The 57671-nt window shown below is 59.4% G+C and carries 49 protein-coding genes and 1 tRNA gene (2 of these 50 running past the window's edge); 9 read left to right on the top strand and 41 right to left on the bottom strand.

Features of this window, described 5'->3' with window-relative positions:
* The 3 genes from AC0KVQ_RS02515 to AC0KVQ_RS02505 all read right to left on the bottom strand — a co-directional run.
* Nucleotides 1–570, bottom strand: partial view of a hypothetical protein gene (locus tag AC0KVQ_RS02515; RefSeq protein ID WP_473419531.1) — the beginning only. It extends 1188 nt beyond the left edge of the window; 570 of the gene's 1758 nt are visible here — the first part of the coding sequence; its start codon is at nucleotides 568–570; its stop codon lies off the left edge, out of view.
* A 53-nt stretch (nucleotides 571–623) separates the two neighbouring features.
* Complete coding sequence (locus tag AC0KVQ_RS02510) at nucleotides 624–1739, bottom strand: DUF4297 domain-containing protein (protein ID WP_473419530.1); 1116 nt, start codon at nucleotides 1737–1739, stop codon at nucleotides 624–626.
* A 239-nt stretch (nucleotides 1740–1978) separates the two neighbouring features.
* Nucleotides 1979–3007 carry a hypothetical protein gene (locus tag AC0KVQ_RS02505; protein ID WP_473419529.1) on the bottom strand — a complete coding sequence of 343 codons (1029 nt, stop codon included), beginning with the start codon at nucleotides 3005–3007 and terminating at the stop codon, nucleotides 1979–1981.
* A gap of 95 nt (nucleotides 3008–3102) precedes the next feature.
* On the opposite strand from AC0KVQ_RS02505, the gene AC0KVQ_RS02500 reads away from it, so the two are divergent.
* The 3 genes from AC0KVQ_RS02500 (at nucleotide 3103) to AC0KVQ_RS02490 (ending at nucleotide 7234) form a co-directional block, all read left to right on the top strand.
* Nucleotides 3103–3966 (top strand): hypothetical protein, encoded by an 864-nt coding sequence (locus tag AC0KVQ_RS02500; RefSeq protein WP_473419528.1) that lies wholly within the window; start codon nucleotides 3103–3105, stop codon nucleotides 3964–3966.
* Between the two features lie 279 nt (nucleotides 3967–4245).
* Entirely contained in the window at nucleotides 4246–5643 is a 1398-nt protein-coding gene (locus tag AC0KVQ_RS02495; RefSeq protein WP_473419527.1) for an amino acid permease, read from the top strand.
* Between the two features lie 268 nt (nucleotides 5644–5911).
* On the top strand, nucleotides 5912–7234 hold the full coding sequence (locus tag AC0KVQ_RS02490) for an MFS transporter (protein ID WP_473419526.1): 1323 nt from the start codon (nucleotides 5912–5914) through the stop codon (nucleotides 7232–7234).
* Nucleotides 7235–7289: 55 nt separating this feature from the next.
* On the opposite strand, the gene AC0KVQ_RS02485 is transcribed toward AC0KVQ_RS02490, so the two are convergent.
* Nucleotides 7290–7673, bottom strand: coding sequence for a VOC family protein (locus AC0KVQ_RS02485; RefSeq protein ID WP_473419525.1), 384 nt, complete (start codon nucleotides 7671–7673; stop codon nucleotides 7290–7292).
* Nucleotides 7674–7787: 114 nt separating this feature from the next.
* Entirely contained in the window at nucleotides 7788–9899 is a 2112-nt protein-coding gene (ovoA, locus tag AC0KVQ_RS02480; protein ID WP_473419524.1) for a 5-histidylcysteine sulfoxide synthase, read from the bottom strand.
* Between the two features lie 439 nt (nucleotides 9900–10338).
* On the opposite strand from ovoA, the gene AC0KVQ_RS02475 reads away from it, so the two are divergent.
* Both AC0KVQ_RS02475 and AC0KVQ_RS02470 read left to right on the top strand, forming a co-directional pair.
* Nucleotides 10339–10698 carry an Hpt domain-containing protein gene (locus tag AC0KVQ_RS02475; RefSeq protein WP_473419522.1) on the top strand — a complete coding sequence of 120 codons (360 nt, stop codon included), beginning with the start codon at nucleotides 10339–10341 and terminating at the stop codon, nucleotides 10696–10698.
* Nucleotides 10699–10777: 79 nt separating this feature from the next.
* The gene (locus tag AC0KVQ_RS02470; protein WP_473419521.1) at nucleotides 10778–12028 is read left to right on the top strand and encodes a GGDEF domain-containing protein; all 1251 of its coding nucleotides are present in this window, start codon (nucleotides 10778–10780) and stop codon (nucleotides 12026–12028) included.
* 336 nt (nucleotides 12029–12364) lie between these two features.
* Here the strand turns inward: AC0KVQ_RS02470 and chrA are convergent, their stop codons facing one another.
* From chrA to glnK, 5 genes are all read right to left on the bottom strand, one after another.
* Nucleotides 12365–13561, bottom strand: coding sequence for a chromate efflux transporter (gene chrA / locus AC0KVQ_RS02465; protein WP_473419520.1), 1197 nt, complete (start codon nucleotides 13559–13561; stop codon nucleotides 12365–12367).
* Between the two features lie 226 nt (nucleotides 13562–13787).
* Nucleotides 13788–13864, bottom strand: a tRNA-Pro gene (locus AC0KVQ_RS02460).
* 65 nt (nucleotides 13865–13929) lie between these two features.
* Nucleotides 13930–14787: a dienelactone hydrolase family protein gene (locus AC0KVQ_RS02455; RefSeq protein ID WP_473419519.1), complete on the bottom strand. Its 858-nt coding sequence runs from the start codon at nucleotides 14785–14787 to the stop codon at nucleotides 13930–13932.
* A 361-nt stretch (nucleotides 14788–15148) separates the two neighbouring features.
* Nucleotides 15149–16585 carry an ammonium transporter gene (locus tag AC0KVQ_RS02450; protein WP_473419518.1) on the bottom strand — a complete coding sequence of 479 codons (1437 nt, stop codon included), beginning with the start codon at nucleotides 16583–16585 and terminating at the stop codon, nucleotides 15149–15151.
* 28 nt (nucleotides 16586–16613) lie between these two features.
* Nucleotides 16614–16952, bottom strand: a complete 339-nt coding sequence (glnK, locus tag AC0KVQ_RS02445) for a P-II family nitrogen regulator (protein WP_473419517.1) — start codon at nucleotides 16950–16952, stop codon at nucleotides 16614–16616.
* Nucleotides 16953–17252: 300 nt separating this feature from the next.
* On the opposite strand from glnK, the gene argH reads away from it, so the two are divergent.
* Nucleotides 17253–18638, top strand: coding sequence for an argininosuccinate lyase (gene argH, locus AC0KVQ_RS02440; RefSeq protein ID WP_473419516.1), 1386 nt, complete (start codon nucleotides 17253–17255; stop codon nucleotides 18636–18638).
* 63 nt (nucleotides 18639–18701) lie between these two features.
* On the opposite strand, the gene AC0KVQ_RS02435 is transcribed toward argH, so the two are convergent.
* From AC0KVQ_RS02435 to AC0KVQ_RS02415, 5 genes are all read right to left on the bottom strand, one after another.
* Complete coding sequence (locus AC0KVQ_RS02435; RefSeq protein ID WP_473419515.1) at nucleotides 18702–19118, bottom strand: glycine zipper 2TM domain-containing protein; 417 nt, start codon at nucleotides 19116–19118, stop codon at nucleotides 18702–18704.
* Between the two features lie 107 nt (nucleotides 19119–19225).
* Complete coding sequence (locus tag AC0KVQ_RS02430; protein WP_473419514.1) at nucleotides 19226–20755, bottom strand: DHA2 family efflux MFS transporter permease subunit; 1530 nt, start codon at nucleotides 20753–20755, stop codon at nucleotides 19226–19228.
* A 1-nt stretch (nucleotide 20756) separates the two neighbouring features.
* On the bottom strand, nucleotides 20757–21968 hold the full coding sequence (locus AC0KVQ_RS02425; RefSeq protein ID WP_473419513.1) for an EmrA/EmrK family multidrug efflux transporter periplasmic adaptor subunit: 1212 nt from the start codon (nucleotides 21966–21968) through the stop codon (nucleotides 20757–20759).
* Between the two features lie 2 nt (nucleotides 21969–21970).
* A complete protein-coding gene (locus tag AC0KVQ_RS02420) occupies nucleotides 21971–23422 on the bottom strand; it encodes an efflux transporter outer membrane subunit (protein WP_473419512.1) in 1452 nt (483 codons plus the stop codon).
* Nucleotides 23423–23513: 91 nt separating this feature from the next.
* Nucleotides 23514–23978 (bottom strand): MarR family winged helix-turn-helix transcriptional regulator, encoded by a 465-nt coding sequence (locus AC0KVQ_RS02415; RefSeq protein WP_473419511.1) that lies wholly within the window; start codon nucleotides 23976–23978, stop codon nucleotides 23514–23516.
* Between the two features lie 131 nt (nucleotides 23979–24109).
* Between AC0KVQ_RS02415 and cadR the strand changes: the two genes are divergently transcribed.
* Nucleotides 24110–24556 (top strand): Cd(II)/Pb(II)-responsive transcriptional regulator, encoded by a 447-nt coding sequence (gene cadR / locus AC0KVQ_RS02410; RefSeq protein ID WP_473419510.1) that lies wholly within the window; start codon nucleotides 24110–24112, stop codon nucleotides 24554–24556.
* A gap of 349 nt (nucleotides 24557–24905) precedes the next feature.
* Here the strand turns inward: cadR and ychF are convergent, their stop codons facing one another.
* From ychF to AC0KVQ_RS02350, 12 genes are all read right to left on the bottom strand, one after another.
* Nucleotides 24906–25997, bottom strand: coding sequence for a redox-regulated ATPase YchF (gene ychF, locus AC0KVQ_RS02405; protein ID WP_473419509.1), 1092 nt, complete (start codon nucleotides 25995–25997; stop codon nucleotides 24906–24908).
* Nucleotides 25998–26075: 78 nt separating this feature from the next.
* Entirely contained in the window at nucleotides 26076–27167 is a 1092-nt protein-coding gene (moaC, locus tag AC0KVQ_RS02400) for a cyclic pyranopterin monophosphate synthase MoaC (RefSeq protein ID WP_473419508.1), read from the bottom strand.
* Nucleotides 27164–27613 carry a molybdopterin synthase catalytic subunit MoaE gene (moaE, locus tag AC0KVQ_RS02395; RefSeq protein ID WP_473419507.1) on the bottom strand — a complete coding sequence of 150 codons (450 nt, stop codon included), beginning with the start codon at nucleotides 27611–27613 and terminating at the stop codon, nucleotides 27164–27166. The genes moaC and moaE overlap by 4 nt, the downstream gene beginning before the upstream one ends.
* Before the next feature lie 2 nt (nucleotides 27614–27615).
* The gene (gene moaD / locus AC0KVQ_RS02390; protein ID WP_473419506.1) at nucleotides 27616–27876 is read right to left on the bottom strand and encodes a molybdopterin converting factor subunit 1; all 261 of its coding nucleotides are present in this window, start codon (nucleotides 27874–27876) and stop codon (nucleotides 27616–27618) included.
* 1 nt (nucleotide 27877) lies between these two features.
* The gene (locus tag AC0KVQ_RS02385) at nucleotides 27878–29074 is read right to left on the bottom strand and encodes a molybdopterin molybdotransferase MoeA (protein ID WP_473419505.1); all 1197 of its coding nucleotides are present in this window, start codon (nucleotides 29072–29074) and stop codon (nucleotides 27878–27880) included.
* Nucleotides 29067–29567 carry a molybdopterin-guanine dinucleotide biosynthesis protein B gene (gene mobB / locus AC0KVQ_RS02380; RefSeq protein ID WP_473419504.1) on the bottom strand — a complete coding sequence of 167 codons (501 nt, stop codon included), beginning with the start codon at nucleotides 29565–29567 and terminating at the stop codon, nucleotides 29067–29069. The genes AC0KVQ_RS02385 and mobB overlap by 8 nt, the downstream gene beginning before the upstream one ends.
* A gap of 106 nt (nucleotides 29568–29673) precedes the next feature.
* On the bottom strand, nucleotides 29674–30927 hold the full coding sequence (locus AC0KVQ_RS02375; protein WP_473419503.1) for a 4Fe-4S binding protein: 1254 nt from the start codon (nucleotides 30925–30927) through the stop codon (nucleotides 29674–29676).
* A gap of 104 nt (nucleotides 30928–31031) precedes the next feature.
* Complete coding sequence (locus AC0KVQ_RS02370) at nucleotides 31032–32162, bottom strand: ABC transporter permease (protein ID WP_473419502.1); 1131 nt, start codon at nucleotides 32160–32162, stop codon at nucleotides 31032–31034.
* Between the two features lie 2 nt (nucleotides 32163–32164).
* A complete protein-coding gene (gene rbbA, locus AC0KVQ_RS02365) occupies nucleotides 32165–34894 on the bottom strand; it encodes a ribosome-associated ATPase/putative transporter RbbA (RefSeq protein ID WP_473419501.1) in 2730 nt (909 codons plus the stop codon).
* A gap of 3 nt (nucleotides 34895–34897) precedes the next feature.
* The gene (locus AC0KVQ_RS02360; protein ID WP_473419500.1) at nucleotides 34898–35872 is read right to left on the bottom strand and encodes an HlyD family secretion protein; all 975 of its coding nucleotides are present in this window, start codon (nucleotides 35870–35872) and stop codon (nucleotides 34898–34900) included.
* 127 nt (nucleotides 35873–35999) lie between these two features.
* The gene (locus AC0KVQ_RS02355; RefSeq protein WP_473419499.1) at nucleotides 36000–36383 is read right to left on the bottom strand and encodes a SirB2 family protein; all 384 of its coding nucleotides are present in this window, start codon (nucleotides 36381–36383) and stop codon (nucleotides 36000–36002) included.
* A gap of 17 nt (nucleotides 36384–36400) precedes the next feature.
* The gene (locus tag AC0KVQ_RS02350) at nucleotides 36401–37684 is read right to left on the bottom strand and encodes an MFS transporter (RefSeq protein WP_473419498.1); all 1284 of its coding nucleotides are present in this window, start codon (nucleotides 37682–37684) and stop codon (nucleotides 36401–36403) included.
* A gap of 169 nt (nucleotides 37685–37853) precedes the next feature.
* Between AC0KVQ_RS02350 and AC0KVQ_RS02345 the strand changes: the two genes are divergently transcribed.
* Complete coding sequence (locus AC0KVQ_RS02345; RefSeq protein WP_473419497.1) at nucleotides 37854–38285, top strand: DUF4395 family protein; 432 nt, start codon at nucleotides 37854–37856, stop codon at nucleotides 38283–38285.
* A 66-nt stretch (nucleotides 38286–38351) separates the two neighbouring features.
* On the opposite strand, the gene AC0KVQ_RS02340 is transcribed toward AC0KVQ_RS02345, so the two are convergent.
* The 14 genes from AC0KVQ_RS02340 to AC0KVQ_RS02275 form a co-directional block, all read right to left on the bottom strand.
* Nucleotides 38352–39248 (bottom strand): universal stress protein, encoded by an 897-nt coding sequence (locus tag AC0KVQ_RS02340; RefSeq protein ID WP_473419496.1) that lies wholly within the window; start codon nucleotides 39246–39248, stop codon nucleotides 38352–38354.
* The gene (locus AC0KVQ_RS02335; RefSeq protein WP_473419495.1) at nucleotides 39245–40894 is read right to left on the bottom strand and encodes a cation:proton antiporter; all 1650 of its coding nucleotides are present in this window, start codon (nucleotides 40892–40894) and stop codon (nucleotides 39245–39247) included. Before AC0KVQ_RS02335 ends, AC0KVQ_RS02340 begins: the two co-directional genes overlap by 4 nt.
* A 123-nt stretch (nucleotides 40895–41017) precedes the next feature.
* A complete protein-coding gene (gene moaA, locus AC0KVQ_RS02330) occupies nucleotides 41018–42001 on the bottom strand; it encodes a GTP 3',8-cyclase MoaA (RefSeq protein ID WP_473419494.1) in 984 nt (327 codons plus the stop codon).
* 373 nt (nucleotides 42002–42374) lie between these two features.
* Complete coding sequence (locus AC0KVQ_RS02325) at nucleotides 42375–43610, bottom strand: MFS transporter (RefSeq protein ID WP_473419493.1); 1236 nt, start codon at nucleotides 43608–43610, stop codon at nucleotides 42375–42377.
* A gap of 45 nt (nucleotides 43611–43655) precedes the next feature.
* Nucleotides 43656–46415: a nitrate reductase gene (locus AC0KVQ_RS02320; protein ID WP_473419492.1), complete on the bottom strand. Its 2760-nt coding sequence runs from the start codon at nucleotides 46413–46415 to the stop codon at nucleotides 43656–43658.
* 568 nt (nucleotides 46416–46983) lie between these two features.
* The gene (nirD, locus tag AC0KVQ_RS02315; protein ID WP_473419491.1) at nucleotides 46984–47295 is read right to left on the bottom strand and encodes a nitrite reductase small subunit NirD; all 312 of its coding nucleotides are present in this window, start codon (nucleotides 47293–47295) and stop codon (nucleotides 46984–46986) included.
* Nucleotides 47292–49724: a nitrite reductase large subunit NirB gene (gene nirB, locus AC0KVQ_RS02310; RefSeq protein WP_473419490.1), complete on the bottom strand. Its 2433-nt coding sequence runs from the start codon at nucleotides 49722–49724 to the stop codon at nucleotides 47292–47294. Before nirB ends, nirD begins: the two co-directional genes overlap by 4 nt.
* Nucleotides 49725–50018: 294 nt before the next feature.
* The gene (locus tag AC0KVQ_RS02305) at nucleotides 50019–51692 is read right to left on the bottom strand and encodes a bifunctional protein-serine/threonine kinase/phosphatase (RefSeq protein WP_473419489.1); all 1674 of its coding nucleotides are present in this window, start codon (nucleotides 51690–51692) and stop codon (nucleotides 50019–50021) included.
* A gap of 9 nt (nucleotides 51693–51701) precedes the next feature.
* Nucleotides 51702–52910 (bottom strand): nitrate/nitrite transporter, encoded by a 1209-nt coding sequence (locus tag AC0KVQ_RS02300; RefSeq protein ID WP_473419488.1) that lies wholly within the window; start codon nucleotides 52908–52910, stop codon nucleotides 51702–51704.
* Nucleotides 52911–53528: 618 nt separating this feature from the next.
* The gene (locus AC0KVQ_RS02295; RefSeq protein WP_473419487.1) at nucleotides 53529–54485 is read right to left on the bottom strand and encodes a helix-turn-helix transcriptional regulator; all 957 of its coding nucleotides are present in this window, start codon (nucleotides 54483–54485) and stop codon (nucleotides 53529–53531) included.
* Between the two features lie 49 nt (nucleotides 54486–54534).
* A complete protein-coding gene (locus AC0KVQ_RS02290) occupies nucleotides 54535–54843 on the bottom strand; it encodes a hypothetical protein (RefSeq protein ID WP_473419486.1) in 309 nt (102 codons plus the stop codon).
* Complete coding sequence (locus AC0KVQ_RS02285; protein WP_473419485.1) at nucleotides 54840–55655, bottom strand: DUF4198 domain-containing protein; 816 nt, start codon at nucleotides 55653–55655, stop codon at nucleotides 54840–54842. Before AC0KVQ_RS02285 ends, AC0KVQ_RS02290 begins: the two co-directional genes overlap by 4 nt.
* Nucleotides 55652–56143 (bottom strand): DUF2271 domain-containing protein, encoded by a 492-nt coding sequence (locus AC0KVQ_RS02280; RefSeq protein WP_473419484.1) that lies wholly within the window; start codon nucleotides 56141–56143, stop codon nucleotides 55652–55654. Before AC0KVQ_RS02280 ends, AC0KVQ_RS02285 begins: the two co-directional genes overlap by 4 nt.
* A gap of 19 nt (nucleotides 56144–56162) precedes the next feature.
* A complete protein-coding gene (locus AC0KVQ_RS02275; protein WP_473419483.1) occupies nucleotides 56163–56774 on the bottom strand; it encodes a PepSY-associated TM helix domain-containing protein in 612 nt (203 codons plus the stop codon).
* A 324-nt stretch (nucleotides 56775–57098) separates the two neighbouring features.
* Here AC0KVQ_RS02275 and AC0KVQ_RS02270 point away from each other — a divergent pair, with 324 nt between their 5' ends.
* A protein-coding gene (locus AC0KVQ_RS02270) for a TonB-dependent receptor domain-containing protein (RefSeq protein WP_473419482.1) crosses the window boundary here: on the top strand, nucleotides 57099–57671 show its 5' end (the start). 1476 nt of this gene lie beyond the right edge of the window; only the first 573 of its 2049 coding nucleotides appear in the window; it begins with the start codon at nucleotides 57099–57101; the stop codon falls past the right edge of the window.

Genomic DNA, 57671 nt, shown 5'->3' with positions numbered 1-57671 from the left:
TGCAATTTGCTCTTCGAATGTGAAAAATTCAGGCAGTAAATAACCTGTGTGATATTCGATGATTGTCTTTTGCCACTTGGAATATTGTTCGAGTTTGGTGAAGCCATTCCAAGCTTGAGACCAACTGCGCTGCTGATCAACGTAGAAAGGCAGGAAGTAGAAAGCAGGAGGAGGGGTCTCTAGTTTGGTTGAATCGTCCCTATTTGGTAACAGGGCCTCGAAGCCAACGATTTCAGCAAAGGCCTCAGAGTACGCGCCAGTGATCTTGGGGAATTTTTCCCATTGGCCATTAGGACGACGGAGAAACATTATGTTCCCGTATCGTCCAGCCTGATAGGTCTCGTTGCCGACACTGAAATCAACCAAGCAGCGAGCATCAAATGATGTCCATGTAACATCCAGCTCCGGATCTCCACCCAAAGTCCAGAACAACAGCTTGGCTAGAGTCGATTTTCCAATGCTATTGTCGTTCGCTGTGATCAGGTTGAAGCGGGGTTTGAACTCGAACTGATTTCCGGACTTTAGGGTATCGGAGGCTACTACCAGTCGTTTGAATGCTAAGTTTTTCATGCTGCTTTGTCCTGAGATTTCTGATCAGCAATTTAAAGTTGTCAATGGTAGGCTCATTTTTCATGGCATTTACTCAACAGCTCGTAGATGATCGCGGCTTGGGTTGACTCCAAATCGATAAGGTTTTTTTTGGTAGTTTCCGGCAAAGCCCAAAGTGCCTGCTCCATAAATTCCTTTGCACCTTGTTCTTCGAATATCTCAAAGTTACTTTCAACCGTATCCTTGACTACCTGTTGATTGTCGATAGCAATCAAGGTGCGCTCTAGGCGCACTGCATTGTGATAGCGCTCAAAAGCTCTGCGAACCTGAATCCGCTTATTTGACTTCAGTTCCAAATCGTTAAGGATGTCATCGAAGTCCTGCAAAAAAGTCTCAATACCCTTGCTTTCTGTGTATGACGAGATAACTCTCTCAACGTCACTGTGAGTTGTTCCTTTGTTCTTTATAAGGTTGTTCCATTCAGTAAAGTCAAACGCCACAGTTCCCTTGCGATGTAAGTCATCAATTAGTGTGCGATAGATTGATGATGCATTGCACTTGGCTCCAGGAGCTTTCACCTCGACAAGCTTGGAAATTCGGCCAATAGCTACATCCTGAAAGCCGGAAGCAGGTAAATCGGGGGTGATGAACCTCAAGCTTTTAGGGATGGGGTATTTGCCAAGTTCCTTATCGATCGCAGCTTGGATGTCTTTCAAGCAATCATCGTGCAGATCACCAATCGAAATGATCGAGAGTTTTAGTCCATCTGTTTTAGGAGGCAGGTTGAAGCCACAGGTTGCAACCAAATCGAGCGAATTCAGCTTGTCAGCAAAAGGCTTTTCTCGAACACCTTGAAGCATCTTTCCGAGAATTGAGTTTGTAACTTTCTTGGCGGTCGCCTTAGGGACCGAAGTCAGTTTTTTCTTGTTCCACGGAGAAGAACTGACATTTTTTATTTGATTGAATTCAAACTGCGCGAGGGATTCATCGGTCGAAGTCGCCAACACCACGTCTTCATGCAGCTCGATAAAGACAACGTAATCGTCAAAATTTTCATGAGCGCCAAGGATTCGACACAGTGCCCAGTGGTACTGGTATTCGTATTTCTCGAACGTTTGCGCACCAGCCGTTTCTCGTTGTGCTGTGGCAAGAGGGTTATTACTATCTGGCGATCCCTTTGTTGTATCCAACTACGCCCCCTAGTTTTGTTTGGAATTGCTCACCGATGAGATTTTCCACCAACCTTTCGTCATTATATCGCCCTGCGTTGCCTTTTTGGCTTACGTTTATGGCAGAAACTTTCCAGGCCTTCGTGCAGGTTGGCTGTTTCACAGCGCATAGCCAGACTGAAAATTTTGGTCAGGAGTCATTCTTTGGCGCCAATCAGCCGCAATTGCCATTTTCTGAGTCACCTGAGTAATTAAATAAACTACCGCAATAACTTTCCCACACACGTCAGTCGATCAAAACTGTACACATGCTCGGCAGGATTCTCCCGGCAGCGTCCAACCAAACGATTCGGAAATTCTTTCTTGCCATCAGCTACCGCGATTTTCCCACCACAAATTGGGCAGGTACTGGCATACCTCACCAATCGAATTGTTGTGGGCTGATCAGATCCTAATTTTGGATCTCGCATCATTTCAAGTTGAACATCCAGCTCCCGAAACGAAACCATGCCGCTCGGAGCCATGATGATTCGCCAATCAAGCAGTTTGCTATAGGGTCTTAATGTCACCCATGTTAGCCAAGCCCATGCCATGGAAGAAAACACTGCTGTGGCAATATCTTTGGTACTCAGCGACGACGAAAAAAACATCACCAGAGACATAAATCCAACAACCGCAGCACAAAGAAGAAGCGTCCCAATCAAGTAACTAAGAAACAAAAAGCGCCGCCATCCCGCCAGTCGATAACCACCCCGCAGGATAAATTTCGCCCACCATGAGGGCTCAGGCTCCAGATCACGGATATAGGTGATTTGCCCTGGCAACGCAGGTTTTACTCGATGGAGAATTTCATCAGAAATCGGCAGGAGTTTCAGGTAATACCGCGATGGATTCCCTCCATCGCTTTTTTCTTTCTTGGGCCAAGCAAAGTGCTTAAGCCCCGATGCTGCGGCAAACTCCTGAATGCCACCGCGCCGCTCATGCAAGCGTTCCTCGATAAGCGCTTTCCAGGGTCTAGATAGCGCCTTCCCAGGTTGAGTAGATTCTGAGATTTGAAATCCAGCAGCTTCCACAATGTTTTGCGCAGTGCACCGCAGATCTTCACCACTGCGACCAGAGTTAATTCGCTCTACCGTCAACTGCGCTACCGCACGTAAGGCATCAAACGATTGGTTTTTCTCTGCGTGCTGACCAATGTACTGGTCCAACGACTTCGCTGCTCGACTAAGCAGCTGCAAATCGACGTCTGATAGATCATCTTCTAATTCATTGATTCCAAAGGATCCCAAAACTATCCCTTTCTGTCGCAAGACGGTTAACGACTATTCTAACGCCACCCTGCCAGCCACAGTAACTCCGTGTTCAACCTAAGTAGGAGTTACCCATGCAAACCACCAGTCGCGTTGCCATGTCATTTGCTGTTGCGTCCAATGGCCGCATTGCACACATCAATCAAGTAGAAAACGGCGCAGCCTGTCAGTGCACATGCCCACACTGCCACGCGCCTTTGATTGCAAAAAACGGGGGGCAAGAAAGAGCCCATCATTTCGCACACGACAACTCCAGCGAGTTTGCTGGTTGTGCGGAAACGGCGCTGCATTTGGCCGCTAAACAAGTTATCTCTGACCATAAACGGATAAACAAACCGGCAATCCCACATTCATCAGGGCTTACGGAGATGATCTTGTTGGATACGGTCGAGCTGGAGTACCGGATGGAAAACCCGGCCAACGGGGATTTGATTGTGGCCGACTGCTACACCACCACCAGTGAAAATCCGCTCATTATCGAAATCGCAGTCAACCATCATGTCGACCCGGCCAAGGCTGACAAGTTAAAAGCCTTTGATATTCCGGCAATCGAGATTGATCTGAGTGATTGGGCCCACCAGCCATGGGATTGGAACGACCTTGAAGAAGCAGTCTTGAAAGATCCGCTTCGTCGAAGTTGGATTCACTTCCCCGTTGAGCCGGCTCCTGAAATCGCTCAACAGGTCGGCACGACAAGGACATCGTGGGTGTTTTTGTTTAACGGAAAACGAATCTGGGTACGGCAACTCCCCTTTGGAAACCTGACCGTATTTCACTGGCACGATGACCAGCTAAGATCAATCGTAGAGCCACTTTGCCAAGGCAGAGGAAGGTGGCAAAGCGGGCACAGAAACTGGCTGGTGTTTGAGCGTTTTAAAGATGATCTGCTGGCTCAACTTTCTGCCCGATGCACCTTGCTACCATTCGAACCCACTTGAAGTTGTACTTGAAAAAATACAACACGGCGGGGCATCAGATGGTGCTGACGCCCCTCCGCACTAAGTTTTACAGGCCAAGCATGAGGCATTCGTTTGGCAATGCTGACCCCTTCCTGATCGCAGTGGGCATGCCCGGCAAAACGTCGGCAAAACCTAGTATCCCGCCCGATGTCGGGGTTATCCCAACTTAATTCGAATTGGGGGCAGTGGAATAATGCGCGCCTTCTGCCGTTTCAAAGCCATCGACCTTTGAGGGCAACCACCATACAGAGGGACAACGTGAGCATTTTTCGAACCAAAGATATCGATGCAATGATCGGCGCACATGCCTCCGGAGAGGGGCTCAAAAAAGTGCTGGGCGCTATGGATCTGGTGCTTCTGGGCATCGGCGCCATCATTGGCACCGGGATTTTTGTCCTGACCGGAACCGGCGCGCTAACAGCCGGCCCTTCGCTGGTACTGTCTTTCCTGCTGGCGGGGCTTGCCTGCGGATTTGCCGCGCTTTGCTATGCCGAATTCGCCTCGACCATTCCCGTATCCGGCTCGATCTACACCTACGCCTACAGCACGCTGGGCGAGCTCGTAGCCTGGATCATCGGCTGGGATCTGATTCTGGAATACGGGCTGGCTACATCAGCGGTTTCCGTCGGCTGGTCCGGCTACTGCCAATCGCTGCTGGCCGGTTTTGGCATCAACCTGCCTCAGATACTGACTGCCGCACCCGGCGCCATTCCCGGCGTAACTACCTTCATCAACCTGCCCGCTGCCCTGATCATGCTGGCGGTTACCTTCATCCTCTCGCGTGGCATGCGTGAATCAGCAAAGCTCAACAACGTGATGGTGGCAATCAAACTTTCGGTCGTGATTCTTTTTATTGCGGTCGGAATCTGGCATGTAAAACCGGAAAACTGGCAACCGTTCATGCCGTTTGGCGCATCCGGCATGATGAATGCCGCTGCCATCGTGTTCTTTGCCTTTATCGGTTTTGACGCCGTAACCTCCGCAGCAGAAGAGGTCAAAAACCCGAAGCGCGACCTGCCGATCGGCATCATCGGCTCGCTCGCAGCCTGCACCACGCTCTACGTCATTGTGTCTCTCATCATGACAGGCATCGTTCCGTTCCAGAAATTTGCCGGCGTGGATCACCCGGTTTCACTGGCACTGCAGTATGCAGGTCAGAACTGGGTAGCCGGCTTCATCGACTTGGGCGCCATCATCGGCATGACCACCGTGATTCTGGTCATGGCCTACGGCCAAAGCCGTATTCTGTTCGCGATGTCGCGCGACGGCTTGCTCCCCAAGAAACTGTCGAGTATCCACCCCCGCTATGCCACCCCGTACTTCACGACCTGGACCGTAGGCGTGGTATTTTCCACCATCGCCGCATTGGTGCCACTGAATGTGCTGGCTGAACTCATCAACATCGGCACACTGGCAGCCTTCACGCTGATCTCGATTGCCGTGCTGATTCTGCGCAAGACCCGACCCGACCTGCCGCGCGGCTTCCGCTGCCCCGGTGCGCCTGTTGTACCGGCATTGTCGGCCGCAATGTGCCTGTTTCTGATGATGTTCCTGCAAGCCTTCACCTGGTACGCCTTCCTGATCTGGATGGTGGCAGGACTGCTGGTGTATTTCTGCTACGCCCGGCGCAATTCGAACCTGCACCCCGGAAATTAAACCTGATCACCACATAATGACGCCCTGCAACGCAGGGCGTTTTCCATTTTCAGCAATACCAAAACGTAGCGGGGGTGTTTACAAAATCATGTGGACACCCTGCGTAGCAGGAGCCAATGCAGAAAGCTGCCGTTCGAGCTGCGCAGCAGGCTAACGAGCGCAATCTGCGTAAAAGTAGACCCCGCGCCCCAGGAATCGGCTAGGCTGATCTTTCAGGAATCGCACTCTATTGGATGCATGTGTCTCGTCAACAGAAAGGCCAAGCACCATGAATGTTCTGCCCTTTCCAAGCCTCGCCGATTCCAATCGAAAACGCTTCATTGGCTTTCGCGTGCTGTTCAATTCCCGGTTCTATTACCCGGTATTGGCGGTACTTTTCCTCGACCTGGGGCTTTCGGCCACGCAATACACGCTGCTCAATTTTGCATGGGCCATTGTCATCGTCGTGGCCGAAGTGCCTTCGGGCGCGCTTGCGGACCGCATCGGGCGGCGTCCCCTGATCATCGCCTCAGCGCTCTGCATGGTGCTTGAAATGTCCTTGCTCCTCGTGGCACCGCGTAACGGTGGGCTGGCCCTGTTGCTGTTCTGCCTGGCGAACCGGGTACTCAGCGGACTGGCGGAGGCGCTGGCGAGCGGTGCGGACGAATCGCTGGCCTACGATTCACTTGCGGCGGAATCCCGCAGCCACGAGTGGCCGGACGTAATGGCCGACGTCATGCACTGGCAATCATTGGGCCTGTGCCTGGCCATGCTGATCGGCGCCGCCGTGTACGACCCGCATCTGGTGAACAGCCTCATCGCGTTGTTTGGCAGCGACTTGCGTATCGATCAAGGCCTTGCGCTGCGTTTCCCGATCGCCTTGAATCTGGTCAGCGCGGCAATCGTGTTGTGGCTGGCGATCGGAATGCGCGAGCCCGCCGCAATGGACACACCTGCCCGCGCGCATCAGCATGCGACAAACAACTGGCAGAGCATCGTGGATGCGGGGACCTGGATCCTGCGAACGCCCATCGCGCTCTTTGTCATCATCGGGGGCGTGCTGATCGATAGCGTGGTTCGCTTGTTCCTGACTTTCGGCAGCGCGTTCTACCGCCTGATCGATCTGCCTGAGGCCAGCTTCGGTTTTATCGGCGCCGCGATGGCCGGGCTGGGAATGCTGGTCGCACCGCTGGCCAGACGCCTGGTGCGATCCTGTTCATTGCTGCGCAATTTCATGATTCTCACGGTGCTGACGCTGGCGGGGCTGGCGGGCGTTGCGCTCAAGATTCCGCACTGGGGCGTCGTGTTCAGCATCCCGCTTGCCGCAGCCATGACCGCGCTGGGTTATATCGTTTCCAATACCTTGAACACCCATGCCCATTCGGCGCAACGCGCCACCGTTCTCTCGTTCAAGGGGCTGGTCTTTAATCTGGGCTATGGTTTTGTCAGCTTGATGTTTGCGCTGGCCTTGCGCGCGCTGAACGGCGAAAGCTCTTCCGAACAAGCCTTCGCCAGCGCCATTGAAGTGCTGCCGATTTGGCTGCTGTTGACCTTGCTGCTGCTTGCCCCGGCGTTCCGCCGCCACCGCGCCGAACTGGATGCGAAACCATGAAAAGACCGGCGCCCTGGCGCCGGCTTTTGTGTTGATCTCGAACTACCGTCGAAATTTATTGCGCGGTTGGCGAGCAGAACCAGATCTTGTTGCCCTCGCTATCGAGGAAGGCGCCAATGTAGAAGTTTTCCGGCGGATATTGTCGCACCGGATCGCTGATCGTCACGCCACGTGCTACCAGCTCTTTTTCCGTTTGCAGCGCATGTTCGACCGCAACAGTCAGGCGCGGATTGAGCTCTGCACTTGGACGGGCATACCAGCCATCAGAGACGGGCTTGAGCAGAATTGCGATATCGCCCAAGGCGAAGCCTATTTGTTGCCCGCCCTCCATTGCCGGCACGAACCCGAGCGTATCGCGGTAGAAGCGTTCTGCCCGCGCCAAGTCATTCACGGCCAGGGCAACCACTTTGAGATGTTGAAAACCAAGCGGATTTTTCATTTTGACCTCCTGCGTTCAAGATTGCGTTCGATACCGGCAGGGGAAAATTCCGACTGTCAGCCTGGGGGGCCGGGCATTCATTGCGAATGCGGGAATTCATTAGAACTCCCGTACTTACAAACGTTCCCATACACTGACTTCCGACAATGTGTGCTGGAACTTGCGTCGCGTCTCGCGGATGACGAACGGCACTGACACCGGCTCGCCGAGCAGACGGAAGTGCTCACCCAGGATCGATTTCAGTCCGTCGAACGTCGTGAAGTTCTCGCCGTCCTTCTTGAAGCCGCCGATCCATTCCTCGCGTTTGGTGTGTTCCGCCAGCCAGGTATAGGGCGAGGCGATCAGCAGCAGGCCACCCGGATTCAGGCGTTCATGCACCGTTTCGAGGAATCTGGCCGGGCTGTACAGGCGGTCGATCAGGTTGGCGGCGAGAATCAGGTCGTAGCCACTGAACACCGGCTTGAGATTGCAGGCATCTCCCTGGAAAAATTCGACCTTTCCGGCAAGCCCACCCAAGCCAAGCTCGGCGAGGCTGCGTTCCTTATAGGAGACGAGCTCACCTTCCTCGACCAGCGTGTAACGCAGTCGGCCGGTTTCCGCCAATTGCACGCCCAAGCGGATGAAATGGGTCGAGAAATCAATGCCGGTGACCTGCGAGAAATGGCGCGCCAGCTCGAACGAGGCACGGCCGGCGGCACAACCGAGATCGAGTGCTTTCCCGGCTGGCCGCTCGCCCATCGCGGCGATCGCCAGCTCGGCCAGCGCGCGCGGGAAGTTGGGCACGCCGAAATACTCGTCGCCGTAGTGGAATTCGGCATATTCGGAAACCAGCTGGTCGGTTTCGTAGCGCGAGGGCGGTGCGGTGACCGGCGCGGCGCTGACCACGTAGCGAAAACCGGCATGCTGGAAGAAATGGCGGCGAAACGCATAGCGCGATTCGATCAGCGCTTCGTTGCCACAGGAAATCCACGATCCGCCCTTGATCAGGTTGTGCCGCTCGTCGAAAGTCGGCGCGGTGAAATCGTCGTAGATCGGGTGGGTCTGGAAACCCTCGAACGGATAGGTCGGCGTCTCGGTCCACTGCCAGACGTTGCCGATCACGTCGAAGAACGGGCCGTGCGCGAACGTGGTCACCGGGCAGGACGACGCGTAGTGGTCAAGCTGCAGATTGGCTGGTGCGATCTCCTTGCCTAACCGACTGGAAACGCCAGCGAAGCGGGACAGCGCGTGCCACTCATCCTCGCTCGGCAGGCGCACCGGCTGTCCGCTGACGCGCGCTTTCCACTGGCAGAACGCCTTGGCCTCGTGATAGTTGGTCTCCACCGGCCAATCCCACGGCATCGGTACTTCTTCCAGCATCAGACGCAGACGCCAGTCTGTGCCGTCCTTGATCCAGAAGGTCGGATATTCCGCCTGCGCAAATGTTTTCCAGGCGGCGCCCTCTTCCTGCCACAGCGTGTCGTCGGTGTAGCCGCCCGCCTCGACGAAAGCCAGATATTCCCGGTTGGTGACGAGATAGCGGCTGGCCTGGAATGGCGCGGTGGCGGCGGCATGGCGGCCGAATTCGTTGTCCCAGCCGTATACCCACGGATCATCAAGCTCCCGCCCCAGGCGTACCTCGCTCGAAGGAACAGCAACCAGCGCGTTCGCCGGCGCCTCGCCTGCTGTGCGGCACGGCATCCAGGCCGGATGCGGCGTCACGTAACGCAACTGGTGCTGGCGGATCAGCACGGACGAGGTTTCCAGGTGAATGCGCTCGTGCTCGACCCCCATCAGGATGATCCACCACGGGTGGTTCCAGCCAATCGGCAACTGCAGCGGCAATGTCCGGATCAGCCGGTCGACTGTCGCTCGCACCTGCTGGCGATAGGTTTTGACCGCCGTGACACTGGGCCAGTCGTAGCGGGCGTCGTTGAGATCGTCCCAGCTCATTTCATCGACACCGATGGCGAACATCGACTCGAACGCCGGGTTGATACGCTGTTCGATCAGGCCGGCCAGCACCAATTTATTGATGAAAAAGGTGGCGGTGTGACCGAGATAGAAAATCAGCGGATGGCGCAGCGAAATGGGCTTCTTGACGTAGGCTTCGTCGCAGGTCAGCACCTCGAACAACTGCTCGTAACGATCGAAAGTCGCGTGGAAATAATGCAGGATTTCCGCCCGTTTTTGCTCGCTGTCGCTGCCTGCCAGCAAGGGCGTTCTTGGGAAAACAGGGCTTTGCATGCGGCCTCCGGCTTCCAGTCAGCATTTTGAATACTTGGCATGCCCCACTTGCCGGGCCATTGACGACCATCGGACAGTGCAAGCAGTCTTGAGTTTAGATTCTATTGATACTTGATTAATTTTTATGCAGGCGGGAATTTTGTTTCAGGGCAAGCGCGCCAATTTTGCCGGATGCTTTGCCGCCCACGTTTGCAATACGCCCGTATTGCTTGCGCTTGACCTCTTGCCCCGACGGTAGACTTGCGTAAAAAAAACAATCAAGCGTCAACAGAACCTGGTAAATCTTTATAAGCCATTGCAGACCACTATTCGAGCATGCGCTGCCAAGCGGACACCAAGAGGCTCATGGCCTCAGCATTTCCTGGCTTTTGCATGGCGTCCGCCATTGGTTCCGAGACACACCAATATCGATCTGGGGAGGTGATCCCAATCCAAAGACATGCAGAAATATGTGCATTTCCTGCGCAAGTTTGCCGCCACGCATGCTGAAGACACGGATCAGCTGAAGGGGTATCTTGTTTCCGGTGACGTTGCTGCGGCAGAAAATATTATCCACACTATTAAAGGTGTTGCCGGTTCGCTGGGTCTGATAGATATTGCCAGAAACACCAAGGAAATTGACCGGCTATTGCGCCAAGATAACAAGGCGGATCAGGCCCACCGCTGCCTCGATCGCCACATGGCAATACTGGCCGAGTACCGCGATTTTCAACTTCGACGATGCCATGCAGATGATCGAAATACTGCGCAGACAAGCGCAGTCATGAAGCAGTCCTTGCATAGAATCACGGATTCGTAACACCCGAACTGGATATCGCCGGGTATTGCAATCCAGAAATTGGACAATTAACCATAAGGTGGAACCGTTGCAAGCGTCCGTGCAGGCCTTATCACAGTTCGATGCACTCAATATCCTGAGCACACCGGTCTGGATCGTTTTGCCACGAACTCAGGAAATATGCTTTGCCAATTCAGCTGCTTGCGATTTATCGCCCAGGCTAGATCTGACCCATCTGCGGCACGGGCCCTTTTCCGTACATGCCCAGCTTCAGCTCGAAGCCTATCTGCCTGACCTCGCCAAGAAAGAGGTCATCGTCGAAATCTGGACCACGTGGAAGGATGGAAAAAGCCAGCCACTGAGTTGCCGTTTTTCCCTGACCAGTTCGGCAAATGAGCCACTTATCGTCGTCGAGGGAATAACCGGCTCCGTCACGGCGGCTCCCGGGTTTCCAGCTTGCCCAGGCTTATCCTGTTACAAGCAAGGCGATTGCGTTGACTGCAACTTCTATGAGCAACTTTTCCGCACCAGCAGTGTGCCGATGCTCCTGATCGATCCGGCACGCGATGGACGAATCGTTGATGCCAATCTGGCCGCAACCCGGTTTTACGGGTACTCACCAGATGAGATGTGTCTGAAACATACCTGGGAAATCAACGCGATGGGCCGGGATGTCCTGCCCGTGATGCATGAAGTTGCAAAACTGCCAGGTGGGCATAAACCGCTGAGTTTCATGCACAGGTTGGCAGATGGCACCACGCGGCATGTTCAAACCTACGCCGGCCCCGTAGTGCTGGATGGCAAGCGGTTGATGCTCGGCATCATTCATGACATCACCGAACAAAAACGCCTGGAGCAAGAACTGCAGCAGGCGGCATTGAAAGACCCCCTGACCGGCCTGTGGAATCGGCGGCAGTTTCTTCACTTGATCCACACCGCCCATGCACAATCCCTGCGCTACGGCCAGGTTTACAGCCTGCTGCTGATTGATGTGGATTTCTTCAAGGATATCAATGACCGGTACGGCCACCACAAAGGCGACGAAGGATTGATCTTGCTGGCAAGAACCCTGGAATCACGGGTTCGCGACAGTGATGCGGTCTGTCGCTGGGGCGGTGAGGAATTTGTCATCCTGCTTCCCCTGACCAGCCTTGAAGGGGCTGTGCTCATGGCCGAATCGCTTCGGAAAACCATCGAGCAAATCAGCCTGCCGGATTTCCCGCGCCTGACCGTAAGTATCGGGGTTACCCAATGCCTGCCCGATGAAGATACGGATGCGATTTTCAAGCGTGCGGATGAAGCGTTGTATCGCGCAAAGGCCTCTGGACGCAACAGGATCGAATCGCAATAAACTGATGCTATCGCTGGCGTGATGTGGTGCGCATGATTGATTGCCGAATAACGGTTTTATGTCCAAGGCAAAAAACAGCCCACAGATCAAACACGGCAAAGCCAATCTTTAGGGGCACTTTTACCCCCGGTTTTTACGCTTAGAACTTGTTCACGCTCTTGCTGCGAAGCCGTGATCGGGGCTCATGTGCTGCTCAAAACACCGAAAAGGTGCTTTCTGCGAGGCGTCCTCATTTACTCCCTGTACACCCCGGTTTTTGCGCTGTGCCACACCCCGCTGACGGCCTCTCGCGACAGATCATGGTGAGGTTATGCAAGAAACCGAACAATCGCGCCCTCAAACAATCACAACACCAGCCAGCCCGCAGCTCACTACTACCAGCCACGGCGGCCATTTCCAGAACATCAGAGCGATCAGGGCAAGCAGCGCCAGTACAAAATCCTCGGTCTGAAGAATGGCACTATTCCAGACCGGCTGATACAGCGCGGCCAGCAACAGGCCAACCACCGCCGCATTGATGCCAGCCAGAGCCGCCTGGATACGGGTATTGCGGCGCAGTTTTTCCCAGAACGGCAACACCCCGAACACCAGCAGAAAAGAGGGTGCAAAAATCGCCAGCAGGCACAGCGCGGCACCTATCCAGCCAGAGGGCGCCATGCTGCTGGATGCGCCGAGAAAAGCAGAGAAGGTGAACAGCGGGCCAGGAACAGCCTGCGCAGCACCATAGCCAGCCAGAAAGACCTCATTACTGACCCAGCCGGATGGCACTGTTTCGGCCTGCAGTAGCGGCAACACGACATGCCCGCCACCAAACACCAGCGAACCGGTACGGTAGAAAACATCAACCATCGCCACCGTTTGCCCTGGCAAGATAGCCGCCAGCAACGGCAAACCCAGCAGCAACGCAAAAAACAGAATCAGCCAGAACAAGGCCGCCCGATGCCCGATCCGGGGAGGCAAAGGATCGTGGGAAATGGCTTGCTGCGGCTTGAACAGCCAGATTCCGGACAAACCAGCCAATCCGATCACGCCGATCTGCATCCAGGCAGAAGGCAACAGCAGCACCAAACTGGCAGCCCCTGCCATGATGCTCACGCGCAAGACATCCGTGCACAGATTGCGCGCCATTCCCCATACCGCCTGGGCGACCACGGCAACGGCGACCACTTTCAGACCATGCACCACGCCTGGCGACACGACAGCCTGATGATTGGAAATTCCGAGTGCGAACAGAACCAGAAGCAATGCCGATGGCAAGGTGAAGCCTGCCCAGGCCGCCAGCGCCCCGCCATAGCCACAGCGGGACAAACCCAGGGCGATGCCTACCTGGCTGCTGGCCGGGCCCGGCAAAAACTGGCAAAGCGCAACCAGATCAGCATAACTGCGCTCACTGAGCCAGGCACGGCGCTCGACAAATTCATGGCGGAAATAACCCAGATGCGCGATCGGCCCGCCAAATGAAGTCAGGCCAAGCCGCAGGAATATCAGAAAAACCGCCCACGGGTTACGGTCGGATGCAGTTGAATCAGTCATGTGCGCGTATCCCGGATTCCGTGCAGGGGTTGATCAGCGAGGACTACGATAACAAAAAAAGAGGATACCGGCCGGATAAGGTGCGGCATGTAGCGGCCTGCATTTTTTGCGCACGACCGTGTTGCGAAAGATGGCAATTTGCCACTAATTTGCCACCGAGAAAGCCAAAAACAAAAAATGCCGTACAGTGGCTGTACGGCATCTTGTTGATTTTACTCAGGAAACCTGGTCGGGGTGAGAGGATTCGAACCTCCGGCCTCTACGTCCCGAACGTAGCGCTCTACCAGGCTAAGCTACACCCCGTTTGGAGAGAACGCGATTATCCTGTTCGAGGACTTAGCTGTCAAGCGCAGCCACATTGAACCCGATCAAGCCAGTTTTGCTTTCAGGAAGGCAATGGTCCGAGCCCAGGCAAATTCAGCGGTCTGCCGGTCATAGCGGGCTTCGTTGGTATCATTATTGAAGGCGTGATTGACGCCATCGTACATGGACAGTTGATAATCCGTCCCCGCCGCCTTCAGCGCGGCCTCATAGGCAGGAATACCGGCATTGATGCGCTCATCCATGCCCGCGTAATGCAGCAGCACACTGGCCCGAATCTTGGGAACATCAGCAGCAGCGGGTTGACCCCCGTAATAGGCAACAGCCGCGCGCATGTCAGGCGCATTCACAGCCAGCTGGTTGGCCATACTGCCACCCCAGCAAAAACCGACACAGCCCACCTTGCCGGTCGAATCCGTACGCTGTTTCAGGTAATCGACCGACGCCAGATAGTGGGCGAGTGTTTCCTTCATATCCAGTGCAGCAATCATCTCACGCGATTTTTCCATGTCGTCCGGGGTACCACCCACGGGCGCCAGCGCATCCGGCGCCAGGGCAACAAATCCTTCCACTGCCAACCGGCGTGTCACATCTTCGATATGCGGATTGAGGCCACGGTTTTCGTGGATGACGACTACCGTCGGCAACCGGGCCGCGCCCTTGGGCTTGGCCAGATAACCACGCATGGTTTTGCCGGCAGCACCCGGATAGCTGATGGCGCCAGTTTCAAGACGCGCATCTGTCGCCGGAATGGTTTCGGCATGCGCATAATTGTTCTGCAACACAGGCAAGAGTGCGGCAGCACCGGCACTGCCTGCCATGGCTGTCAGCCGATCCATGAAATCCCGACGACTCATGGTGGAGTGGGTGTATTCGTCGTAAAGCTTGATGTATTTCTGTTCCATGGCAAGCTCCTGGCAATCAGGTGAGAGTGATATGAATTATCAATCTAGAACACAAAGCTTGCGACAGCCATCAAGTGCAAATGTTCCTGATCAGTGGCGCAAACTCCAAATGAAACAAAAATGCCCGACCTGAGGGCCGGGCACTTCTAGGCTGCAGACTGCGTGGCAAGCATGCTTTTTCGAGTCCCGGCAAAGCCGGGCCTGATCATGCCATGACTTGATTTTGCAGCCTTTTCGTTTATCCCCCCCTTCCGTCCCCTCCTTGAGGGGATACCTTGCTTTGCAAGTGGAGTTTGTCTCAAACCAAAATGCCCGACCTGACGGCCGGGCATTTCGTTTACAACTTTTACTACTTTGACAATTACTCGACACGTTCGCCGTGTTGGGTAACATCCAGACCTTCGCGTTCTTCTTCTTCCGGAACACGCAGGCCAAGTACGGCATCAACCACTTTCAGGATGATGAAGGTCAGTACACCAGAGTAAACAACGGTGAACAAGGCACCCTTGAGCTGCAGCAGCACGTCGCCTTCAGCACCGCCGATACCCTTCACGGCAAAGACACCTGTCAGGATGGCACCGAGGAAACCGCCCACGCCGTGTACGCCGAAGGCATCCAGCGAATCGTCGTAACCCAGCATGTGCTTGAGGTAAACGGCAGACCAGTAGCAAACCACGCCGGAGATGATACCGATCATCAGCGAGCCGGAAACACCCACGAAACCGGCAGCCGGGGTAATGGCAACCAGACCAGCAACAGCACCGGAAGCGATACCCAGCACGGAAGGCTTGCCCTTGGTGATCCACTCGGCAAACATCCAGGCCAGAGCAGCGGCAGCGGTGGCAACGTGCGTCACCAGCATGGCCATACCGGCACGGCCATCAGCAGCCACGGCGGAACCGGCGTTGAAACCAAACCAGCCCACCCACAGCATCGAGGCACCCACCAGTGTCAGCACCAGGTTGTGCGGCATCATGGCTTCACGGCCATAACCGATACGCTTGCCCATCACCAGACAGCACACCAGACCAGCCACACCGGCGTTGATGTGAACAACCGTACCACCGGCAAAATCCAGCACGCCATCGGCAAACATCCAGCCGGTAGGCTCCCATACCATGTGGGCAATCGGTACATACACCACCAAGAGCCAGATGGTCATGAAAGCCAGCATTGAGGAGAACTTCATGCGCTCGGCGAAGGCACCGGTGATCAGGGCCGGGGTGATGATGGCAAACGTCATCTGGAACAGGGCAAACACCGATTCAGGAATCGTGCCGGCCACGTGCGATACGGTCAGCATGCCATCCTCTTTCATGAAAGCGATGCCGTCCATCATGATGCGCGAGAAGCCACCCAGGAAACCGTTACCCGGGGTAAAGGCCAGGGAGTAGCCGATCACCACCCAGATAATGCTGGCCAAACCGGTGATGGCAAAAGACTGCATCAGGGTAGAAAGCACGTTTTTCTTGCGTGTCATACCGCCGTAGAACAGTGCCAGACCTGGGATGGTCATGAACAGCACCAATGCAGTTGCCACGATCATCCAGGCGGTATCACCGGAATTGATGGTATCGGCCTTGACAAGGGCCGGTGCAGCCGGACCTTCCGCAGCAGCTGGTGCGGAAGCATCGGCTGCCGGTGCAGCTTCCGCTGCGGAGGCGGCATCAGCAACCGGCGCGGCAGCAGATGCCTCGGCTACAGGTGCGCTGGCGACATCAGAAGCATCATCTGCAAAACTGGGCGAACCCAGTGTCATCGCGCCGAACAGCGCGAGCATCGCAAATAATTTTTTCATCTTGAAATTCCCCTTTGTTTTTTTATTGTCAGATGGCCGCGTCGCCGGTTTCACCGGTACGGATGCGGATCACATGCTCAAGACTGGTCACGAAGATCTTGCCATCCCCGATCTTGCCGGTATTGGCGGCCTTTTCGATGGCTTCAATCGTCGATTCGAGCTGATCGTCGGTGATCGCGACTTCCACCTTTACCTTGGGCAGAAAATCAACGACATACTCGGCGCCACGATACAGTTCGGTATGACCTTTCTGACGACCAAAACCCTTTACTTCAGTTACGGTCAAGCCATGCACACCCACTGCCGATAGCGCTTCGCGGACTTCATCCAGCTTGAATGGCTTGATGATCGCGGTTACGAATTTCATGGAAGACTCCTTCGCTGAGATGGATAACAAACACGCACTTCACGACAGCACAAAGTGTGCCAATCAGAAAAACAGCCAAATATCGTCGGTATCGACAGAATCGGCACAGCCCATGCACCAAATTAGCACATGCAATTCTGGTGCACCGAGACAGAATTCCAGATTGGTGCACAAAAATGTCTGGTGCATGCAAACGGCCCCAACCCTGCCTGCGGCGACCACCTGACAGCGCCTTGATGCAGAGCGCGTTTCAGCTGCGTATAATCCGCAGATTTCTCTCAGCACATGCAGGATCTGCCCATGGAAACCAGCAACAAGACTTGGTCCGGTCGCTTCAACGAGCCGGTGAGCGAGCTCGTCAAGCGCTACACGGCATCGGTCACCTTCGACAAGCGCATGGCCGAAGTCGATATCCAGGGCTCACTGGCCCATGCCGCCATGCTCAACAAGGTCGGTGTTCTGTCCAATGAAGATCTGGCCGCGATCCAATCCGGCATGGCAGACATCCTGCAGGATATCCGGGCCGGCAACTTCGACTGGAGCATCGACCTCGAAGACGTACACATGAATATTGAACGCCGGCTTACTGAGAAGATCGGCGATGCCGGCAAGCGCCTGCACACCGGCCGCAGCCGCAACGATCAGGTCGCAACCGATATCCGCCTCTATCTGCGCGGCGCCATCGATGATATCGGCGGCCTGATCAGCGAAGTACAGAAGAGCCTTCTGGAACTGGCGCAAAAACATGTCGCCACAGTGATGCCTGGTTTTACCCATCTGCAGGTCGCACAGCCGGTCACGTTTGGCCACCACATGCTGGCCTACGTGGAAATGCTCGGGCGCGATGCCGAGCGTTTTGTCGATGCACGCAAGCGCGTCAACCGCCTGCCGCTGGGTGCCGCAGCACTGGCCGGCACCACCTACCCGATCGACCGCGAGCTGACTGCCCAGTTGCTGGGTTTTGAAGGCGTATGTGAAAACTCGCTGGATGCGGTATCTGATCGCGATTTCGCCATCGAATTCACAGCCGCCAGCGCGCTGACCATGACACACCTGTCGCGACTGTCGGAAGAACTGATCCTGTGGATGAGCCCGCGCTTTGGCTTCATCGATATTGCCGACCGTTTCTGCACCGGCAGCTCGATCATGCCGCAGAAGAAAAACCCGGACGTGCCCGAACTGGTGCGCGGCAAGACCGGCCGCGTCAATGGCCATCTGGTCGGCCTGCTGACCCTGATGAAAGGCCAGCCGCTGGCTTATAACAAGGATAATCAGGAAGACAAGGAACCGCTGTTCGACACCGTCGACACGCTGACCGATACGCTGCGCATCTACGCCGACATGATGCGCGGTGTGACCGTGAAGCCCGACGCCATGGCCAAAGCCGTGCGCCAGGGCTTCGCCACCGCCACCGACCTGGCTGATTACCTGGTCAAGAAGGGCTTGCCCTTCCGTGATGCGCACGAAGTGGTTGCCCGCGCGGTGCGCTACGCCGAGGAAAACAAGAAGGATCTGGCAGAGTTGCAGGTTGTCGAACTGGCCACGTTCTCGCCGCTGATCACCGCTGATGTGATGGAGGTGCTGACACCGGAAGGCTCACTGGCCAGCCGCAACCATATTGGCGGCACCGCACCCGAGCAGGTCAAGGCCGCGATTGCCCGCTGGAAGAATCGTCTGGGCCTGTAATACTCGGCCGTACCCATAAAACAACGCCCGGGATAACCGGGCGTTGTTGTTTCGTGGAAACAATCAGCGTGCAGTCATATTTCCGCCGATGACACTACCAATCACCGCACCAGCGGCTGTAGCAACAACACGGCCACTGCCCTTGCCGACCTGATTGCCCAGCACGCCACCGGCCACCGCGCCGACCAACTGTCCGACCAGGCGATCTCCGCCCGGTGCAACATAAACCTGGGCAGGCGGTGGAGGCGGCGCATAGTGCACGCTCGGCTCCACATACACCGGGCGATCCTGGTAAACGACGCGATCGCGATAAACCACTCGTGGCTCTTCATAGACATGATGCACAACCACGTGCTTGGCACGCGGCGCATGCCGGTAACGGTGATAGTCATCGTCATCATCATGATGACGCCCACCTGCAAATACCTGGCTGCTCAACAACAAGCCCGCCAGCACAATCGAAATTCCTGTCTTGCTCATGGCATTCCCTCTCAGGGTTCGTAACACGATGGCCCCACTATAGGGATTTGCTGCCGGGCAGGCTGTGAATCGCATCACTGCAGGTTGAACAGGCTCTCACCCCACCATCAATGCGCACCAGCGGTCTGTGCCTTGGCGGCCTTGTGAAATGGCGGCCGTGCCAGCCACAGCACCAGAATCAGGGAAAGGAACAGCAGGCCGAGACCATGACAGATTTCATTGAAGGAAATCTGGTAAGCCTGCTGGGTGATCATACGTTCCAGCAATGCACCTGCACGCTGTATATCTCCGCCACCCAACCGGGCAACTGCTTCCTGGGTAGCCGGATCGAACAGCGAAACTGGCTCGGTCAGGTGGGCATGATGGGTAACGGCACGATTACCCCACAGATAGGTGGTGTACGAAGCTGCAAAGCTACCTGCCAGCGTACGCAGGAATGTCGCCAGACCCGAGCCTGCAGCGATCTCGTTGCCATCCAGATCCGACAGTAGAATGGTCAATACCGGCATGAAGAAGAACGCTACGCCCAACCCCTGGATCAGCTGGATTTCCGCCACCCGTGCAAAATCAACTTCGGTGGTGAAGCCTGAGCGCATGAAGCTGGTCAGCGCCATGAAACCGAACGCGGCAGAGGCCAGCAGGCGCAGATCGATACGGGCCGCGTATTTGCCGACGATCGGAGTCAGCAGTACGGGCAGTATGCCGATGGGTGCGGCTGCCAGTCCGGACCAGACTGCGGTGTAGTGCAACTGTGTCTGCAGCCATTGCGGCACCAGCAGGCCCACCGAAAAGAAGCCACCGTAGGCCAGCATCAACACCAGCGTGCCTGCCGTGAAATTGCGATGACGAAACAGGCGCAAATTCACGATCGGATCTTTTTCCGTCAACTCCCAGATCACGAATACCGTCAGCGCAATCGCCGATATCACCGACGCGGTAACGATATAACTGGAATTGAACCAGTCCTTTTCATTGCCGGTATCCAGCACCAGCTGCAGGGCACCCACGCCGACCACCAGCGTGATCAAGCCGACATAATCCATCTTGGGTGTTTCCAGCCGTTCCGGCTTATGGCGCATCTGGCGCCAGACCGTGATGCAGGAAAAGATGCCAATGGGCACGTTGATAAAGAAAATCCACGGCCAGCTGTAATTGTCGGTAATCCATCCGCCCAGGATCGGCCCGGCAATCGGCGCCACCACCGTCACCGTTGCCAGCAGCGCGAGTGCCTGTGAACGCTTGTTCGGCGGATAGATCGAAATCAGCAATGCCTGCGTGATCGGATACATCGGCCCGGCAACAAATCCCTGCAGGGCACGGAACCCGACCAGACTTCCCATACTGAAAGCTATCCCGCACAACAGGGAAGCAAAGGTAAACAACAAGGTGGCCAGCACGAACAGGCGCACCTCGCCAAAACGCCTTGTCAGCCAGCCCGTGAGCGGCAGGGCAATCGCATTGCTCACGGCAAACGCGGTAATCACCCAGGTACTCTGGTCAGTGCTCACCCCGAGGTTGCCGGCAATCGTCGGCAGGGAAACATTGGCAATCGTGGTATCGAGCACCTGCATGAACGTGGCCAACGCCAGCGCGGTGGTGCACAAACCCAGATTGGCAGGCTTGAATTGCGCTGTCATGTCAACCGCGCTTGCCGGCCGTTGCAGCGGCAAGTTTCGGCTTGGCCGGCTGAGCGGCACCACCGGCATGCTTCTGAATCACACTGGATACCAGATGTTCTGCCTCTTCCAACTGGTTGGCATAGACATCGGTGGCATACACCGCCTGCTTACTGGCCACGTGTGCCAGCGTCGGTCCGCTCTGGTCATGCATATCGACTTCCGCATGCATCGAAAGCCCTATCTTGAGCGGATGTGCGGCCAGTTCCTTGGCATCCAGGGCAATGCGTACCGGCACACGCTGAACGATCTTGATCCAGTTGCCGGTGGCGTTCTGCGCAGGCAGGAGCGAAAAGGCACTGCCGGTTCCCACGCCCAACCCTTCGATCTTGCCGTGGTAGGTGACATCGTCACCGTAAAGATCGGATTTCAGCGTCACCGGCTGGCCGATGCGCATCTGGCGCAGTTGAGTCTCCTTGAAGTTGGCATCGACCCACAACTGATCCAGCGGCACGACTGCCATCAACGGGGCGCCCGGTTGCACACGCTGGCCAAGTTGAACACTGCGTTTGGCCACATGGCCGGCAACCGGTGCCACAAGACTGCTGCGCGCATAATCCAGATAGGCGCGGCGAAGAGCCGCTGCGGCCGCCTTCACTTCAGGGTGGGTCAGCAAAGCCGTGTTGTCGACCATGGCATGGCTGCTGGCCAGTTGCTGGTTGCCGGCAGTCAGCGCACTCTCAGCAGCCGCCAGCGCTTGCTGGGCATGCGCCAATTCTTCGGCTGGAATCGCACCGGTAGCCACCAGACCGCGACGACGCTCGAAATCGGCCTGTGCGCGCACCAATGCAGCACGCTTGGCTTCGACATCGGCTTGCAGACTGCCGACATTGGCATACAGGCCGCGCACCTGACGAACCGTACGTGCCAGGTTGGCCTCGGCCTGCTCCAGGTTCACGCGAGCATCGCTGGTGTCGAGTTCGGCCAGGATCTGCCCTGCCTTGACGAAGCCATTGTCGTCAGTCTGGATACGTACTACGGTGCCGGCCGTCTGGGCGGTAATCTGCACGATATTGCCGTTGGCGTAGGCATCTTCGGTGCTTTCCAGCCAGCGCGCATGCAGATAGTAATAAGCTCCGTACCCCAAACCGGCGAGTGCAATACCTGCGGCCAGTGCGGTCAGCATTTGCTTGCGGCGGCTGCCTGAAGCCTTGTTTTCAGCAATTTGATTCATGGTCAATTTCCTTTTGCCCGGTCAGCACTGACATCAGCCAGCGCCACGGATTCGTTTTCCCGGTAACCACCGCCCAGAGCTTGTACCAGCCCGATCGAAGCATCGATGCGGCGACCTTCAATGGCCGCCAGTTTTTCTTCTGCCTGATGCAGCGATTGCTGCACCATGAGTACCTCAAGATACCCCCCCACGCCGTTGCGATAGCGCTGGGTGGACAACTCCCAGGCCTGCTCGGCACTGGCCAGCGCCCGCTTTTGCGCATCGCGCTGTATCTGCAGCGAACGCAGCTGGCTCAGGTCGGTGGCAACTTCATTGAAAGCGGCAATCAGTACCTTGTTGTATTGCGCCACGGCCAGGTCATACTCGGCATCGCGCCCAGCCAGATTGGCGCGCAAGCGTCCGGCATCGAATAAAGGCAGGGAAATAGCCGGCGTAACAAGACCGAAGCGGCTGGAAGCCTGCAAAAGATCTGCACTGTGCAACGACAACAGGCCAAACGTGGCAGACAGGTTCACGTTCGGAAAGAACTGGGCTTTAGCCGCATCGATACCCCGCAGGGCCGACTGCACGCGCCAGCGTGCAGCAACAATATCCGGGCGACGGCCCAGCAGTTCGGCCGGCAGGTTGTCCGGCAAGGCCAGCGCTGCCACCTTGAGCGACTGCGGGCGCGTGATGGTTGCACCACGATCCGGCCCCTGCCCGAGCAGGGTGGCAAGCCGGATACGGATGGCTTCGATTTGCTGCGCGGTCTGGGCGCCTTTTTGCTCGGCACTGGCCAGCGCGGATTCGGCCTGACGCTGCTGCGCCAGGCTATCGATGCCTGCATCAACCCGCTGCCGGGTGAGGCTCAGCAATTTCTGCGCGCGCTCCAGATCAGCCAGTGCAATGTCGTGCGAGGAAAATGCATAGGCGAGTTCGCTGTAGGCACTGGCGACATGCGTAGACAAGGTCAGCGCCGTGGCCTGGCTATCCACTTCAACTGCCCGTTGCTGTCCCAAAGCAGCTTCCCACGCAGCACGCTGCCCGCCCCACAGATCAAAGGTATAGGCGGCAGTCAGGTTGAGTTGCTTGGCGGAGGTATAGCCGCTCACTGGCTTGGGAAAATCCTCAATCGGTGCAGATGGGAAACTGCCACGCGCATCAAGGCTGGGCCAGCGCGCGGCATCAGCGCCTTGGGTTTGGGCTGCAGCCAGACGCACACGCGCCTCGGCTGCGGCAAGATCGGGATTATCCTTGAGCGCAGCGCGAATCAGCTGATCCAGCTGGGCATCACCAAACTGTTGCCACCAATCCGTGCGTGGCCAGTCGGCCTTGGCCACACCGGCCAAAGCCTGTGAGGAAGCGACACTTTCATCCCCTCGCAGTTTGCCTTGAGGGACCAGGCCACCCATGTCGGCGCAGCCGGTCAGGATCGCCATCAGCGCGATCACACCAGAGAGAGTTCGTAAATACATTGATTGCCTCGGCATTTAATCCGGCCAATCCATCAGGCAACACAGGCCCATGGCTGCACACTGGCAGCCCGATGAATCATCCGGATTGAAATCAGTTTTCCAGTGTCACCCGCACCCGCTTGAGCAGATTCATCAGGGTGATGCGCTCGTCAGTGGATAAATCCCGGAATGCCAGATCGGTCAGCCGTTCGGAGATATTGCGCAACGGTTTGATCAGGGCACGTCCAGCATCGGTCAGGGAAATCTCGACCGCGCGGCGGTCTTCGGCGCAGGCATGACGTTGCACAAAGCCACTGGCCTGCAGCTTGTCCAAAAGTCGGGTCAGCGCGCCGGCATCGTGATCGATGCAACGAGCCAGTTCGGTTGCACTGATTTGTTCGCAAAATGAAAGCACCTTCAGCACGCGGTATTGCGTGAAGCTGATGCCAAGATCATTGCTGGCGAGTTCGCGCTTGAGGTGACGAATCAGATCCATGCGTACCACATGCAGCAACAGGCCAAAACTCTGGTCGATTTCATCCTGTGCTGCCGGGCTGAGTGTGTTTTTAGGTTCCATGCGTCGAATTTTTATTTGCCTAAGCAATTATTGTCAAGGCAACAAAATTACCAACATCGGGAATCATCCTCTACCCTGTAGTTGTTATAGGGATAAAATAATTTTCGCCAATGATTACTGAAGGGAAAAACATGCGTATCGGGGAACTGGCCAAAGCCACAGGCGTGGATATCGAAACCATCCGTTACTACGAAAAATGCGGACTACTGGCCGAGCCCGCCAGGCATGCCAATGGCTACCGCGATTACGCCCATCCTCACCTGGAACGACTGGCCTTCATTCGTCACTGCCGGGCATTGGATATGCCGCTGGCGGACATTCAACGCCTGTTGGATTTTGTTGCTCACCCGGAAGCAGATTGTGATGACATCAATCACCTGATCGACGCGCAATTGGCGCGGGTACACGCCCGACTGGAAAGCATGCGTGCACTGGAACAGCAGCTGAGCGCCTTGCGCAGCCGCTGCAATACACACCATGCGGCCAGCGAATGCGGCATCCTGCATGAGCTGGTAGCAGCCGCTCATGGCGAAGCCTGCGCCTGCCACGCTTCATCAGTACCGCCAGGCAACAGCTGAACTCTTGTTGAGAAGACTGTGGGCCTGCTGCGGGAAAATTACCAACAGCACCCGAATAAACAGAAATATTCACGAAAGCGAAGCATCACAAAAACTTCATGCCAGACTGACATCATGGCCTAGCCATTCTGCACAAGGAGAACACCATGGACTTATTGTCGGTTGGAATCACACTCTATTCGCTTCAGGTCGTCACCAGCGGCATCAGCATCTGGGCACTGGCTCAATCCGGATCACATCCGGAATCGGAAGAATAAGCCAACCTGGAAACACCCCCGAACAAAAGCCCTGCCGTGAAGACCACGACAGGGCTTTTTATTTGGTGTAGCGCAGGGATGGAAGCAGAAAATCAGACGTTGAACAGGAAATTCATCACATCGCCATCCTTGACGATGTATTCCTTGCCTTCGGCGCGCATCTTGCCGGCTTCCTTGGCACCCTGTTCGCCCTTGTAGGCGATGAAATCGTCAAAGCTGATGGTCTGTGCCCGGATGAAGCCCTTTTCGAAATCGGTGTGAATCACGCCGGCGGCCTTCGGTGCGGTATCGCCCTTATGGATGGTCCAGGCGCGTACTTCCTTCACGCCAGCGGTGAAGTAAGTCTGCAGGCCGAGCAGATCGTAAGCTGCGCGGATCAGGCGATTCAGGCCCGGCTCTTCCAGACCCAGCTCAGTCAGGAATTCGGTCTTGTCGGCATCTTCCAGATCGGCGATTTCGGATTCGATTGCGGCACACACCGCCACGACCGGCGCGCCTTCCTTGGCAGCTAGTTCCTTCAGGCGATCCAGGAACGGGTTGTTCTGGAAGCCGTCTTCGGCCACGTTGGCCACATACATCGCCGGCTTGATCGTGAGCAGGCACAGCGGCTTGATGATCAGCTGGTCATCCTCGGACAATTCCAGACTACGCGCCGGCTTGCCTTCGTTCAGGTGCGGGATCACCTTTTCCAGCACGGCCACCAGCTTTTGCGCTTCCTTGTCGCCCGATTTGGCTTTCTTGCCATCGCGCGCCAATGCCTTTTCAGCCGTGGCCAGATCAGCCAGCGCCAGTTCGGTGCCGATCACTTCCACGTCGGCGATCGGATCAACGCGGCCGGCGACGTGCACGATGTTGTCGTTTTCGAAACAACGCACGACGTTGACGATGGCGTCGGTCTCGCGGATGTTGGCCAGGAACTGGTTGCCCAGACCTTCCCCCTTGGAAGCACCGGCGACCAGGCCGGCGATATCGACAAATTCAACGATGGCCGGCACCACGCGCTGCGGGTTGATGATGGCGGAAAGTTGCGTCAGGCGCTGGTCCGGCACTTCAACGATGCCGACATTGGGCTCGATGGTACAGAACGGGTAGTTGGCCGCTTCGATGCCGGCTTTGGTCAGCGCATTGAAAAGCGTGGATTTTCCGACATTGGGCAAGCCGACGATGCCGCATTTGAGACTCATGGGATTCCTTTCACTGCCGCCCGAGTGCGGCCACCTGCAAAAGGCGCGATTTTACCTTGATTACGCGGCATCCGCCCGTCAACTATCACGAGCGGCTTGATCCTCCGCCCGCCAGTGCCCGCTCTTGCCGCCCAGCTTTTCCAGCAGGCGGATGCCGGAAATCGTCATGCCGCGATCCACGGCCTTGAGCATGTCGTAGATGGTCAGCAAGCCGACGCTGACTGCGGTCAGCGCTTCCATTTCCACACCGGTCCGGCCGACCGTTTCGGCTGTGACTTCGCAGATCACGCGGTTGTGTTGCGCATCCACGCTGAACTCGACCTCGATGCGCGTCAGCGGCAAGGGATGGCAGAGCGGAATCAGGTCGGCGGTTTTCTTGGACGCCATGATCGCCGCCACGCGTGCGACTCCAAGCACATCGCCCTTGCTGCTGCCATGTCCGATCTTGGCCAGGGTAGTGGGCAACATGGTGATCTCGCCGCAGGCGCGCGCGATGCGCCGGGTTTCCAGCTTGGCACCGACACCGACCATGTGCGCTTCGCCCTGGGCATTGAAATGGGTCAGGCCTGTGTGATGCGTTGCTGCGGCAGACAGGTTCGCCTCTATCGCGGCCAGGTCTTCCGGCGTATTGAGGTTATCCAGGCTACCGGGGGAAAACTCAACCGCGATGGCACCGAGCGCGGCATACCACTCGCCCAGACGCAACTGATGGCTATCCAGCCGGAGTGTGAGTTCCGGCAATACAGTGCGCCGCATCAGGCAGATGGCGGAATGGTTCTGCTCCGCCCCGGCACGGGCAAACACCAGTTCCGCATTGAAATCCTGCAGCGCCTGCCACAGCCGTGCCAGCAGATCGGTTGGCAGGCTGGGGATATCGCACGGCAGCGCCAGCAGATAATCCGCCTGGGTGGCATGCCACGCAGCCTCGATACCGGCGAGCGGCCCCGGCAGTTCCGGCCGGGTATCAGCAACCACCGGGCAACCCAGCCCCGCATAGGCTTCCAGATTGCGGTTGGCGGAAATCACGATGCGGGTCGGCGGCAGGGATTGCTGTCTGAGCGCATCCAGCACCCAGGCCGCCAGCGGCTTGCCTGCCAGCGGCAGCAATCCCTTGTCCTGTCCACCCATGCGGCGGCCGGCACCGCCAGCCAGAATCACGGCATCAATCATGCTTGCTCCCAGCGCTGGCGCGCGATGTCGTCCGATTCGCGCGCATCCACCCAATGCGCACCCTCTGCGCCATGTTCGCGCTTCCAGAACGGCGCTTCGGTTTTGAGGTAATCCATGATGAAGGCATTGGCTTCATAGGCTGCCGCGCGATGGGCGCTGGCGGTAAGCACCAGAACGATCTGCTCGGCCGGGCCCAGCTTGCCGACGCGGTGGATCACCGTCACCGCCTGCAGTGGCCAACGCTGGGCCGCCTGCTCGACGATACTGGCCAGCGATTTTTCGGTCATGCCAGGGTAGTGTTCCAGCTCCAGCGCACCATCGCCGGTGAGATCGCGCACCTGCCCGACAAAGGCGACAATGGCGCCCACCTCCGATTTTCCAGCCAGCCGGGCATATTCGTCGGCCAAGCTGAAATCCTGCGTCTGCACAAGAATGTGTGGCGTCATCGTCAGCCTCCGGTCACGGGCGGGAAAATCGCCACTTCGGCGTTATCCGGAATTTCGCTGTTGCCGCGCGCCATATCCTGGTTGATCGCCACCCGGAATACCTTGCGACCGCCAAGCTCTTCTGCCCAGACACCACCTCGCGCGGCCAGCCAGCCGGTCAGCGCGGCAACCGTTTGCACCTCTTGCGGCAAGGTCACGTTTTCTTCCGTACAGCCCAGGGTTTCACGCAGGCGGGCAAAATACAGAATCCGGATGGTTTTCATGTCAGCCTCGGATCAAATCGGTCAAGGGCTGGTAGCTTACCTGATCGCCCGGCGCCACGGTTTGCCCCGGCAACACATCGACCAGACCTTCGGCCCAGACCATCGAAGTCAGCACGCCAGAGCCCTGGCTGGGGAACAATTCCACCGCACCTTCTGCATTGAGCCGTGCCCGCAGGAAGTTGCGGCGTTTGTCCGGCTTGGCCCAGGCAAATGCGGCGCGGGCCTGCAGGCCAACCGGCTGCACGGCGACTACACCCTGGCGACGCAACAGGAACGGACGCGCCAGCAACAGGAAGGTGACAAAGGCCGAAACCGGATTGCCGGGCAAGCCGATGAAATCGGCATTGCCGATGCGGCCAAGCGCAAACGGTTTTCCCGGCTTGATGTTGATCTGCCACAGATCGAGCTGCCCCAGCGTTTTCAGTGCCGCTTTGACGTGATCTTCCTCGCCGACCGACACCCCGCCCGAGGTGATCACCACATCATGCCCGGCCGCCGCCTGCGACAAGGCTTCGACCGTGGCAGCGAAATCATCGGGAACGATACCGCAATCCGTCACCTCGCAGCCGAGCGTCTGCAGCAACCCCAACAGGGCATAGCGATTGGAGTTGTAGATCTTGCCCGGCGTCAGCGGCTGGCCCGGCTCGGTCAGTTCGTTGCCAGTGGAGAGCAGCGCCACTTTCAGCGGCACATGCACCTTGAGCGTTGCCACGCCGATCGATGCTGCCAGGCCCAGTGCCTGCGGCGTGAGCCGGCTTCCGGCCGCCAGTACGGTACGGCCAGAGGCAATGTCCTCGCCACGCAGGCGGATGTTCATGCCGGGCTTGACCGGACCGTCCACCGTCAGCAGGCCGGATTCCGTCGTGCAGGCCTCCTGCATCACCACCGCATTGGCGCCGGGCGGAATCGGCGCGCCGGTAAAGATGCGTGCGGCCTCGCCTAGGGCCAGCGCGGCACCCGTTTCGCCGGCAGCAATGCGGCCACTGATGGCGAAGGATGGCGGCAGGGCCTGGAAATCGGCCACATGCAGCGCGTAGCCATCCATGGCGCTGTTGTCGAAACCGGGCACATCGAGCAAGGCGATCACGTCCTCGGCCAGCACGCGCCCCAAGGCGCGGGCCAGCGGCAGGTCTTCGGTCAGGGACGGCAGGCGTGCCGCAGCCAGCAGTTTTTCCAGGGCGATGGCAAGATCAATCATGGCTTTGCAGGTAATCCAGAATGAAAGCGGCTATCGCCGCGGGTTGGTCGAGATCGAAACACGACAGCGTGGTTTGCAGGACATCGGTACTGGCAATCGCAATAATGGCGGGATCATCCGGCGCCAGCAAAGGTTTGCCTGTGGCTGCACGCCAGACTTCGAGTTTGGGAATGGCTTCGCGCTTGAAACCTTCGACCAGCGTCAGATCGGCCGGGGCCAGCCGGGCCAGCTGTTCTGCCAGCGTGGGCTCAGGCATGCCGCGCAATTCATGCACGATGGCAAAACGAAAGGGGGAAGCCACCAGCACCTCGGCGGCACCCGCGGCACGGAAACGCGCGCTGTCTTTTCCCGGTGGCTCCAGCTCCAGATCATGATGCGAATGCTTGATCACATTGACCGTTTTCCCCAGCCGCGCGAATTCCGGCAGCAAACGCTCGATCAGCGTGGTTTTGCCACTGCCGGAATAGCCAACGATACCGAATACCCTGTTCATACCCTGCTTTCACTTTGACTTCGGTTTCAATTGTACGCATCGCCAGCACCGCCACAACCCGCATGTCGTCATGGGCATTTCCAGCTTAATCAAATATCAACAGAGCCTATGGTTTGGCCTTGTCCGCCGAATGCCCCCGCTCTCCATCGGTCGCAGCACCAGCAAACCCGGTCATCTTCGCCACGGCATCCCGGATTTTCTGCGGGCCGAACTCTTCCTCGGTGACACCCAGAAGCGTGCGGATTTCCTTGGCCTTGGTTTCGGGCGGCACCTTGTCCCTGGGCAGATTCAGTTCGGCATAGAGTTTGTCGAGATCGACCTTGAAGGTCGTGGCAATCTCGCTCAGCGTCATATAGCCCTTGATATTGGCCGGATCGAGCTGGCCACCTGCCGCCACAGCCGCTTCAAGCGATGGCGGTACGCTGCGCCAGATACCGGTGAGTTGCGCACCGCCCACCACGCCGACATACAGTGCCAGCCCGATCAACCCCACCACGCCGGCGCTGACCACTTTGCCGCCGATGGTGCTGTGCAGGAAAATCTTGCCTTCGTGGTCGGTGCCAACCTTGCCGGTCGGGCAGGTGGTGACACAACTCATGCAACCAATGCATTCGGCCGACTTCACCAGCTTGATGGTATCGACCGGGATATTGACCGGACACTTGCGGCTGCACAGCTTGCAGTTGATACAAGCCGATTCCTCGCGCTCGATGCGGAACAGGCTGATCTTGCTAAACAGCCCCAGAAACGCACCGAGCGGGCACAGGTACTTGCAGAAAATGCGGTCAACGAATACTGAACCCAGCACTGACAGCAGCAGGATGCTGATGCCAATCGCAAATTCATCCCACAATTCGCCCCAGTTCCAGCCGAAGATGTGGCCATAGGCCGCAAACGGATCATAGGCGCGGATCACCAGCGTGCCGGTCTGCCAGGTGGCCCACAGCGACCAGGCCAGCACACCATATTTCAGGTAACGCAGTGGCTGATCGATTTTTTCCGGCACCTTGATTTCCACCTTGCGCCAGAACTTTTGCCCGACCTTGCGCGCCAGATCCTGCAAGGTGCCGATTGCGCAGATCCAGCCACAGAAATAGCGCCCGACCACGATCACCAGCGCAATCGCACCGCCGAGCAGAATGAAATTGGAAACGTTCAGGCGCTGGATGTATTCCCCACTCGCCAGATACTTGTATAGCGTTTCCAGTGCGCCGAACGGACAGATCGCATCAATCGGTGCCGAGCCGCTGGGCCCTCCGCCCAGCACCTGATGCCGCCAGGCCACGACACTGACCAGCCCGAGAAAACCCAACTGGATCAGCAAGCGATAGTGCTGAACCAGACTTTGCTGTTTACGCATGATTTTTACCCCTGCAGTTTTTTGATGAAGCGCCGGGCGCTCTTTTTTTGACTTCTAGCTATCAACGCCATGGAAACCATTTGGTTGACAGGGGTAAAGAAAAATCAGACCTGCGTTTGTGTCACCGCCTTGCGAAAGCGCTTGAGCGCCAGCCCGAAAAACACGCTGCCCACGCCGACCATGGCGAGCAGATCGGCCCACACCACCGCCAGTCCGGCGCCGCGATAAAGGATGGCCTGCGCCAGGCGAACAAAGTAGGTGGTCGGCGCCAGCAGCATGATCTGCTGCACCAGTTGCGGCATGCTCTCGCGCGGGGTCACGCCGCCGGAGAGCAACTGCAGCGGGATGATGGTGAGGATGATCAACAGACCCAGTTGCGGCATCGAGCGCGCCACCGTACCGAGGAAAATGCCGATTGATGCTGCAGAGAACAGATAGAGCGCGGCGGCCGCCAGAAACAGCGGCAGCGAGCCGGCAATCGGCACCTGCAAGACCTGGCGCACGATCACGGTAAGCGCGAAGGTCACGCCGATCAGTACCGCCAGCCCGTTGGCCCAGATCTTGGCCAGCATGATCTCGACCGGCGCGAGCGGCATCACCAGCAGATGCTCGATCGTGCCGTGCTCGCGCTCTCGGATCAGCGCGGCGCCGACCAGGATGATGGTCAGCATGGTCACGTTGTTGATCACTTCCATCACGCCGCCGAACCAGTGCCCGGTCAGGTTCGGGTTGAAACGCACGCGCGGCGTGAGGCGGATCGGCAACTCGCTGTCCTTGCGCTGGCCGGTAAGGAACTCGCTGATCTCGCTGGTGAAGATCGACTGGATGTAGCTCGCGCCGATGAAGGACTGGCTCATGATCGTGGCATCGATATTGAGCTGCATCTCGGGCTGGCGGCCGGCGAGCAGATCGCGCTGGAAATTGGCGGGGATGATGATGGCAAACGAATAGCGCCCCTTGTCCATTTCCGGGTCGATTTCATGCAGGGCCAGCAAGTCTGGCTGGCGGAAATACGGCGGATAGAGCGCATCGGCCAGCCGGCGCGACAGCGGCGAGTGGTCTTCATCGACGATGGCGACTGGCGCATTGCGCAATTCCATCGATACGCCCTGCGCGGCTTCGTAGATCGCGCCGGAAAACGCCCACACGATCAGCACCAGCAACACCTTGTCCGCCAGCAGGCTGCGCAACTCTTTCAGACCCAGGCGATAGACATGCGCGAGATCGAGCCGCATCGCTATTTCTCCTGCTTGCGTAGCAAGGCGAGGCTCGCCAGCGTCAGCAGAGGCACGAACACCGCCAGCGCCACGAATTGCCCGGCCAGATCGGAAAAACCAAGCGCCTTGGTAAACACGCCCCGGCTGATCACCAGGAAATACGTGGCCGGGAAGAACTGGCCGATCCAGTAACCCGCGCCTTCGAGCGAAGTCACTGGTGTGGTCAGCCCCGCAAACTGCACGGTCGGCAGCATGGTCAGGATCGCAGTGCCGAACAGCGCTGCGATCTGGGTACGGGTGAAGGTCGAAATCAGCAATCCCAGCCCGGTGGTGCTCGCCACGTACAGCAGCGCAGCACACGCCAGCGCGGCGAAACTGCCCTTGAGCGGCACATCGAAAATCAGGATCGCCTGCGCCACCAGCATGAAAAAACTGATCATCGACACGGCGATATAGGGCAACTGCTTGCCAAGCAGGAATTCCAGCCGGCTCACCGGCGTGACATAAAGATTGGTGATCGAGCCGAGTTCCTTCTCGCGCACCACACCCAGCGCCATCAGGATGGCCGGGATAAAGATCAGCAGCAGCGGGATCATCGCCGGCACCATGGAATGGATGCTCTTGAAATCCTGGTTGTAGCGATAGCGGGTTTCCAGTGTGGCCGGTTGCGCCGCCTGCCGGCCCGTAGCTTCGAACACCAGCTCGCTCACATATTGCCGGTGCATGCCCTCGACGTAACCGCGCACCATCTCGCCGCGATACGGCATGGCACCATCGACCCACGCGCCGATTTCCGGCTGCCTCCCCAGGCGCAGATCGCGCCCGAAACCGGCAGGAATCTCGATTGCCAGCGTAACTTCGCCGGTGCGCATGCGCTGGTCGATTTCCTCGTAGCTATTTAAAGGCGGGCGCTCGATGAAATAGCGCGAACCGGCGATATTGTGCACATAGGCCCGGCTTTGCGGGCTCTGGTCGCGATCGAGCACGGCAAAGCGCAAGCCTTCGACATCCATCGAAATGCCGTAGCCCAGCACGAACATCAGCAACACAGAACCCAGCAGGGCAAAGGTCAAGCGGATCGGATCGCGGCGCAACTCCAGCGCTTCGCGCCAGGCATAGCCCAGTAGCCGGCGCAGGCTGAATGCAGCATGGGTCTCGACTGGCCTGGCTGAAGCAGCCGACACAGTAGCAGGTGGTGGCGGGGCCGGGGTCTGCGCGGTTTCACCAGTGGCGGCTTCCAGATAGGCGATAAAGGCTTCTTCGAGCGTGCCGACCTGGCGTGCCGCACACAGACTGGCCGGGGCATCGCTCGCCAGTACCCGCCCGGCATGCATCAGCGAGATGCGGTCGCAACGCTCGGCCTCGTTCATGAAGTGCGTAGAGATGAAGATGGTCACGCCCTGCCCGCGCGAAAGCTCGACCAGCAAGGCCCAGAATTCGTCTCGTGCGATCGGGTCAACGCCGGAAGTCGGTTCATCGAGGATCAAGAGGCGCGGTTCATGCACCACGGCCACGGCCAGCGACAGGCGCTGGCGGATGCCCAGCGGCAGGCCGGCGGCCGGTGCATCGAGAAACTCGCGCAAGCCGAAACGGGCAACCAGTTCATCGGTGCGCGGCCCGATGCGCTCGGGCGGCAGGTGAAACAGCCGCGCATGCAGATCGAGATTCTGGCGCACGCTCAGTTCGCCATAGAGCGAAAACGACTGCGACATGTAGCCGACCTGCTTGCGCGTTTCCAGATCGCCCGCGTCCACCGTCTTGCCGAACAGCTCGGCATCGCCGGCACTGGGCGGCAAAAGGCCGGTGAGCATCTTCATGGTCGTGGTCTTGCCGCAGCCGTTGGAGCCGAGAAAGCCGAAAATCTCGCCGCGTTCGATGCGAAAACTCACCTGATCCACGGCGGTGAAATCGCCAAAGCGCATGGTCAGGCCGTGTGCCTCGATCGCCGGCACGTCGCCATCGCGCTGGCGTGGCGGAATCAGCAACTGGCGGTGCCGCTGCCGCTTCTCTGGCGGCAGCAGATGGATGAACGCGGCTTCCAGCGAGGCCTCGCTCGTGCGCTGCAACAGTTCCTGCGGCGTGCCCGTTCCGATCACGCGGCCGGCATCCATCGCCACCAGCCAGTCAAAACGCGCGGCTTCTTCCATGTAGGCGGTCGCGACCAGCACGCTCATGCCCGGACGCTGCGCGCGGATTTCATCGATCAACGCCCAGAACTGCCGGCGCGACAGCGGATCGACCCCGGTGGTCGGTTCATCCAGGATCAGCAAGTCCGGATCGTGGATCAGCGCACAGCACAGACCCAGCTTCTGCTTCATTCCGCCCGAGAGCTTGGCCGCTGGCCGGTCGCAAAATGGCGCCAGCCCGGTGTGGCCCAGCAGGCTGGCGATGCGCTGTTCGCGCTCGCGCCGGTTCTGGCCGAACAGGCGGGCGAAGAATTCGACATTCTCGAAGACGGAAAGCGTGGGATACAGATTGCGCCCCAGCCCTTGCGGCATGTAGGCGATGCGCGGCTGGATGGCGGCACGGGCATGAGCATCGGCCATATTGCAGCCCAGCGTTTCCACCCTGCCCTGCTGGATTTCGCGTGCGCCAGCCACCAGCGCCAGCAGCGTGGATTTGCCCACGCCATCCGGCCCGATCAGGCCGACCATGCAACCGGCCGGCAGCGCCAGATCCACCGCATCCAGCGCAGCCACGCTGGCGTAACGCTGGCCAACCTGCTCAAGCCAGGCAGCGCAGGCGGTCATGATCTATTTCACCTGCAGATTGGCCGGCCAATCCTGTGCGGGATCGAGCCGCAGATAGGCCATGCCAGGCATGCCGGATTTGACCAGATCGGCATGATCCGCCAGCCAGCCGGCATCGACGCGCAGCTTGACGCGGAACATCAGTTTTTCCCGCTCGCTGCGCGTTTCCACCTCGCGCGGGGTGAACTGGGCACGTGGCGACACGAATGCCACACGGGCAGGAACAGGCAGTGACAAAGCATCGAGCACGATGCGCGCTTCGCGGCCCAGCGCCAGCTTGCCCACTTCCTGGGTAGGCAGATAGACCGTCATGAACACATCGCCCAGATCGAGCAGAGTCAGCACCTTGCCGCCACTGGCAACCACCTCGCCCGGCTCGGCCAGCCGGTACAGCACGCGCCCGCTGATCGGCGCCCTGAGCGTGTTGTCGTCCACACTGGCACGCAGGCTCTGACTTTGCGCGATCGCGGCCTGGATTGCTGCATCGGCTTCGTTTACGCGGATTTGGGCAGCGGCCAGTGCGGCATCGGCGCTTTGCAACGCGCTGCGATCGCCATCGAGTTTCTGGGCAGAGATGAAATTGCGCGCCACCAGTTCCTGCGAGCGCTGCAGCGTCTTTGCAGCCAGCATCCTGTCGCTGGATGCCTTGCGCACGCCGGCCAATGCCTCCTGCCTGGCCGCCTCCGCCTGCTTCACCTGCGCCTCGGCGGCACGCAGTTGTGCGGCAATGCTCTCGGCATCCAGCGTAGCGATAATCTGGCCGCGCTCGACCTGATCACCTTCGCGAGGGGTCAGGCTGACGATGCGGCCAGCCAGCTTGGTCGCCACATCGACTTCGGTGGCTTCTAGCCGGCCATTGCCGGAGACAATCCCTGCCGGTAGTTCATCCTGGCGCAGACGCCAGAGGCCGAACAAGGCCGCTGCGGCCAGCAGCAACGCCAGCAACACGAAAAAGACCAGCCTGGCAGGGCGTGCCATGATTTTCCCGCGGAAAGGTTTCTTTGTTTATTGATAGACCACTGCGGATATGACTTGGGAGGGGAATGATCCTTGTCTGGCCGGATGGCCTGCCAGACAAGCGGATGTCACGGATGAAAGCAGCAAGTTACAGCAAGCCCAGCGAAGGCGAACGCGTGGTAGCCACCAGTACCACGTAACTCACGCTGGCAAGCGCTGCCAGGAATGCCGGCAGGCGCAGGCGCAACGGGGCGTTGCGGCGCAAGGCCAGCATGCCAAAGCCGATATACGCCAGCAGCCCGATCACCTTGGCGGTGAGCCAGCCGGCCACGAACGGATACTGCTGGCTTGTTACTGAGAGCCAGATGGCTGCCGACAGCAACAGCGTATCGTTCACGTGCGGCAGAATTTTCAGCGGCTTCCATTTGCGCCAGTCGATGCCGGCAAACTGCAGCAGGGCACGCAGCACGAACAGCGTGATCGATAGATAGACAAACCCCATGTGGGCATGCCGGACAACCAGGTAATCCATTGCATTTCTCCAGAGTATCAATGACGGCCGGCGCCGGAGTGCGGCAGGTAGCGCGCCCCCCAGCAGGCAACCAGCGTCAGGCAGGCCGCGATTGCCAGGAAAACAGGCACCAGCCCGAATGCATCGCCTGAGCGGCCAATCACCATGGCGCCAATCGGCCCGGGGAGAATGGTAACAAATCTCATTGAAGTTACCATGCGCCCCAGCAAGGCATCCGGTGTGACGGTCTGGCGCAAGGTCAGGTAATTGACGATGTAGATCGCCGATCCGCAATCGAACAGCAACAGGGCAAGGCCGGCCCAGATGGCAGCACCGGGCAGCCCGGCACCCGGCAAGGTGTAGGCGGCAATGCCGCAGGCAGCCAGCACCACGCCGCACAGCAGCGCATTGCGGATGCCCATCCGCCGCGCCAGTCCATGCGCGAGCGGTGCACCGGCCAGCCCGCCCAGCGCCCCCAGCGTGTTGACGAGTGCAATCGCGCCGGGCTCCAGCAGCAGGTTGCGCGAGGCATGCAGCACATACAGCGCCTTGAAGGAATCGGCCAGCATGATCCAGACCGCAACCACCATTACCAGTCGGCGCAGCATCGGCGATTGCCAGACAAAGACCAGGCCATCGCGCATCTGGCGCAGGAAAGGTTCGGCCGATGACTGGGGCATGGCTTCGTGGAATGCGATGCGGCCAATGAAAAAAGCCGAGCCGGCAAAGCCCAGCACATTCAGGCAGACCGCAAACGGCGCGCCCAGCAGCGAAACCAGCGCAGCAGCCAGCGCCGGCCCGACCACCATGGAAATCGAAGACCCCGCCGCGAGCTTGCTGTTGGCACTGACCAAGGCTTCGCGCCCAACCAATTGGGTAATGAACACCTGCAAGGCCGAGCCGCCGATCGCTTCCGTGGTCGACACCACAAAGCCGACCAGATACAGGATCGGCATGGAAAGAAAGCCGAACCACGCACCGAGCGGCACCAGTGCCAAGGCGCAGGCCGAAGCCATATCGAAAGCCATGGCCAGCCGCTTCTTGCGGCTGCGGTCGATCCACACCCCGGCCGGCAGGCCAACCGTCACGAACGGCAGCAACTGGCAGGCGGCCAGAATGCCCATCTCGCTCGCACCCGCGCCCAGCAACTGGATCGCGGTCAGCGGCAAGGCCATCTGCGAAACTGCCGTGCCAAGGAATACCAGCGTGGTGGCATAGAACAGCTTGCGAAAATCCCCGACTCGCCAGAGCGAATCAGGTGCCAGAAGACGGGACAAGTAACGGGAAACGAGCATGAAAAACCAGTTTTTGAACGCGTGCATGGCATTCACACGCAAGAGGGGGAAGTCTGTGCCCGTCAGAAATCATCGTCAATCGAGGAAAACCACGAGACCGGCGACATACGGTATTTGACAATATAAAATATATATAAATATAATGAATCACATCGAAGCTTAATGCTTCATGCCTCAATCATCAGGAGATGCCATCATGCTGCGCTTTGACGTTCCCCCGATCTGGTCCAACGCCGCCCGCCTGGATGCGCTGACCACCTTTACCCTGTGTCTCCTGGCCATCGCCTTCAAGCTGCCTTTCCTGCTCCCGATCCTGATCGTGCAAGGTTTCGTGCGCGGCGTTCTGGGCCACTACCGCTGCCCCAGCCACCGCCTGTATGCCGCGCTGCTGCAGAAGATCGGCAAGGCCGGCCACAAGGAAAATGCCGGCGCCAAGATGTTTGCCAACAAGCTGCTGCTCATCGCCAGCAGCGTGGGCACCATTCTGTGGCTCGCCGGCAGCAGCATGTGGATCGTGCCTGCCTCGATCCTGCTGGTGTTCTCGTTCATGGAAGCCGCGTTTTCGTTCTGTGCGGCGTGCTGGGCCTACACCTTCTATTACCAGTTCAGGGATCGGCACCAGGCCTGAACCCTCTGAAGCAGTAAAAAACGCGGTATCCAGTCGACGGATGCCGCGTTTTTGTTTAGAGCTTTGTCAAGCAGCTTCCCCCGCAGACACCACCAGCACATCGCCCTGCGATTCCGCCAGTACATGCTTGGTGACGCTGCCAAGCAGGTAGTCTTCGAGCAAATCACCATGCTTGCCCAGCACAATCAGGTCACAATCCTGTTCCTGCTCCTGCCGGATGATCTGCTGCGTGGCATCGCCGTGCTGCACCAGCAGCGTGGCTGCATCCGCAGCCAGACCGGCTACTGCTGCGAATTCGTGCAACTTGCGCATCGCCTCCTGCTTGGCGCTGATCCGGTAGCGGTAGATCTCCGCCTCTTCCACACCGGCAAACATCAACTTGCCCTCGAAGGGTACTTCGAACGCATGCAGCAACACCAACTGGGCCTGCGGCGCGATCGCGCGGGCCTGCGCCAATACAAGCTCCGACAAGGGTGAGAAATCCACTGTTACCAGCAGGCGCCGGTAGGCTTCATGCGGTGATTGCTTGACGACCAGCACCGGCAGCAATGTCTTGCGCAAAAGACGCGAGGCGGTTGAGCCCAGCAGCATGTGGCGCAGGAAACCCTCGCCGCGTGCACCCACCACCAGCAGATCAGCTGCCAGCGCAGCGGCTTGGGTGCAGATACTGTTGACCACGGCACCTTCAATGACCTCGCTCTCGACCACGATATCGTGCTTGCGCACGCAATCCGCCGCCAGGCCATCCAGCGCTCTGGCCGCCTCGGCGGCAATCTGCTGCGCATAAACCTCGGCCGCAGGTCCGATCAATTGCTGCATCTGCGCCAGTGCGCCCTGCTGCAAAACATGCAGCAGATTCAGACTGGCCCCCATTTGCGCAGCCAGTTGGCAAGCCCGCTCGGCAGCATGGCGCGACGGCGCAGACAAATCGGTTGCGGCGAGAATCGCGGTGGGTGGTTTCATGGCTGGATCTCCTTTGGACGAATCAGCGTAGTCAGATGCTCGACGGTGTAATCCACGGCATTCCGGATCGGATAAATCACGGTCGGTGCGCCAGCGCGCTTGAGCAGCAAGCCATCGTTTTCCTCCCGTGCAAGAATGGCGACCTCACCGGCGAAACGACGCTCCCGGAGCATGGACAATAAAACCCGGTTCGACTCGACATCGGGCAGGGTACTGACCACCCAGGCCATCTGCGCCAGCGGCAGGCCATCCAGAAAATCCGGATCCAGCCCATCGCCAAACTGCACGGCCAGTCCTTTTTTGCGCATGGCACGCACCAGTTCCGGATCGAAATCTACGCCCAGCACCGTCAGTCCCGCCTGCCTGAGCCCCTGCGCCAACCGGCCACCGTAGCGGCCGAGGCCGAATACGATCACGTCCGGCTGATCATGGGCGTGTCGCTGACTTTCCACCGCCAGCTCGCGAAACGGATGTCGCCGTTCAAACCAGCCAAGCCAGGGCGACACGCGCTCGTACAGCGGGTGCGAATACAGAATCATGTAGGTCGACAAGGCAATGGTGATCAGCCCGACCAGTGTCGTCAGACCAAGCGCCCCCCGACCGACATGGCCAAGCGAGATACCCATCGCCACGAACACGATCGAGAATTCGCTGATCTGCGCCACGGTCAGCCCGGCCAGAAAACCGGTGCGCTTGCGGTAGCCCATATAGCCCATGATGGCCATGACGATGAGTGGATTGCCGATCAGCACGAACAGCGCCAGCAGCAAGGCAGGCACGACTTCCGCGCCCAGCGTCGAGAAATCCAGCTTGGCGCCCAGATCGATAAAGAAAAACAGCAGCAGGAAATCACGAATACCGGTCAGCCTGGCATTGATCGCATCACGGTAGCTGGTGGATGCCAGGGTAAACCCCGCCAGAAACGCGCCGGCCTCCTTGCTGAATCCGGCCCACTCCCCCAACGCCGCCAGCGCCACCCCCCAGGCAATCGCAAAGACCAGCAGCAATTCCTGTGAGCGCGCCATCGTGGCCACCACGCGCGGCAGAACCAGTCGCATCAAGACCACGATCAAGCCCGCCGTGAGTGCAAGACGCAAGGCCAGCGACCATGCAACATCCCAGACGCTACCCTCGCCACCGCGCAAGGTGCTCATCACCATCATGGCCAGCACCACCGCCAGATCCTGCACGATCAGAAAACCGACCGCGATACGCCCATGCAGCGCATCCAGTTCTCGCTTGTCGGAAAGCAGTTTGACGATGATGATGGTACTGGAAAAGGTCAGTGCCACCGCCACATACAGCGCTTCCAGCACTGGCTTTCCCAACAGCAGGATCAAGACGAAACCAAAAGCAATGGTGAAAGCAAGCTGACCCAGGCCGGTGGCCAGCGCCACCGGACCGATATGGCGCACATGCTGCAGATCAAGCTTGAGCCCGACCACGAACAGTAAAACCGCCACCCCGATCTGCGCCAACAGATCGATCTGATCCTGCGCGCTGACTACCCCCAGCACCGCCGGGCCAACCAGGATGCCGACGACGATATAGGCGATCAGCACCGGCTGGCGCAGACGGATCGCCAGCGCACCGGTAATCGCTGAAATCAGCAGAAGCAGCGCGAACTCGCTGAAAACATCGTGCATGCATTCTCCTTCGCCGACAGGGCCCAAGCCATGCCGCATGAAGATCGGATAACGTGCACTTCATTATTGACGCAAAAAAGCGATCCATGCCGGATCGCCACCGGGATGCGAGGGATGACCGGATTAGCCGCCGGTACGAGACATGAAACGCACCAGCTTGGCCGGCTGCTCGACGAATTCATGCCGTTCTGGCTTCAACGCAATTGCCGCGCGGATTGCGGCTTGCAGTTCTTCCGCGCTCGCGCCACTGCGCAGCAATTCACGAAACTCCATCTTGTCTTCCTGCCCCAGGCACAGGTAGAGCGCGCCCTCGACGGTCAGGCGCACGCGGTTGCAGGTCGCGCAGAAATGCTGCGACATCGGCGTGATGAAGCCGATATGCGCGCGGCGGTCTGCCGTTTGCCAGTAACGTGCCGGCCCGCCGCCCAGCTCATCGACGCTCGGCTGCAGGCCGAATTTATCGGCCAGCGCCAGCCGCGTTGTTTCCAGGCTGGCCGCTGCATGGGCGCGGCCGGTATCGCCCATCGGCATCGGCTCGATCAGGCGCAAGGTCAGCCCGCGCTCGATCGCATAGGTGAACAGGTTTTCGATTTCCGCAGACGACGTATCCGGCAGCGCCACCGCATTGAGCTTGATGCGCCCGAACCCGGCCACGAGTGCCGCATCGATACCGGCCAGCACCTGCGGCAGCACATCGCGCCCGGTGATGCGCGCAAATTTCTGCCGATCAAGCGTATCGAGGCTGATATTGAGCCGCCTGAGTCCGGCAGCTTTCAGATCGGCCGCTTGCGCAGCGAGCAGCGTAGCATTGGTGGAAAGCGAGAGGTCTTCCAGCCCCGGCAAGGCGGAGAGCCGGGCGACAAGATCGGCCAGATGTTTGCGCGTAAGCGGCTCGCCCCCGGTGAGCCGGATACGGCGCGTACCGAGTTCAACAAACGCCGCCATCAGGCGCGTGATTTCGTCAAACGTGAGCCAGTTGGCCGGTGTCTCGAAGCCATGCGCATCCTTGGGCAAGCAATAGCTGCAACGCAGATCGCAACGATCGGTGACCGATACGCGAACGTAGTCGATGCGCCGGCCAAAGGGGTCAACCAGGCTGGGATTCATGGCTATGTCAGGCTCCCAAGGACTATATGAAAATGAGCTCAAGCATCGATTCACCCTCTCCCCCAGCCCCTCTCCCGCACGCGGGCGAGGGGAGTAAAACGGGTAGTTTGGCGCAGCACTTCCCGGTTTGCATGCACTTGCATGTACTATCGCATTCGCTTGCAAATACACCCCAAACCCCTTCAAGGCCGCCGAGTGCGAGGAGGGAGACCCAGGCTCCCGACCAAACGAGGGAAGCGCGGAGCGCCGGCCGCCCGGGGTCGCCTTCTTTTGGTTTCTTTTCTTGGCGAGACAAGAAAAGAAACTCACCCGCCGGGGTGAACTCCCGGCCAATCCCGGCAACAAGTATCAGCCAACTTTTCAAGGAAGCCAATCAAGTGCCCGGCATGCGGTCCTGCTGCACCAACTGCGGAAACCACCTCATCCACAATGCCACCACGATCAGCGTTCCCACGCCGCCGGTCACCACCGACAGCACCGGCCCGAGCGCGGCAGCGACCACGCCGGATTCAAACTCGCCGAGCTGGTTGGACGCACCAATAAACAGCGAGTTCACCGCGCTGACGCGCCCGCGCATGTCATCCGGCGTTTCCAGTTGCACGAACGAGCCGCGGATCACCACGCTGATCATGTCGGAAGCGCCCAGTACAGTCAGCGCCACGAACGACAGCGGCAGCCAGGTCGATACACCGAACACGATGGTCGCCAGGCCAAATACCGCCACCGAGGCGAACATGGTCTTGCCGACCTGAGTCTTGATCGGCTTGCGTGCGAGCCACGCGCCCATCGCCAGCGCACCGATGGCTGGTGCCGCCCGCAGCAGGCCAAGCCCCCACGGCCCGGTATGCAGGATATCTTTGGCATAGATCGGCAGCAGTGCCGTGGCACCACCGAGCAGCACGGCGAACAGATCAAGCGAAATCGCCCCCAGAATCGCCGGCTTGCTCCTGATGAAACGGATACCCGCGAGTAGCGAATCCCATCCGGCCGCACGCACCAAGGTCGGCTCATGATCGCGCTTGATAAATTGCACCCGCGCCATCAGGAAACACGCGATCAGGTACAGGCTGCCGGTCAGCGCATACACCGTGGTCGCGCCCAGTACATACACGATGCCGCCCAGCGCCGGTGCCGCGATGGTGGCGACCTGAACCGCCGAGGACGACAGCGCAATCGCCGATGGCAGCAGTTCGGCCGGGACCACGCGCGGCAGCATCGCCTGCGTGGCAGGGAACTCGAAGGTCCGCGCCGCGCCTACCAGGAACGACACGGCATAGATCATTGCCCGCGCGTATTCCGGCAGCCAGAAACTGGCCATCAGCCCCAGCGCGCACACACCCTGCAAGAACTGGCTCACTGCGGCCACGCGGCGCCGATCGAACCTGTCGGCCACCTCGCCCGCCATCAGTGCAAACAGCACGCGCGGCAGGAACTGCACCAGCCCGATCAGGCCCAGATCGAGCGCGCTGCCGGTGATGTCGTACAGGTGCCAGCCGATTGCCACGCACAGCATCTGATAGCCGCTGATGGTAAACAGCCGTGCAATCCAGAACGAGGTAAAGCTGGGCAGGCGCAGCAAACGGCCGAGTTCGTTATCCGGGGTATTCATGTTCAAGATGGCGCAAGGAAAACCCCGAGCTTGCGCCGCCTTTTGTCAGCTTGCAACCGGTCTCGCCGTAGCCAGTCGCTTGAGTTCCGGCACGCACGATCCGCACGAGGTGCCGCACTTGAGCTTCATCTGCAGCATCGGCAGGTCGGCCCCCTTGGCCAGCTCGGCCTTGATCGCGGATTCGGTCACGCCCAGGCAATTGCAGACCGTGCGATCCTTGCCCGGCGCACCGGAGGGCGCCGTGGCATTGGGCAGGAAGACCCATTGCCGTGGCCATTGCCACTGACCATCGGTCTTCATCAAGGCCAGCAACCAATCCTGCGCCACGGTTTCGCCGGCCAGTTTCAAACCGATCAGACGATTGTCTTCCGACCACATCGCCACCTTGTCGACCCCGCGCCGGGTATCGCGGTAATGCAGGCAAGTTACACCACTCTGCGCCGCAGGCGCTGAATGTCCCCCTCGCCCTACTTCGGAAGGAGAGGGCGTCACTTCGAAATCCAGGATTTCGTCGATGGCATCGAGCCAGCCTTCCGGCGCGCCATGATCGGCCACGCGCAATACCACCTTCGGATGCTCGCGCCCCATCAACGAAAGACTCGCCCAGCGGCAACGCGCCAGCAATGGACGCAGCTTGTGCATCAGCATCTGCACGTCGCCCTCGCGCACCACCACGCAGCTCCACGGCAATTCGATCTTTTCGATCCGCACGGCGGCATGCTTGAGTTCAGGCTGGAACGAGAACGGATCGACCGCGCCGATCGTTACCTCGTTAACGCCGCCGGCCTGCATGAACTGGGCATTCCAGTGCATGGGCAGGAACACGCTGCCCGATGGCAGTTCGTGCGAGGCTTCTACTGCCACGATCAGCTTGCCGCGCTTGCTCTCCAGCACCACCAGATCGCCATCCTTGAGACTGCGGCGCTCCATGTCACCCTTTTCCATGCCCAACCGGGCCTCGCTGACATGCTCGAACAGTTGCGGCACGCGCCCGGTGCGGCTCATGCCGTGCCACTGGTCGCGGAGCCTGCCGGTCAACAAACGGAACGGGTAGCGCGAACTCACGCTTTCCGCCACCGGTTGGTACTTAACGGCATTGAACTGCGCCTTGCCCGACGCAGTTTGATAGACGTGATCGGTGTAGAGGCGCGCCGTGCCCTCGTTCGAACCAGCCGGCAGCGGCCACTGGCGCGGGCCGGTATCGAGCAGGGCGTAATCGAGACCGGTGATATCGATATCGCGCCCGGCAGTCGTGGCACGGTAATCGTTGAAAACCGCCTCGGGCGAATCGAAATCGAACAGCGTTTCCAGCCCGGGCCGGATGCGGCGAGCCAGCTTGCGCGCAAACTGCGCGGCAATCCACCAGTCGCCCATCGCCTCGCCCACCGCGGGCACGGCCGGGCGCACGCGCGAAATGCGCCGCTCGGTATTGGTTACCACGCCCTCCTTCTCGCCCCAGGTTCGCGCTGGCAACACCACATCGGCAAACGCCATGGTATCGGTATCGGCAAATACCTCCTGCACCACCACCAGCTCGGCAGCTTCCAGCGCGGCACGCACGCTGCCGATGTCCGGCATCGAGTGCGCGGGATTGGTGCAGGCAATCCACACAGCCTTGATTTCTCCGGATTTCACCGCATCGAACAATTCCACTGCCGTCTTGCCACGCGCAATCGGCAGGATGGCCTTGTCTATCCCCCAGATTTGCGCCAGCTCGGCACGATGCGCCGGGTTTTCCAGATCTCGGTGGCTCGCGAGCATGGTGGACAAACCACCGACCTCGCGCCCGCCCATCGCGTTGGGCTGACCGGTGAGCGAAAACGGCCCGGCGCCGGGGCGGCCCAGCTGGCCGGTGGCCAGATGCAGGTTGATCAGCGCCACGTTCTTGTCGGTGCCATGGCTCGACTGGTTGAGCCCCATGCAGTAGAGCGACAGCGCGCCCTTGGCATCGGCAAACCATTCGGCCGCCGTGACGAGATCGGCTTCCGCAATCCCGCAGATTTCCGCCGCCATCTTCGGCGTGTATTCGCGCACGAGTTTGCGCAGCTCGCTGAACCCTTCGGTGTGCTGCGCAATCAGTTCATGATCAAGCCGGTCTTCCCAGATCAGGTAGTGCAACATGCCGTTGAACAGCGCCACATCGGTACCAGGCTGGATCGCCAGATGCAGGTCGGCCAGCGCGGCGGTATCGGTGCGGCGCGGATCGATCACGATCCAGCGTGTCTCAGGGCGCGCGGCCTTGGCCGCTTCGAGGCGGCGGAACAGCACCGGATGCGCATAGGCCATGTTCGAACCGGCGAACAGCACGGTATCGGCGAGTTCCAGATCTTCGTAGCTGCAGGGCGGGCCGTCGACACCGAAGGCTTTCTTGTAGCCAGTCACCGCGCTCGACATGCACAGGCGCGAGTTGGTATCGATATTGGCCGTGCCGATCAAGCCCTTGGCGAGCTTGTTGAAGACGTAGTAGTCCTCGGTCAGCAGTTGGCCGGAAAGGTAGAAAGCGACCGAATCCGAGCCATGCTTGCGGATGATCTCGGCAAAACGCTCGGCCACATGATCAAGCGCGGCATCCCAGCTCACCGGGTGGCGCTTTTCTTCGCGCGAGTGGCGCAGTTCCGGATGCAGCAGGCGACCTTCATGGCTGGCGGTCAGCGGCAGCGTCATGCCCTTGGTGCACAGCCGGCCAAAGTTGGCCGGATGCTGCGGATCGCCCTGGATGCCGATGACGTTGCGGCCGTCGGTTTCGATCAGCACGCCGCAGCCGACGCCGCAGTAGCAGCAGGTGGAGCGGATGGTAGTGGTCATCGTAGTCACCATGTTGTTGACGCTCCTGTGGATCTGTCAGCGTCAATCCTATTTATTCAGCGCCTGCGGCGCAGTCATTTAGGTGCCGGTTCCGCCCGGCGGGCAGGAAGGGAGGCTTGCTTCGCCAAGCCCCCCTTCACCCCCAAGGCGACCCCGCTGCCACGCCCTTCGGGTTCCCTTGCGCTTCTCGAAGATCGTGGCGGCTGCGGAACTCGCCCTGTGGGCTCAAGCAGTCCTCGCCGAAACCCCACGATCTTCTGCGATGCTCGGCGTGGCAAGGGGAACGGGTGGTACTGCGTATTGCATCTGGTGCGCAGTCGTGGGCAAGAACACCCCGATCCCCTGTAAGGCCGCCGAGGAGCGGAGCGAGACCCAGGCTCGCGACCGACGCAGGGCAGCGCGGAGCGCCGGACGTTGGGGGCTGCTTTCTTTGGATACTTTCTTTGCAGAAGCAAAGAAAGTATCACGCCACGCTGGGCGGGACCGGCACCCAAAACAGCGCGCCGAAGGGCGCATAAAACCCGCGCTATCCCCACCCTCTCCCGCACGAGAGAGGGTGACAGACAGATCACAACTCCAGATACACCTCGCCACCCTCAACCTTCACCGCATGCTTGTGCGCACACCCCACATCCGGCGCGGCTGCCTCGCCGGTGGCAAGCCCGATCTGCCAGCCATGCAGCGGGCAGGCCACGGTCTCGCCGTAGACGATGCCCTGAGACAGCGGCCCGCCCTTGTGCGGGCACTTGTCAGTCAACGCAAACACCTTGTCCTCGGCGTTGCGAAAGATCGCGATATCGTTGCCGTTCTTGCACTTCACCACGCGGCTGCCCAGTTGCGGAATCTCTTCCAGCTTGCAGATTTTCTTGAATTCGCTCATGGCTGAACCTCCAGAATTTTGTATTCGTGTTTCTGCGCACCCTCGATGCGGGCCTGCCACGGATCGGGCAAGCCTTCGAGCGCAAACAGCAGCCGCTCGTACAGCGCCTTGCGGTTGGCCTCGTCGGCCACCACCTTGCTCTTCACGTATTCCAGGCCGACGCGATTCACGTAATGCACGGTGCGCTCCAGATAGAACGCTTCCTCGCGGTAGAGCTGCAGGAAGGCGCCGCTGTATTCCTTCACTTCCTCGGCAGTCTTTACCTTGACGAAGAAGTGCGCGACTTCGGTCTTGATGCCGCCATTGCCGGCGACGTAGATTTCCCAGCCCGAATCGACGCCGATCACACCCACGTCCTTGATGCCCGATTCTGCGCAGTTGCGCGGACAGCCCGATACGGCGAGTTTGACCTTGTGCGGCGACCACATGTTCGCGAGCATGGTCTCCAGATCGATGCCCATCTGCGTGCTGTTCTGCGTGCCGAAGCGGCAGAATTCGCTGCCGACGCAGGTCTTCACCGTGCGGATCGACTTACCGTAGGCGTGGCCGGAGTTCATGCCCAGATCCTTCCAGACATCGACCAGGTCTTCCTTCTTCACACCCAGCAGATCGATACGCTGGCCGCCGGTCACCTTGACCATCGGGATGTGATATTTGTCGGCCACATCGGCGATCCGGCGCAATTCAGACGGATTGGTCACGCCACCCTTCATCTGCGGCACCACCGAGTAGGTGCCGTCCTTCTGGATGTTGCCGTGCGCGCGCTCGTTGATGAAACGGCTTTGCGGATCGTCCTTCGCTTCCTTGGGCCAGGTCGAGATCAGGTAGTAGTTCAGCGCCGGGCGGCAGGTTGCGCAGCCGTTGGGGGTGCGCCATTGCAGCGCGGCCATCGTGTCCGGGATGCTGGTCAGGTGCTGTTCGCGGATCGCCTTGCGTATGGCTTCGTGGCCGTGATCGGTACAACCGCAGATCGCCTTGTCCTTCGGTGCGGCCTGGAACGAGGTGCCGAGCGTATTGATCAGGATCTGTTCGACCAGCCCCTTGCACGATCCGCACGAGCCCGAGGCCTTGGTGCACTTCTTCACGTCGTCAACCGTGAAGAGGCCCTTTTCCTTGATCGCCTGCACGATGGTGCCCTTGGTGATGCCATTGCAGCCGCAGACCTCGTCGCTATCTTGCATCGCCGCAGCCTTGTTGTGGCCCTGGTGGCCGGTATCGCCGACTTCGGATTCGCCGAACATCAGGCGGTCACGCAGCTCTTTGATCGTGCGCCCTTCGCGGATCAGTTTGAAGTACCACGCGCCATCGGCGGTATCGCCGTAGAGGCAAGCGCCGACCAGCTTGTCGTCCTGCACCACCAGACGCTTGTACACGCCACCGAACGGGTCGGACAGGATGATGTCCTCGGTGTCGTCGCCGCCCATGAAGTTGCCGGCCGAGAAAAGGTCGATACCGGTGACCTTGAGCTTGGTCGACAGGATAGAACCCTTGTAGGCACCGATACCGTAGTTGGCCAGATGGTTGGCGGCAACCTTGGCCATTTCGAACAGCGGCGCAACCAGTCCATAGGCGGTGCCGCGATGGTTCACGCATTCGCCGATCGCATAGATCTTGGGGTCGAACGTCTGCAGCGTATCGTTGACGACGATGCCGCGATTGCAGTGCAGGCCGGCCGATTCGGCCAGATCGTAGTTCGGACGGATGCCCACGGCCATCACCACCAGATCGGCCGGGATCACCTCGCCATCCTTGAACTTCACCGCAGCCACGCGACCCGATTCCCCGGCAATCAATTCTGCAGTCTGCTTTTGCAGCAGGAACTTGAGGCCACGATCTTCCAGAGACTTCTGCAGCAATTTGCCGGCGGTCTTGTCGAGCTGGCGCTCCAGCAGCCATTCGCCCAGATGCACCACGGTCACGTCCATGCCGCGCAGCATCAGGCCGTTGGCGGCTTCCAGCCCCAGCAATCCACCACCGATCACCACCGCATGCTTGTGCACCTTGGCCGCTTCGATCATCTGCTCGGTGTCATAAATATCGCGGTAGGTGATCACACCCGGCAGATCCTTGCCCGGAATCGGCAGGATGAACGGGTTGGAGCCGGTGGCGAGCAGCAGGCGGTCGTACTCGGCCTCGGTACCGTCGGCGGCGATCACCTTGCGGTTCACGCGGTCGATCTTCACCACTTTCTTGTTCAGATGCAGCGTGATGTTGTGATCGGCATACCAATCCAGATCGTTCAGGATGATGTCCTGCACGGTCTGCTCGCCCGCCAGCACCGGCGAGAGCAGGATGCGGTTGTAGTTGGGATGAGGTTCGGCGCCGAAGACAGTCACGTCGTACATGTCGGGCTTGAGCTTGAACAACTCTTCGAGTGTGCGCACGCCCGCCATGCCGTTGCCGATCAAGACTAATTTTGGCTTTTGCATCGGAATCTCCTTGTTCTTTTTGCTGCGGGGATCTTTGCCTGCAGAAATAAAAAAAGCGCCCGGGGTGCGATCTTTCGATCCACCACGGACGCCTTTGTCCCTGGGAAGACACTACCCGCCTTTGGGCCGGTCTTCCGATATCTGCAGCATCATTGCCGCAGGATTTGTTTGATACAAAGCAAACCCTGTGCCAGCGAGTGATTCTCAGTCCAGATAATGTTTTTTGCCGGTTTTCCGGTTTGCGAACGCTAGACAACGCACTGCCCCGGGGCACGGGCGCACTGTGGCGGGGCATTACCCTGTCAGCAAAAGCAGGTAAAGCAATACCAGATCGAGTACCAAGGCGACCAGCGCCAGGGTTTGCCAGAACTTCAGCGGCTCGCGTTCGATCAGCGGCACATGGCGGCGTGCCACCGGATCGCGCTCGCCCATTTCCAGCGCGTGCACGAATTCCTCGGCGGTTTCAAAACGCTGGGCGGGATCACGGGCGACGGCCTTCAGCAGCAGGTTTTCCAGCCAGGCCGGCAGGTCCGGACGCCAGCGGGTAGGCCGGGCGGGTTCGCCGAAATGCGGGCGCTGGAACGGTTCGATTTCGCCATACGGATAGTGGCCTGTGAAAAGCCAGTAGAGCGTCACGCCGGCGGCATACAGATCGGTCTGCACACTGGCGGGTTCGCCGGCCAGCAGCTCGGGCGCCATGAAGCTTGGCGTACCCGGTTGCGTGGTGGCGCCGTCGTCGGTCAGCCCCGGGCAGCAGGCCGCGCCGAAATCGAGCAGGCGCAGCCGGCCATCGTCGGCGAGATGGATGTTCTCGGGCTTGATATCGCGATGCAGCACATTCTTGCGGTGCAGGAGCCCCAGCGCGCGCAGCAGCCGCAGTCCGATCTGCACCCCGGCCGGCACGCTCCAGGCCTCGTGGCGCTCGCGGCGTGCGGCAAGCGTCGCGCCTTCGTATTCACGGATCAGGAGGTAAAGGTAGTTGCGCCCGCTGTGCTGGCCGATCTCGGGAAAATAATGGCTGGCCATGCGGGCGAGCAGCCACTCCTCGATCATCAAGGATTGGCGCGCAAGCTCATCATCTTCGGAGCGCGGCGGCAACGTTTTCAACAGCCACGGCTCGCCCGCAGCGTTATGCACACGATAGAGCAGGCTGCCGCGCGCTTCGTGCAGGATGCTGTCGATGTGCAATCCGTCGAGCGTATCGCCGGCCTTGAGTTTCGGCGGCAGCGGCAGCGCGGACATGCTGGCGAAATCGTCCGCCAGTGCGCGCTCGGGCAGGCTGGCGATGTCGATCACGATGGCGGTGGCGTTGTCGTCGCCGCCGGCCGCCAGCGCATTGCGGATCAGCGCTTCACATGCAGCCTGCGGATCGGGGAAATCGCTTAACAGTTGCCTGAGGCGATCATCGCCCAAGGGCTGCCAGATACCATCGCAAGCCAGCAGAAAACGGTCGCCTACCTGCAGCTCGCCATCGGCAAAATCGGGCACCAGATGCGCATCGAGCCCAACCGCACGCTTCAACACATGCTGCCAGCCGGGCTGCGCCCAGTTGTGATCGACGCTGAGCTGCTGCAGCTCACCGCTGCGCAGCAGATAGACGCGTGTATCGCCGACACTCGCCACGGTGTAGCGATGGCCGCGCAGCGCCAGTGCGGCAATCGTGGTCAAGAGCAGCTGGTGCGGCTGCGCCAGCAACCAGCGATTTTGCGCGGCAAGCAGGCTTTGCAGCGTTTGCGTGGCACTCCAGGTTTGCGGGGCCGCGTAATAATCGGCTGCCAGCGTGCGCACCGTGCTCTGCGCCGCGAGCGCACCATCGGCGCAATCGCTCACGCCATCGGCCAACAGGAATAGCGCGCCCAGACTTGCAGGCAAAGGCGGGGCAGGCTGGACAGCCTGCCAGGCGTCTTCGTTGCGGCTTTTCTGGCCGGGGTGGCTTTGGCCACCCCAGTGGAGGATCTGGGCACTCATACCACTAGATTAGACGCGCGCAGAAGTCGACGCTGCCGACCCCCACGTCGTACGCCAGCGGTGCTTCACGCGAGCCAGCCCCACCCAGGCAAACAGTGCCAGTCCAGCGAACACCCACAACCCGAGCTGGTAGCTGCCGCTGTGCTGCTTGACCATGCCCAGCCCGGCGGCGAGCAGGAAACCACCGATGCCGCCGGCCATGCCGATGAGCCCGGTCATCACGCCGATTTCCTTGGCGAAACGCTGCGGCACCAGCTGGAACACCGAACCGTTGCCTGCGCCCAGCGCCAGCATCGCGCCGATGAAGAGCACGATGGTCAGCACCGCACCGAGGCCGACCCCCACTCCGGCGATGCAGACCGCCGCGACGGTATACATGATCAACAGGCTCTTGATGCCGCCGATGCGGTCGGCAATCGTGCCGCCGATCGGGCGCATCACCGAACCGGCCAGCACACACGCCGCCGTGGCAAAGCCGGCCATTTTCGGCGCCATGCCGAACTGATCATGGAAGAAGCTCGGCAGCGAGCTCGCCAGACCCAGGAAACCACCGAAGGTCACGCAGTAGAAGAACATGAACCACCAGGCATCGGCATCGCCCAGGGCTTTCAGGTACTGGTTCAGCGACTTGGGCGGCGGTGCGTTGGGCGCATCCTTGGCAAAGACCAGAAACACCACGAAGGCAAAGCCGAGCGGAATCAGCGACAGGCCGAATACGTTCTGCCAGCCGTAGGCAATCGCCAGCGCCGGCGCGAACAGCGCGGCGAACACGGTACCGGAATTACCCGCCCCGGCAATGCCAAGCGCCTTGCCCTGATGCTCGGGCGGATACCAGCGCGAAGCCAGCGGCAGCGCAATCGCAAATGCCGCACCGGCCACGCCCAGGCAAAGCCCTAGGAGCAGCACCTGACCGTAGCTGTGCACGCCGATCTTCCAGGCGGCAGCCAGCCCCACCAGCACGATGACTTGTGCAATCAGCCCGGTTTTCTTCGGGCCGATGCGATCGACCAGCATGCCGAACAGCAGGCGCAATACCGCGCCGGCCAGCGTCGGCGTGGCGACCATCATGCCGCGCTGCTGGGCATCCAGTTGCAGATCGGTGGCAATCAGCACCGCCAGTGGGCCCAGCAGATACCAGACCATGAAGCTCAGGTCGAAATAGCAAAACGCGGACAGTAGCGTCGGGGTATGCCCGGACTGCCAGAAACTCTTGTTCATCTTGTTCTCCAGAAAGCAAAAAAGCGCCGGGATGCCTGCATGGATAACAAGCTTCCAGACGCCTTTGTCCTGTACCACCTCACCGCACATGATCTGTGCGATACATCCCGGCACCTCGTTGTGCCGGATTGCCATCAGCAAAGCAAAGCCTGTGCCAAGGATGAAAATCGTTATCAATACTGTGTACGGATAAAAAAATACCCCTCAGAGGCCGGAGGGGCTTGCACCAGGGGGGTGCCAACGGAGCAGTAATTTGCACCGAAGCCGCGCACGGCGGTTTCAGAGCCTGTTCACGATCATTTCACCGCAGCGTTCTGGGCAGTGCCGGATAGAGGCCAAGACACAAACCGTGTCGTGGTACGTGTACCACAAGCGGTTTGTAACGCCGGCGGCTGCCGGCAATGCCCGGAACCCGCCGGGCCAGGCAGGAAAATGGCCATCCACTGCGTTGAACGCCTTGGAAATAACCCGTTATTGCCAGCGTCGTTCGCCTTGTGGCCAGCCCTTTTCCTGTCTGGCGCTGCAGTGAAATGATCGTGAACAGGCTCTCACTGGCAAATTACCCCACAGGAATTCTCGCCTTGGCGGGTGTTGCGCGTGTTACATCACACACGCCATTTACACCTTGCAGCGCATCTGCTTGGGGCAGATGCCGAAACAGCGCCTAAAGGCAGTCGAGAAATTGGATTGGCTGTTATAACCGGCCACCTCGGCCGCCTGCCCCACACTGATGCCATCCTGCTCCAGCAGGCGGGCAGCGCGGCGCAGACGGGATTCACGCAGGTAGTCAAAAATCGTCTTGCCATAGGCCTGACGAAACCACTGCTGCAAGGAATTCGCGTTGCAGCCGGCATACTGGGCAATCGCTGCCAGATCCAGCCGGTCTGCCTCGCCGCTATCGAGAAAGGCCTTCAGCCGGCTGACACGACGGAATTCATCCGGGCGCAGGCCGGCGCTTTCCGGTTGATCGCAAGCCAGGAAATCGAGCGCTTCGGCCACCAGCTCCAGCGCCTTGCTCTCGCACAGCAACTGCTGCAACGGATTCGCTTGTGTACCCTGGCGCAACAACTGGTTGGCCAGCGTGGTCGCCCGGGCCGAAGGCCGCCACCGCCGGTACGAGAGGTGCCGCCCCCATCCCGCGCGGATATCCATTGAAAGCAGGCCATGGTTTTCCAGCCACTGCGGCATCAGCAGCAATCCCACCATGCGCTCGCATGTTTCCACACTTGCCTGCCGGATCATCGGTGTCGGCTCGGCAAGGAAAAAAGCGAGGCCGGCAGACCCCGTGGCATCCTGCGCCTGCGGATCGGGCAGCAGCGGCGTATCGCCCAGCGAGAGTCCGGCACAGCCCTGCAAACGCAGCAGGACATGCACGCCGGGATGCAACATGGCCTGGCACTGCATATCCTGCAGATGCACCCAGTCCGCCGTGTAAAGGTAAAAACCCGGGCGCACCTGCCACAGCCCGGCCCGTCCCTGCATCAGCGCCGGCGCCCCATCCTCGGCGGCATCGATGCGGCGGTAATCGCTGAGGATCGGCCGCCACTGCGTCCTGATGGCGTGTGCGCTCAGCATTGCTTCATCCTGGGCAGGTTTATCCCGAACGGTCTGCATTTCCGGTTTTCTACTCACTTGCTGGCAAATCGGCATGGTCGAATTCGGCCGGGGATTCATGCCCCGGATCGAAACGGATATAAAAATCGCCCGGTGGGCGCTGGAATTTCACCCGGGACTGGCTATCCGCCTGCGCCTTTTGCAGCAATTCGTCGGCATAGCTGTAAACCTGCACGGTCATGCCCGGCGCCGGCGTGCCATCGCTGAAACCGGGGGTACAGACAATTTCCCTCCCTTCCATGCGGCAATCCAGCATCGGCGTATGCGCATGGGCCGGCACGGTCAGCGCCCAGGCCAACAGAAAGAGCCGGCGCTTCATTGCCCCAGGGCCTCGAAGCTCAGATAAAACAACATCGATTCGGCATCCACCTGCGGATTGGTGCTGGCCACCTCGACCGGCACCGTCATCAGGTGCGGCCCCATCATGGCGGGCTCGAAACGCACCTCGCCGGCCGCATCGGTTTTCAGCAGGGTCTGGCGCCGGTCGTTGCGGTAATAGGTGCCGTGCGGAACCAGTTCGATCTCGACCCCGGCCAGCGGCTGGCCATCGCGCGTCAGCCGGAAGATGGCAGGCTCGCCGACCACGATATCGGCCGGATGCGTGACAGGCAGCAGCTCGATCCCCTTGCCCGTAGGCAACATGACGGTGCGTGTCGGTGCCTTGCGCGTGACATAGAAGCGGCTGACTATGTGATACGCCGTGGTTTTCACCTCGCGCGCACCTGCCGGAATCTGCGCCTGCAGCGCCTGCTTCAACCCCAGCATGCGCCGCACCGTATTGCGTGCGCCCTGCTGGTAAGTGGTGACATAACGCACCGGCAGGCGCAGTTCGGCCAGATAAGTGCCCTCGTCGCTCAATTGCAGATCGAAGACGGAACGGCGCTTGCCCTTGGCAAACGGAACCGAGGGCAAGCGTTCGCCCTCGGGATTGGTGATCTGCAAGGTATCCAGCCCGATCGGGCCATCCGGGTGAAACACGCTGTGCGAGACACTGGCATCCACGGTAATCCACCACGCCTCGCTGGCAGAGACATTGAACTCGCTGGGCAGCATCCATACCGGGTGCGCCTGTACCAGACTCGCACCAAGCAGCGCCAGCGCGGCACAGGCTCTTTGCAGCAATCGTTTCATGGCAGGACTCCAGTCTGAATCTGCACCGGGCCGATCTCTTCGGCAGCCGGATGGGTAAACCGCGCGGACTTGCCGAGCTCGATCGGCACGCTGATCAGGCTGCGATTGCCGTGCTCGCGCGAGGCCTCGAGCTGGATCACATACTTGCCGGGCGGCACGGGCTGGCCGGTACGATTGCGTCCGTTCCACACCAGCTGATAACCACCGGGCTGGCGCGTCGCACCGGCCACGGCATCGACCGCGTAATCGCCGCTACGCCCGATCTTGCGCCACCAGCGCGTCAGATCCTTGAGCCAGTCGGTCTGCCTATGCCACACCGCCAGCGTCTGTACCGGCTCGCCCGAAGGCGTTTCCACCCACACTGCCACGTAGGGCCGCGCATACAGACTGCCTTCCTTGGCCGGCAGATCGAAGCGCACACTGACATCGGCCTGAGCCAACGTAGCCAGCCCCAGCAGCACTGCGCCCCATGTTTTTCGTTTCAGCATGCGTTCTCCAGACACCCCATCAGACAGCCAGCCAGTGCAATCCCAGCATCAGCAGGCCACCGGCCGCAGCCAGACCAAACAGGCGCGCGCGCCGCTTGCGTTGCGGCAACACCAGCACCAGCCCGCTCAGGGTGAAAACCAGCATCGCCACCCCGGAAAAATCGATAAACCAGCGCCACGCCTTCGGGCTGTAGCGCCCCATATGCAGATCGTTGAGTACCGCCCAGAAACCCTTGCGGTGATGCTCGATCAGTACCCTGCCCTGCATCACGTCGATCTCGGCCACAACGTACGCGCCGGGGCGCTTGGCATCGATCAGCATCACGCCTTCGCCATCCCAGTCGTAACGCAACTCCACGCCGGATAGCGATTGCGTGTCCGCCAGCCATTGCCATGCCTGGCGCCCCAAGCGGTCCGGATGCTGCACCCAGCGTTCCCGCACCATCAGTTCAGCCGGCAACGCGATTTCCCAGCGTTGCGGCGCAGGTGCGTGCGGCAGCCATTCACGGTGATTGAGCGTCATGCCGGTCACTGCAAAGAACAGCGCCACCAGCAGCATGAACAGCGAGCAGTACACATGCACCGGCCGCATCCAGCGCGCCAGCGCAGCCTGTTTCTGGCCAGGTTTCATGGGCAACGCCAGCGATTGATCAAGACCGGCCGAATATATTTGATAATGAGAATTTATGTCAATTGATATAAATCAAGAGACAGAATGACGCTTTGATCCGCCATCGTCCCAGGATTTCCGCGCCGTTTTCCGACAAGCACTTGCTTTTCTGCCTGAGCAATTTTTTTGTTTGCGCAAGCCAACGATTCAGCAATATGGCCATTTTCAGGCTTGAACGACCCAACTGTCCCGGATACCCTCGCAACAAATGATAATTACTTTCATTGTTAACAATAAATCGTCACAACCAAACTCATTGATCACATACAGGGAGTTGATCGCACCATGCTTGAACGTCGCTTTACCCGGTTATCCCAGGCAAATTGCCTGCAACCGAGAAAAAACCCGACTCAAAGATCTTTTGCTATCCGAAAAACGCTGATCAGCTTTGCCATTGCCTCGCTGTTCCAGCCGGGCCTGGCACTCGCCGCCGACACCACGCTGCCCGAAGTGCAGGTCACGGCACAAAGCCAAGCAGAATCGGGCATCACCATCGATGCCGAAACACTGGAGCGCAAGGCTGCGCGCGATGTTCGCGATGTTTTCCAGGATGAACTGGGCGTGAACGTTGGTGGCGGCGGCATGACCAGCGCGCAGAAGGTCTACGTGCGTGGCATCGAGGACACGATGCTTGGCAAGACGCTCGATGGCGCCAGCCAGGGTGGCAACGTGTTCCACCATCAGGGCCGCATACTGGTCGATCCGGACCTGATCAAATCGGTCGAGATCGACAAGGGCGCCGCGCTGCCGAGCAGTGGCCCGGGCGCGCTGGCCGGCGCGATCCGCATGACCACCAAGGATGCCGGTGACCTGCTGGAAGCCGGCGAGAAAGTCGGCGGCATCCTCAGTGGCGAATAT

This window comes from Formivibrio sp. oc-25 (genome assembly GCF_055810895.1).
This window is presented reverse-complemented; position numbering and strand designations above follow the sequence as displayed.

Excerpts from the sequence above, each read along its gene's own strand:
- AC0KVQ_RS02340 (WP_473419496.1), bottom strand. The coding sequence starts at position 39,248 with ATGAAACCACCCACCGCGATTCTCGCCGCAACCGATTTGTCTGCGCCG.
- AC0KVQ_RS02415 (WP_473419511.1), bottom strand. The coding sequence starts at position 23,978 with ATGGAACCTAAAAACACACTCAGCCCGGCAGCACAGGATGAAATCGAC.
- AC0KVQ_RS02360 (WP_473419500.1), bottom strand. The coding sequence starts at position 35,872 with ATGGCACGCCCTGCCAGGCTGGTCTTTTTCGTGTTGCTGGCGTTGCTG.
- AC0KVQ_RS02425 (WP_473419513.1), bottom strand. The coding sequence starts at position 21,968 with ATGAATCAAATTGCTGAAAACAAGGCTTCAGGCAGCCGCCGCAAGCAA.
- AC0KVQ_RS02325 (WP_473419493.1), bottom strand. The coding sequence starts at position 43,610 with ATGAATACCCCGGATAACGAACTCGGCCGTTTGCTGCGCCTGCCCAGC.
- AC0KVQ_RS02450 (WP_473419518.1), bottom strand. The coding sequence starts at position 16,585 with ATGAAAAAATTATTTGCGATGCTCGCGCTGTTCGGCGCGATGACACTG.
- AC0KVQ_RS02350 (WP_473419498.1), bottom strand. The coding sequence starts at position 37,684 with ATGCACGCGTTCAAAAACTGGTTTTTCATGCTCGTTTCCCGTTACTTG.
- moaD (WP_473419506.1), bottom strand. The coding sequence starts at position 27,876 with ATGAAAACCATCCGGATTCTGTATTTTGCCCGCCTGCGTGAAACCCTG.
- argH (WP_473419516.1), top strand. The coding sequence starts at position 17,253 with ATGGAAACCAGCAACAAGACTTGGTCCGGTCGCTTCAACGAGCCGGTG.
- nirD (WP_473419491.1), bottom strand. The coding sequence starts at position 47,295 with ATGAGCGAATTCAAGAAAATCTGCAAGCTGGAAGAGATTCCGCAACTG.
- AC0KVQ_RS02285 (WP_473419485.1), bottom strand. The coding sequence starts at position 55,655 with ATGAAACGATTGCTGCAAAGAGCCTGTGCCGCGCTGGCGCTGCTTGGT.
- AC0KVQ_RS02300 (WP_473419488.1), bottom strand. The coding sequence starts at position 52,910 with ATGAACAAGAGTTTCTGGCAGTCCGGGCATACCCCGACGCTACTGTCC.
- nirB (WP_473419490.1), bottom strand. The coding sequence starts at position 49,724 with ATGCAAAAGCCAAAATTAGTCTTGATCGGCAACGGCATGGCGGGCGTG.
- AC0KVQ_RS02355 (WP_473419499.1), bottom strand. The coding sequence starts at position 36,383 with ATGGATTACCTGGTTGTCCGGCATGCCCACATGGGGTTTGTCTATCTA.
- AC0KVQ_RS02295 (WP_473419487.1), bottom strand. The coding sequence starts at position 54,485 with ATGCTGAGCGCACACGCCATCAGGACGCAGTGGCGGCCGATCCTCAGC.
- rbbA (WP_473419501.1), bottom strand. The coding sequence starts at position 34,894 with ATGACCGCCTGCGCTGCCTGGCTTGAGCAGGTTGGCCAGCGTTACGCC.
- AC0KVQ_RS02485 (WP_473419525.1), bottom strand. The coding sequence starts at position 7,673 with ATGAAAAATCCGCTTGGTTTTCAACATCTCAAAGTGGTTGCCCTGGCC.
- AC0KVQ_RS02475 (WP_473419522.1), top strand. The coding sequence starts at position 10,339 with ATGCAGAAATATGTGCATTTCCTGCGCAAGTTTGCCGCCACGCATGCT.
- AC0KVQ_RS02420 (WP_473419512.1), bottom strand. The coding sequence starts at position 23,422 with ATGTATTTACGAACTCTCTCTGGTGTGATCGCGCTGATGGCGATCCTG.
- cadR (WP_473419510.1), top strand. The coding sequence starts at position 24,110 with ATGCGTATCGGGGAACTGGCCAAAGCCACAGGCGTGGATATCGAAACC.
- AC0KVQ_RS02385 (WP_473419505.1), bottom strand. The coding sequence starts at position 29,074 with ATGATTGATCTTGCCATCGCCCTGGAAAAACTGCTGGCTGCGGCACGC.
- ychF (WP_473419509.1), bottom strand. The coding sequence starts at position 25,997 with ATGAGTCTCAAATGCGGCATCGTCGGCTTGCCCAATGTCGGAAAATCC.
- AC0KVQ_RS02305 (WP_473419489.1), bottom strand. The coding sequence starts at position 51,692 with ATGAGTGCCCAGATCCTCCACTGGGGTGGCCAAAGCCACCCCGGCCAG.
- moaC (WP_473419508.1), bottom strand. The coding sequence starts at position 27,167 with ATGATTGATGCCGTGATTCTGGCTGGCGGTGCCGGCCGCCGCATGGGT.
- AC0KVQ_RS02435 (WP_473419515.1), bottom strand. The coding sequence starts at position 19,118 with ATGAGCAAGACAGGAATTTCGATTGTGCTGGCGGGCTTGTTGTTGAGC.
- ovoA (WP_473419524.1), bottom strand. The coding sequence starts at position 9,899 with ATGCAAAGCCCTGTTTTCCCAAGAACGCCCTTGCTGGCAGGCAGCGAC.
- AC0KVQ_RS02280 (WP_473419484.1), bottom strand. The coding sequence starts at position 56,143 with ATGCTGAAACGAAAAACATGGGGCGCAGTGCTGCTGGGGCTGGCTACG.
- glnK (WP_473419517.1), bottom strand. The coding sequence starts at position 16,952 with ATGAAATTCGTAACCGCGATCATCAAGCCATTCAAGCTGGATGAAGTC.
- AC0KVQ_RS02320 (WP_473419492.1), bottom strand. The coding sequence starts at position 46,415 with ATGACCACTACCATCCGCTCCACCTGCTGCTACTGCGGCGTCGGCTGC.
- AC0KVQ_RS02500 (WP_473419528.1), top strand. The coding sequence starts at position 3,103 with ATGCAAACCACCAGTCGCGTTGCCATGTCATTTGCTGTTGCGTCCAAT.
- AC0KVQ_RS02335 (WP_473419495.1), bottom strand. The coding sequence starts at position 40,894 with ATGCACGATGTTTTCAGCGAGTTCGCGCTGCTTCTGCTGATTTCAGCG.
- AC0KVQ_RS02370 (WP_473419502.1), bottom strand. The coding sequence starts at position 32,162 with ATGCGGCTCGATCTCGCGCATGTCTATCGCCTGGGTCTGAAAGAGTTG.
- AC0KVQ_RS02275 (WP_473419483.1), bottom strand. The coding sequence starts at position 56,774 with ATGAAACCTGGCCAGAAACAGGCTGCGCTGGCGCGCTGGATGCGGCCG.
- AC0KVQ_RS02345 (WP_473419497.1), top strand. The coding sequence starts at position 37,854 with ATGCTGCGCTTTGACGTTCCCCCGATCTGGTCCAACGCCGCCCGCCTG.
- mobB (WP_473419504.1), bottom strand. The coding sequence starts at position 29,567 with ATGAACAGGGTATTCGGTATCGTTGGCTATTCCGGCAGTGGCAAAACC.
- AC0KVQ_RS02375 (WP_473419503.1), bottom strand. The coding sequence starts at position 30,927 with ATGCGTAAACAGCAAAGTCTGGTTCAGCACTATCGCTTGCTGATCCAG.
- AC0KVQ_RS02490 (WP_473419526.1), top strand. The coding sequence starts at position 5,912 with ATGAATGTTCTGCCCTTTCCAAGCCTCGCCGATTCCAATCGAAAACGC.
- AC0KVQ_RS02290 (WP_473419486.1), bottom strand. The coding sequence starts at position 54,843 with ATGAAGCGCCGGCTCTTTCTGTTGGCCTGGGCGCTGACCGTGCCGGCC.
- chrA (WP_473419520.1), bottom strand. The coding sequence starts at position 13,561 with ATGACTGATTCAACTGCATCCGACCGTAACCCGTGGGCGGTTTTTCTG.
- moaA (WP_473419494.1), bottom strand. The coding sequence starts at position 42,001 with ATGAATCCCAGCCTGGTTGACCCCTTTGGCCGGCGCATCGACTACGTT.
- AC0KVQ_RS02455 (WP_473419519.1), bottom strand. The coding sequence starts at position 14,787 with ATGGAACAGAAATACATCAAGCTTTACGACGAATACACCCACTCCACC.
- moaE (WP_473419507.1), bottom strand. The coding sequence starts at position 27,613 with ATGACGCCACACATTCTTGTGCAGACGCAGGATTTCAGCTTGGCCGAC.
- AC0KVQ_RS02430 (WP_473419514.1), bottom strand. The coding sequence starts at position 20,755 with ATGACAGCGCAATTCAAGCCTGCCAATCTGGGTTTGTGCACCACCGCG.